Genomic DNA, 57,671 nt, shown 5'->3' with positions numbered 1-57,671 from the left:
AAGGAGCGCCCTGATGGCTAACTATTTCAACACTTTAAACCTACGTGAGCAGCTAGACCAACTAGGTCGTTGTCGTTTCATGGACCGCAGCGAATTCGTAACAGAAGCGGACTACCTGAAAGGTAAGAAAGTCGTTATCGTTGGTTGTGGTGCTCAGGGCCTAAACCAAGGTCTAAACATGCGTGATTCTGGCTTAAACGTAGCGTACGCATTACGTCAGGCAGCGATTGACGAGCAGCGTCAGTCATACAAGAACGCAAAAGAGAACGGTTTTGAAGTAGCAAGCTACGAAACGCTAATCCCTGAAGCTGATCTAGTCATCAACCTTACTCCAGACAAGCAGCACACTAACGTTGTAGAAACGGTAATGCCGCTAATGAAGCAAGGCGCTGCACTAGGTTACTCACACGGCTTCAACGTGGTTGAAGAAGGCATGCAAATCCGTAAAGACTTAACAGTTGTTATGGTTGCACCTAAATGTCCAGGTACTGAAGTCCGTGAAGAGTACAAGCGTGGTTTCGGTGTACCGACACTGATCGCTGTTCACCCAGAAAACGACCCTAAAGGCGAAGGCTGGGACATCGCGAAAGCATGGGCAGCAGGTACAGGTGGTCACCGCGCAGGTTGTTTAGAGTCTTCATTCGTTGCAGAAGTTAAATCTGACCTAATGGGTGAGCAAACTATCCTATGTGGCATGCTACAAGCAGGTTCAATCGTATCTTACGAGAAGATGATCGCTGACGGCATCGACCCAAGCTACGCAGGTAAGCTACTTCAGTATGGTTGGGAAACTATCACAGAAGCACTGAAATTCGGTGGCATCACGCACATGATGGATCGTCTATCAAACCCAGCGAAAATCAAAGCATTCGAGCTGTCTGAAGAGCTAAAAGAGTTAATGCGTCCGCTTTACAACAAGCACATGGATGACATTATCACTGGTGAGTTCTCTCGCACTATGATGGCTGACTGGGCTAACGATGACGCAAACCTACTAGGCTGGCGTGAAGAGACAGGCGAAACTGCATTTGAAAATTACCCAGCAGGCGACGTTGAAATCTCTGAGCAAGAGTACTTCGATAACGGTATCCTACTAGTAGCAATGGTTCGTGCAGGTGTTGAACTAGCATTCGAAGCAATGACAGCATCAGGCATCATCGATGAGTCAGCGTACTACGAGTCACTACACGAGCTACCGCTAATCGCAAACACAGTAGCACGTAAGCGTCTATACGAAATGAACGTAGTAATCTCAGACACAGCAGAATACGGTAACTACCTATTCGCTAACGTAGCAACGCCGCTACTGCGTGAGAAGTTCATGCCTTCAGTAGGTACTGATGTAATCGGTAAAGGCCTAGGTGAAACATCTAACCAAGTAGATAACGCAACGCTAATCGCAGTAAACGATACTATCCGTAACCACCCAGTTGAGTACATTGGTGAAGAGCTACGTGGGTATATGACAGATATGAAGAACATCGCGGTAGGCGGCTAATCTTCTTCGCTAAGGAGCTTAATTTCTTTGTCGGTAATACTCATTTGCTCGCGCAAACTCCGTGTTACCTCCGCGAACTTAAGCTCTTAGCTGTGAATATTAAATTACTGCGACATTCACTAACCTAGGTTGGTAAAGAACTCCAGGCAGACTGGGGTGATAAATACAAAATTAAACACAACATTCTAATTAAAAGGCTTGGTCTCCGTTGACCAAGCCTTTTTGTTTTTGGGCAGAGTTTTATACCCTTCGAGAGATAAACCGTCATTCCATAGACTGACGAAGGAAGGAGTAGGGAATCTCTAACGGTTCTTCGCTCACTGTATGAGAGCCCCAACTCTCTCGTTTTTGGCTCTTTAGGATGACAGTAATAAAAAACAAAGAGTTGTAACAGTCTACCCCCCTCTATCTTCCTCCCAAAGCATTCGCATACAAAAAGGGCCGACGTTTTCACGTCAGCCCCTAGGGTTATCTCGCTTTTCAGCTTACTTATCCGCCAGCTTCTGTTCTAAATCTGCTAGTTTCTTTTCCATCTCTGTTAGCTTTTGACGAGTGCGCAGTAGGACTTGAGTCTGAACATCAAACTCTTCGCGGCTGACTACGTCTAATTTGTTTAGTTGGCCTTGAATTACTTGGCGAACTTTTTGGTCAACGTCTGCACCCAGCTCTTTTACTGGTGTTGGCATTGAGTCATGAATTTGTTTAGCGATTTGCTCTAGTTTCTTTGGGTCAAACATGGTGACTAAAACTCCTTTCTATTTGTGCTCATTCTATGTAATTGATACATGAAAGTCGCTACTTCGATAGCAAAAATTCGAAGCTGTTGTACCAATCAGAATAAATAGTTAATCAGCTACTGAGCCGGATAGGTACTCAAGTGGCAGGTATAAAAAAGGCCACCGAAGTGGCCTTTAACAGGAGTTACAGATTACTTGTTCTCTGCTAGCTCACGCTGAGCGGCTTTCGCTTCATCAACACGTGCTAGCTTTTCCAAGTCTTTATCTTCGACAAACACAGGTAGAGGCTTATGTTTTTCAGCTAGGTAGCTGTAAATCACAGGCAGTACGAATAGTGTAAAGATAGTACCAATTGCTAGACCAGCAACGATTACGATACCGATACTAAAGCGCTGAGCTGCACCTGCACCAGTTGCGTACATCAGCGGGATAAGACCAGCAATCATCGCGGCTGTTGTCATCAGGATAGGGCGAAGACGAACTTTTGCCGCTTCCATTACCGCTTCAGTCTTGCCTAGCTTGTTATGTAGCTGCTCTTCTTTTGCTACTTCACAGATCAAGATACCGTGTTTGGTGATAAGACCAACCAGAGTAATCAGACCTACCTGAGAGTAGATGTTCATTGAGGTTAAGCCCCATGGTACCCCCCAAGCTAAAGCGACAAGAGCGCCACATATAGCCAATGGCACAGATACCATGATAACCAGTGGATCTTTCAATGACTCGAACTGAATTGCCAATACCAAGAAGATGATCGCCAGTGCCAAGCCGAACGTTGCGTATAGCGCGCTACCTTCAGTTACGTACTGACGGGATTCGCCCATGTAGTCATGGTTGTAACCGCTTGGCAGTTTGCTTGCTGCAATGTTTTCAAACCAAGCGATCGCATCTCCCATAGCTATTCCCGGTGTTGGTACTGCACCAATAGTGGCTGAGTTTAGCTGGTTGAAGTGAGGCAGTGAGCGAGGCTCTGCTACGACATCAATGGTAATTAAGCTACCAAGCGGTACTGCTTTACCATCAGCCGCTTTTACATAGTAGTTGTTCATCGACTCTGGATTTAGGCGCCACTTACGCTCTACCTGAGGGATCACTTCGTACGAACGACCACTTAAATCGATTCGATTGACGTAACCATCTGCCATCATGGTACTTAGTGTAATACCGATATCTTGCATGGTTACACCATAAGCTCCTGCTTTATCTTTGTCGATGCTGATTTTCATCGTCGCAGAGTCATAATTCAAATCAAGGTCTGAGTATACAAACTGTGGACTAGACTGCACCTCTGCAAGAATATCTGTCGTTACTGCAAACAGACTTTCAAATGCATTTGGTGTGGTGATAACGAACTGGATTGGCAGACCTGAACCTGCCCCCGGAAGTTCTGGCATCTGGAATGCAGTGACTGCCATACCTGGAACATCACTGACTAGTCCTTTTACACGGTTTGCCACTTCAGACTGACTAGCTTCTCGCTCACTCCAAGGCACCATAGAGGCAATACCAAATGCTTGGTTTGAGTTTGGCACACCAGTAAACACCTGCGCATAGGCTACTTCTGGCTGGTCAGACAGGATCTTGTTGACGTCATTCATGGTGTTTTGCATGAAGTCCAAGTTTGCGTTTGATGGTGCGGTCCCCAGTAGCATGATTACGCCTTTATCTTCCGATGGTGCCAGCTCACTTGGAATGAACTTGAATAATAGCGGTAAGGTAGAGCAAACAATCAAGGCGAACACTATAACGACAGGTCTGTTTTGCATTACTGCACCAAGAACTTTCGCATATCGTTCGGTCATGCCATCAAGAACACTATGTACTTTTTGCTCGAATTTACTTGGTTGTGCATTTGCTTTTAGCATTTTCGAACACATCATAGGCGAAAGAGTCAGTGCCACAATACCTGATACAAATACCGAACCTGCGAGGGTTAAGGCGAACTCTTTAAATAGCGCACCAGTGATACCACCCATCAGTGCAATTGGTGCATATACCGCACCCAGCGTTAGTGTCATCGCGATAACAGGAACTGCGATTTCTCGAGTACCGATAATCGCCGCGCGGAACGGGGACTCACCCAGTTTGATGTGACGGTCGACGTTTTCTAGTACCACGATCGCATCATCAACTACTAGGCCGATGGCCAGTACCATTGCCAGTAGCGTCATAAGATTCCATGAGAAGCCCATCGCTTGCATTACCATTGCCACACCAATCAGTGACAGTGGGATAGTAACGATTGGGATGATTACCGCACGGAATGAACCTAGGAATAGGGTAATAACCACCAGTACGATCAGTGCTGCTTCAACAATCGTTTTGACTACTTCGTTAATCGACTCGTTGATTGCTATCGTTGAGTCGTACATCACGTTCATCTTGATGGTGCTTGGCAGGTTTCTCTCTAGCTGAGGTAGCAAATCAAGTACATCGGCTGCAATATTGATTGGGTTGGCGCTCGGCGCTGCATTGATAGCCGCAACGACTGCTTCCTGACCGTTGGCACTTGCGCGGTAAATGTCATGGCTCTTCTCAAGTGATACTTTGGCAATATCACTTAAACGAGTGACGTTACCTTCGTCAGTATTAACGACTAGATTAGACAGCTCTTCTACATTAGATACCTGAGTATCTGCGCTGCCGTTATAAAGTACGAACTCTCCCACTGCCTGACCAGTTGCTGACTGGTAGTTGTTGGCATTAAGCACATTCATTACGTCGGTTGCGGTTAAGCCTAACGCGGCCATTTTGGCAGGATCTAGCCAAATACGCAGTGCGTATTTCATACCACCGTAGAGATCAACTTTAGATACACCGTTAACAGTGAATAGCTGTGGGTTGATGACACGTTCTAGGTAATCGGTAATTTGGCTTGATGATAGCTCATCACTGGTGAAGCCAATGTAGAGCACTGCTGTCGTAGAACCTGTCGACATGGTTACGGTCGGGTCTTCTGCTTCTTTGGGAAGTTGAGAGCGAACCGAGTTTGTCTTGGCCAGAATGTCAGACAGCGCCGCATTTGGATCGGTATTTAACTTCATATTGACGGTAATTGTTGAACTACCAAGAACAGAAGATGAAGTCATATAATCGATATTATCAGCCTGTGCGACGGCTTGCTCCAGTGGCTGGGTAATAAAGCCTTGGATCAAATCGGCACTGGCACCGTAGTAACTGGTACTAACCGTTACTACTGTATTCGTCATTTCAGGGTATTCACGAACCTGCATCTTGAACACCGCTTGGAGACCAAGCAGGGCGATCAAGAAACTGATCGATACCGCCAAAACTGGACGTTTAATAAAAACATCAGTAAAGCGCATGAGGCCTCCAATTACAGCATTGGTGTTTCAGCTGGTGGAGTAGTTGCATCGCTTTCTACTACACGAACTTTAGCGTCGTTACTTAAACGAACCTGACCAGAAGTCACCACAACATCACCTGCTTTAACACCGTCAAGGATGTGAGCGATATCTTTAGTACGTTCGCCAACTTTAACCACTTGTTGCTTAACGCGCTTCTCACCATTCTCTTCGCTAATGATGTACACGTTGTCACCGTATAGAGTGAAAGTGATTGCCGTTTGAGGCAGCGTTACTTGGTTCTCTAGTTTAGGTAGGATGATATTTGCACGTGCAAACATACCGCTACGCAACTTACCGTCACTGTTCGGGATATCGGCTTGTACCTGAATCAGACCACTTTGAATATTAACCGCTGGCTCGATTGCAGAGATAGAACCTTTAAATGGTTTCTCTGGGTAAGCATCAACAAAGATATCGACTTCCTGATCAAGCGAGATGCGCGAGATATCAGTTTGTGGCACAGTGAAGCGCAGGCGCATGACGCTAGTATCTTCTAAGCGCACAATGTCCGTGCCTGATTGCAGGTATTGGCCTAGGTATACATTACGAATACCAACTACGCCTGCGAATGGTGCTTTTATTTCACGGCGGTCAATGGATGCTTTCAGGCTTTCAATATCTGCTTGAAGAGAAAAATAATCGGCTTCGGCTTGATCATACTTTTCTTTTGAAACAGAACCTTTTTTGTACAGACCCTGGTAGCGCTTGTACTTGGCCTCGGCAGCAGGAAGTTTAGCTTGCGAGCTTTTTAGGTTTGCTTTTTCTACGTCAGAATCAAGCATTACTAAAGGCTGTCCTTCTTCAACCTGAGTTCCCGATTCGAAAGCAATCTTGTCGATCACGCCGCTTGTTTCATTGGCAACAGTCACACCTTGGTTTGGCTCGATGAAACCGATCGCTTCAATGACAGGTATCCAGTCAACTGTCTCTACCTTAGTTGTTGTTACAGGAAAAGATTGCTCAGGCATATTTGCAAACTTTTTCATTTTTTGTTGCATATCATAGACTCGATATCCAAATACACTACCAAATAGTACGACGACAATTGATAGCATTAAAATCCACTTTTTCATTCTTATTAGAACTCCAAATTAGTGTTTTATAATCGCATCCCAACTTGCTTCGATCGCTGCGTCAATGGCGTCTTGATCAAGTTGGTAATATCCGAGAGATTGCTTACGTGCCAGAGTGACACTGACTTCTAAACTAAGTGCAGCCAGCACTGGGTTTTCTAGGGGTTTAAATATCCCTTGTTCTCGCCCTTCAGTGAAGAGTTGATCCACTTTGCTAAACATCTTGCGTTCGATCTCTTTGGTCTCATGGCTTCGGACGCAAGGTAAAGAGTCGTACTGAGCACGATTCTTTAAGTTGCCGATGTTTGACCCCGAGAGATCGAAAATGTTTAACCACATTTTGCGAAATCGTTCTCTTAACGGCATAAAGTCTTCAACACCATCCTGAATGACTTCAGCATTGCGTTGGATGACCGCTAGTCGAACTTGTTGCAGTAAATCTTCTTTATCAGAGAAGTAGCGATATATCGTTCCTGCTGCGACCCCAGCTTCCTTGGCCAACTTATGCATCGAGAGACCTTGAAAGCCTGATTCTGCAATCAGTTTTTCTGCGGCATCTATGATCTGTTGTCTTTTATCTACCATAAAACGAGAACCAGACAATCTACATATAGTAGGTTGGTGAATGAACGTTCATTCATTATAGCCCAAGAAGTCATCAAATATGCAACAAACTATCGAATGATTTATGAAAAAAGTTGTTATTCACACTTGTTGAGAAACATTTAGCTGTCGTTGTCTTGGCTATAAACATAGCAATCTGTCTGTTGCACTATTATTATATGCGCCACATTTTTCCTACCGCTGAGATGATCATGAAGCTGAACCCCAATCAAGATGAAGCAGTTAAATATGTATCTGGCCCTTGTTTGGTTCTCGCTGGAGCAGGGTCTGGTAAAACGCGTGTTATCACCAATAAAATTGCTTATCTGGTTCAGCAGTGCGGTTATAAAGCGCGTAATATCGCGGCAGTGACGTTTACCAATAAAGCGGCGCGTGAAATGAAAGAGCGCGTCGGCCAGACATTAGGTAAAAATGAATCAAAGGGGCTAATGGTCTCTACCTTCCATACTTTGGGCCTTAATATCATCAAGCGTGAATACAAATCATTAGGTCTAAAATCTGGATTTTCACTGTTTGATGATCAAGACCAGATGGCGCTGCTTAAAGAGCTGACAGAAAAACAGCTCGATGGTGATAAAGATCTACTGCGTCAGTTGCTCAGTACGATTTCTAACTGGAAAAACGACATGCTCACTCCTGAGCAAGCCAAAGCGCAGGCGAAGGGAGAGCAGCAACAGTTGTTTGCCTTCTGTTTTGAGATGTACCAGAAGCAAATGAAAGCCTATAACGCTCTCGACTTCGATGATTTGATCTCATTACCTGTTCTTCTACTGCGTACTAACGAGGAAGTTCGTCAGCGTTGGCAAAATCGAATTCGCTACCTGTTGGTCGATGAATACCAAGATACCAATACCAGCCAATACGATCTGGTTAAACTGATTGTCGGCGAACGAGGCCGATTAACCGTAGTAGGGGATGATGACCAGTCAATCTACTCTTGGCGTGGGGCAAAGCCGCAAAACTTGGTGTTGCTGGGTGAGGATTACCCAAACTTGCGCTTGATAAAGCTTGAGCAAAACTATCGCTCAACCAGTCGAATTCTGCGCGCTGCCAATATCCTTATTGCGAATAACCCACACGTGTATGAGAAGTCCCTGTTCTCAGAAATTCCTGATGGTGAAAAGCTCAAAGTTCTGCTGGCAAAAAATGAAGAGCATGAAGCTGAGCGAGTTACTGGTGAGCTTATTGCGCACAAATTCCTTAATCGCACTGAATATAAAGATTATGCGGTTTTGTATCGTGGTAACCACCAATCGCGCTTGATTGAAAAGTCTTTAATGCAAAACCGGGTGCCATATAAGTTATCTGGGGGCACCTCGTTCTTTGCTCGCGCTGAGATCAAAGACATCATGGCGTATTTGCGTGTCTTGGTTAACCCAGATGATGACAACGCATTTCTGCGTATTGTTAACACACCAAGACGTGAAATTGGCCCAGTAACATTAGAAAAACTCGGCAGTTACGCCAATATGCGTGGCAAAAGCTTATTTGAAGCCAGTTTTGAGCTAGGCTTGGAGCAGTCATTGAGTGGACGTGGGTTAGAGAATTTGCGTCGCTTCACTGCTTGGCTAGTTAAAATTGCCGACCAAGCAGAGCGTGGTGATACCGTTGAAGCGGTGCGTTCGCTAGTGCGTGATATCAACTATGAAGACTGGTTATACGAAACCTCTGCTAGTCCCAAAGCGGCAGAAATGCGGATGAAGAACGTGTCAGATCTCTACTCTTGGATTGTGGCGGACCTTGAAGGAGACAACTATGACCAAGAAGAAAAGAGTATAAAAGAAGTAGTTCAGCGTCTGACTCTGCGCGATATGATGGAGCGAGGCGAAGAAGATGATGATAGCGACGCAGTTCAATTAATGACACTGCACGCCTCTAAAGGTTTGGAGTTCCCATACGTCTACCTGATTGGCTCCGAAGAGGGAATTCTTCCGCACCAAACCAGCATTGATGAAGAGAACGTTGAAGAAGAACGCCGTTTAATGTATGTAGGGATCACTCGTGCGCAACGTGAGCTTACCTTTACTATGTGTAAAGAGCGTCGTCAGTTTGGAGAGTTAATTAAACCGACACAAAGTCGTTTTCTCGATGAGCTGCCATTTGACGATGTAGAATGGGAGCAAGTAAAGAAGCCTGTTACCCAAGAGGAACGAATGGCGAAAGGCCAAGCACATATTGCTAATCTAAGGTCTATGTTCAACAAGAAGTAATTGGGTTCAGCTGACAGAGACTAAAAAGGCTTGGTGAAAACCAAGCCTTTTCTATATCTATATAGAGGGTAATTCTATAGGCCTTCGATCATATGGTCGATAGCTGCGACGATTTCATCATCAGAACAGTCCATACATGAACCTTTCGCCGGCATTGCATTAAAGCCGTTGATAGCATGATCTTTTAGCACATCGTGGCCTTGTGCAATACGCGGAGCCCAGTCGCCAGCATCACCCGTTTTAGGTGCGCCGCTGACACCAGACGCGTGACACGCAATACAGAAAGTACCGTACACAGCTGCTCCATCGCGAGGGCCTGTTGGTTCTGCTTTCACGGGTTCTGCTCCTGCTAGGTAAACGTCACCAACAGGCTTAATACGTTCTGCAATTGCATCATATTCTTCTTGGCTTACATTCGCTGCAAAAGCGGTGCTAGAAAAAGTGATCGCAGCGACCAAAGCGGTTAACATTTTTCGAGACATATCCATTAAACTCACTTTACATTCCTGAAGGTAAGTGCGTGCTTACCCATTATTAGAGTGTGGCTTGACCAACAGTTATGCCCTGCCAAAAAGCATGGCCAGCTGTTAAATCAATGTAAATAATGGGTGATTATATCCTGTAAACTTGTTGCAATAAACAACAAGTTACCCGCTTTCAGGGGGGTATCTAATGGGAAATAGGGGTTTATCACACTTTAATTGCCGAAAAAGGCACCAAACGATAAAAAAAGTTGAAAAAGTACTAGACGACATAGTGTGATATACGTATTATTCCACTCCGCCGATAGGGCATGCGCCCGTAGCTCAGTTGGATAGAGCGTTGGCCTCCGGAGCCAAAGGTCGAAGGTTCGAATCCTTTCGGGCGTGCCATTCGCCTAAAGGTATATCGGTAAAAATTACAGTGGTGGCTATAGCTCAGTTGGTAGAGCCCTGGATTGTGATTCCAGTTGTCGCGGGTTCAAGTCCCGTTAGCCACCCCATTTATTAAGGTAACCTAGGTTTCCTGTTCGGATGAAAATCGGGACAAAACATAAGTCGGTGAATAGCGTTGTTTGTAGCGCATATCGGCACTTGGAATAAGCGGTAGCAGAGGGTAGACCCTCTATTAACGTAACCAAGTAAAAAAAAATTCGTCGGTGAATAGCGCAGCTTGGTAGCGCATCTGGTTTGGGACCAGAGGGTCGGGGGTTCGAATCCCTCTTCACCGACCACTATTTCAATAATTGCTCTGGCAGTTATACAAAAAAATCTGTGGTGGCTATAGCTCAGTTGGTAGAGCCCTGGATTGTGATTCCGGTGGTCGCGAGTTCGAATCTCGTTAGCCACCCCATTGATTTCGGTGAATAGCGCAGCTTGGTAGCGCATCTGGTTTGGGACCAGAGGGTCGGGGGTTCGAATCCCTCTTCACCGACCACTATTGAAGCCCTAGTCGAAAGACTAGGGCTTTTTTACATCTTGAGAACTGTACATTTGATTAGAACCCAAAGTGGGGTTCGCCTGATGTTCAAAAAATGGCTCTTCACCGACCACTATTAAAAAGCCTCGTCAGAAATGACGAGGCTTTTTGCATTTAGGAACGAGCTGCGCCTTACAGAACGCTGCGCATCCCGCATCCCGTCCTTATACTTAAGCATTAACTAGCTTTAGTAAGGCAATAAAAAATCGCAGATAATAGATTCAGTTCAACTCATTCTTGTTTTGCTTTAATTCCATACAAATAAAGAAAATTGGATAAAAAAACTGATATTAAGAAAATATTCAGACTAATGTTTTAAAGTTGTTAATATTAGTAGGAGTGTTTTTGATGAATGATTATTCTTTTCCTTGTTATAACTAAATGCCATTTAAAATAACCAAAAGTTAAGTTTCAACAGGTCTGTGACCTGTTTTTAGCGCAGGTATGACCAATGGATGATATAGCTCTATTGCATATTTATTTGGCTATGCTGCTTGTTTTTTGTCCGTTCTCGACTTTTTATCCTATCTTTGTTGCTTTTCTGTGAATTTTTTGCCAAATTGATGACCTTGTAATTTGCCAGAATGATATTCTGGCTCGAATGGATTCACTTTTCAGACAGGGCAGAAAGCTGCCGAAGCAGTAGAGGTCTGGTAATGTCACTTTTAGAAGTTAAAAATCTTCGAATAGAGTACCCTTCGCGTCATGGTATCCATGCCGCTGTTAAATCACTCTCCTTTAATATTGAACGTGGGGAGATCGTCGGCGTTGTTGGCGAATCTGGTGCAGGTAAGTCGACCGTTGGTAATGCGGTTATCGATTTGCTGAGTCCTCCTGGTCGCATTGCTAGTGGTGATGTTTATCTAGACGGTAAGCAGATTTCTGGTTTAACGCCAGAGCAAATGCGTAGTGTTCGAGGCTCTAAAATTGGGTTTATTTTTCAAGACCCAATGACTTCTCTAAATCCACTTTTTACCGTTGAACAGCAACTTAAAGAAACCATTCATGCCAATATGAAGGTATCTGATGAACAGGCATATCAACGGGCTCTCTCTTTAATGCAACAGGTTGGGATTCCTCAACCAGAAAATCGCTTGAAGCAGTATCCGCATCAGTTTTCTGGTGGTATGCGCCAGCGTGTCGTTATCGCTATTGCTCTGGCCGGTGAACCGGATCTGATCATCGCTGATGAACCGACCACAGCGCTAGACGTTTCGATTCAAGACCAAATTTTGAGCTTAATCCGAGAGTTATGTATCCAGAATAATGTCGGTTGTATGCTGGTCACCCACGATATGGGGGTGGTTTCTAACGTAACGGATCGCGTAGCGGTAATGTATCGCGGTGATTTGGTTGAATTTGGCCCTACCGCTAAGGTTCTTGGTCAGCCTGACCATTCATACACGCGTAGCTTAATTTCTGCTGTTCCGCGTTCAGATATGAAGCTGGCTCGTTTTCCATTAGTGAGTTACATCGAGGAGGCGCATGAGATGGAGCCGCTTGATGTTAAGAATCACTGGTTAGGTCAAAGCCAAGATCACCGAGAGTACACCGGTTCACTTCTAAACGTAGAAAACGTCAATCTACGCTTTATCACTAAAGATTCTCTGTTCGAAAGTCGCCGCGAATATGTTCAAGCTTCTAACAATGTTAGTTTTGAAGTCTTCGAAGGCGAGACGTTTGGTTTGGTAGGCGAGTCGGGCTCTGGTAAATCAACCATTGCACGAGTGATAGCTGGCTTGTACACACCGAACTCTGGCAAGGTAACGTTTGAAGGTATTGACCTAACTTCTTTGAAATCCGAGAAAGAGCGCCGCCCACTACGCCGCCAGATGCAGATGGTGTTCCAAAACCCATACACTTCTATGAACCCGCGTATGAAAATCTTTGACATCATCGCGGAACCTATCCGATTCCATAAGTTGACCAATAGCGAAACTGAAACACGTCAGATCGTGAACGATCTACTTGATCACGTTGGTCTGGGCAAAATGGCAGGGGTGAAATACCCACATGAGTTTTCAGGTGGTCAGCGTCAGCGTATTTCGATTGCACGTGCACTCGCAACACGTCCGCGTCTGCTGATTTGTGATGAGCCGACCTCAGCACTGGATGTATCGGTACAAGCGCAAATTCTTAACCTGCTGAAAGATTTACAAGATGAGTTAAATCTAACCATGCTGTTTATCAGTCACGATTTACCCGTTATTCGTCAGATGTGTGACCGAGTGGGAGTGATGCAGATGGGGACGCTACTGGAAGTGGCGCCTACCGAGCAGCTATTTAGATCGCCTCAGCACGAATACAGTAAACAACTGATTTCTTTAATGCCTGAATTTACGGGCTTAAGAGAAGAAGTAAAAACGGCGTAAGTCGTGATTCTTTCCCGTTTTGACGGGCAATAAACAGAAGCAAACACAACAACTAGGGATAGAAAATCCCGCATAAGGAGTTATGCAATGAAAACCATGAAAAGCAAACTAGCAGTGGCTTTAATGGCAGCTGGCCTTAGCTTTGGTGCAGCAGCAGCAGATATTACCGTAGCTTATGACGCTGACCCAGTGTCACTTGACCCGCATGAGCAGCTATCTGGCGGCACACTGCAAATGTCTCACATGGTATTTGACCCGCTGATTCGCTTTAACCAGAAGATGGAATTTGAACCTCGTCTAGCGGAATCCTGGGAGCGTATTGACGGCGAAACAATGCATTTCAACATTCGCCAAGGCGTTAAGTTCCACTCAGGTAACACGCTAACCGCTGACGATGTGGTTTGGACGTTTGACCGTCTGAAGAACTCACCAGACTTTAAAGGTATCTTTGGCCCAATCGTTTCGATTTCAAAAGTTGGCGAATACGAAGTAGAAGTAAAAACTGACGGCGTTTACCCACTTGTAGAAAACGTCATGACTTACTTATTCCCAATGGACAGCAAGTTCTACTCGGGCAAAACGGAAGACGGCAAAGATAAAGCTGAGCTAGTTAAGCACGGTAACTCTTTCGCATCGACTAACGTATCCGGTACTGGTCCTTTCATCATCACTCAACGTGAGCAAGGTGTAAAAGTTACTTTCGAACGCTTCAATGATTACTGGGGTAACGCTTCTGGCGGTAACGTCGACAAGCTAACACTAGTACCAATCAAAGAAGACGCGACTCGCGTTGCTGCGCTTCTTTCTGGTGATGTAGACATGATCGCCCCTGTAGCACCTAATGACTACAAACGTATCAAGAAAGCTGACAGCGTAGATCTTTACACTATGCCAGGTACGCGCGTCATTACCTTCCAAATGAACCAGAACAGTAACCCAGCTCTGAAAGATGTTCGCGTTCGTCAAGCGATTACTTACGCAATCAATAACGAAGGTATTACTAAGAAAGTTATGAAGGGTGCGGCAACTGCGGCTGGTCAGCAGAGCCCAGTTGGTTTTGTAGGCTTTAATGACGCTCTAAAACCTCGCTACGATCTTAACAAAGCGAAAGCCTTGATGAAAGAAGCAGGTTACGAGAATGGCTTTACGCTAACTATGATGGCGCCAAACAACCGTTACGTGAACGATGACAAGATTGCTCAAGCGTCGGCGGCAATGCTATCTAAGATTGGTATTAAGGTTGACCTTAAGACAATGCCTAAAGCTCAGTACTGGCCTGAATTCGATAAGTGTGCAGCAGACATGCTCATGATCGGCTGGCACCCAGATACAGAAGATTCAGGTAACTTCACTGAGTTCCTAGCAATGACGCGTAATGCTGAAACCGGTAAGGGCCAGTACAACTGTGGTCACTACTCAAACGCAGAAGTCGATAAGCTAATTGAAGACACCAACAAGATGACTGACCTTAAGAAACGTAGTGCCTCTTTGAAGAAAGTTGAAGAGATTCTATACAATGAAGCGGCATTCGTTCCTCTACATTGGCAAGATCCTTCATGGGCAGCGAAAGGTAACGTTGAGATTGGTCCAATTATCAACGGTATGAACTTCCCATACTTTGGTGACCTAGTGGTTAAATAATCACTAGTGAGCTAGGCCAAGTGCTCATTGAACAGAGCACTTGGTCGACTTTTGGTGCTTAGCTTTGTTTCAGTCGGGTTAAGTGCCATTTTTCAGACTGAAATCTATGGAAAGTTAAAGGGGCAAGGAATGTTTTCGTTTCTGGTCAAGCGCCTGTTTCAGGCACTGATAGTGATGTTTGTGATCAGTCTAGTGGCGTTTGCCATTCAGGATAACCTCGGCGACCCATTGCGTGAGCTTGTTGGTCAATCGGTTTCTGAATCAGAGCGCCAAGCTTTGCGTGACGAACTAGGTTTGAATGATCCCTTCATTACAAAATACACTCGCTTTGTAGGCAATGCGCTACAAGGTGATCTCGGTACTTCATACTTCTTCAAGCGCCCTGCGGTTGAAGTGATTCTGGATAAATTGGTGGCAACGCTAGAACTGGTGTTCGGCGCTACGCTCATCATTGTATTCTGCTCAATTCCCCTTGGTGTTTACTCAGCCATTCACCCAAAAAGTTTATTTACCAAAATTGTCATGGCTGGCAGTAGCATAGGGATTTCGATTCCGGTTTTCTTAACCGCAATCATGCTGATGTATGTGTTCTCTATTGAGTTGGGCTGGCTACCATCTTATGGCCGTGGTGAGACTGCCAATCTTCTTGGCTGGGAATCTGGTTATTTCACCTTAGATGGCTTAGCTCACCTGGTTTTACCTTGCATTGCGCTCGCTTCTATCATGCTGCCACTATTTATTCGCTTGGTCCGTTCAGAGATGCTTGAAGTGCTTAGCTCGGAATACATTAAATTTGGTAAAGCGAAAGGCCTGGCTCTAAATAAAATCTATTACCAGCACGCTCTGAAAAACACAATGCTTCCTGTACTAACCGTTGGTGGTGTTCAAATTGGTACCATGGTCGCTTATACAATTCTGACTGAAACTGTCTTCCAATGGCCTGGAACTGGTTTCCTTTTCCTTGAAGCAATCAACCGTGTTGATACACCGCTAATCACCGCTTACGTCATCTTTGTTGGTCTGATTTTCGTTGTAACCAACACGATTGTTGATTTGCTATACGGTGTCATTAACCCGACCGTTAATTTAACAGGTAAAGGAGCTTAACCATGAGTCAAACTGCAGCAGCTCCTTCACGTTGGGAGCGATTTAAACAATCGGATTTCTTGTATTACTTTAAACGCGACAAAGTGGCTATGACCAGTTTTACCGTGTTTATGTTGTTCTTGGTGATGGCTCTGGCCGCGCCAATCCTTTCACCAACTGACCCATACGATTTGTCGTCGATTGATATTATGGATTCAGAGCTTCCACCGGCATGGATGGAAGATGGCGATGAGAACTTCCTATTAGGGACCGACGAGCAAGGTCGTGACATCCTGTCGACTATTCTCTACGGTTCGCGCCTATCTCTGACTATTGGTTTCCTAGCGGTAGGTCTACAGCTAGTGCTTGGGATTGTGATTGGTCTTTCGGCGGGTTACTTCGGTGGTCGTATTGATAGTTTCTTGATGCGTTTCGCGGATGTTCAGTTATCGTTCTCTACCATGATGGTGGCAATCATTGTCTCGGCTATCTTTAAAGCCAGCTTTGGTAGTGATTTCTACAGCCAGTATGCGGTCGTCATGCTGGTGGTGATCATTGGTGTAGCTGAATGGCCGCAGTATGCACGTACAATTCGTGCTTCAGTGTTGGCAGAGAAGAAGAAAGAGTACGTAGAGGCGGCACGTGTGATGGGCTTTAAAGCTCCGCGCATCATGTTCCGTCACATCCTACCAAACTGTTTATCGCCTATCTTGGTGATTTCGACCGTACAGGTGGCAAATGCCATCATGTCAGAGGCGGCACTTTCTTTCCTAGGTTTAGGTCTCCCGGTAGACCAACCTTCTTTGGGCGCACTGATTAGCATTGGATTTAACTACATTTTCTCTGGTGCATGGTGGATTACGGCATTCCCGGGTATCGTACTGGTGACTTTAGTCTTGGTTATCAATTTACTTGGTGACTGGTTGCGTGACGTATTTAACCCAAAAATCTACAAAGGGTGATCCAAGCCTAAGATTTGATTATAAAAACCTATCTAAACTAAGAGCCGTAATTAATTACGGCTCTTTTTTTGCATTCTCATTTTCAGGGCAGTGAACCGTCAAGAAAGTCACTATAGTGATCCACGTAGATGGATAAACTCGAAGTTAAGTTTATAGAGTATGGATATCAATATGGCCTCAAAGCCTAATCAAACTTTTTTGAAGTGTTGGAGTCTTGCTGCAGCATTAGCCTTGCCCGCTTTGTCAGCCCCAACGCTTGCTGAAGAATTTTTATGCGATGCAACTCAGGCATCAACCAATGAGTTGCCGTTGTTAGATAAGTCGTGCCCGATTGGTAAAGGACTATGGGGTAAATCTCAGCCGCGTGGCCAAGAGTCAACATTCTGGATTCAGTGTGGTGTGTTTAGCAAGCCGCTACCTCTTGTAAAGGCTAAAAAGCTTTACCAGCACATATCGACCGATGTCTGGGCAAAGCCTGAAGCAAAAGCTTATCGTTGTCTGATTGGCCCATATAAAGGTTTCGCTCAAGCAAATGCGGAGCTGGCGAAAGTGAAAAGTGAGCCCGGCTACAAGGAAGCGTTTGTCCGAGAAGTGGTGAAAGGGGCTCCTGTAAAGCAGGCAATGGTTAAGCCACAACCTAAACCTAAGTCAAAGCCGGCTGCAAAGTCGCAGCAATCGACCACTGTGATTCCTGCACTAGTGAAAGCGAAGCCGGAGCCTACAGCAATCAAGCCTATGGCTCAGGAGCCTAAAAAGCGTCAATCTGATGTTTCAATTCGCTTAACGGCGACGGTGTCTGGTATCGAGTACAAGGTGCCATATACTATGTTTAGTGACGACCAGTTTTATATGGAGCACGAGCTACCTTGGAACAGGCTCAACTATGAAGGTGCCTATAAGACTTGTTATCGCTTGGATATGCGCTTAGCGACCTCTAGCGAGTGGAAAGCACTGCTTGACTCTAACGTGATGCAGAAAGATAAATGGCCGATGCATTTGCCGTATTGGGGCGCAGAGAAATCAGGGCTGTTTACCAGTGGTAAAACCAACAAACTTAAAGGCACTTCACTGCTGAATGTGGTGTGTGTGAAATAGCATAGGAAGTCAGTGGCGGTGAGCTACTGACTTTTTTGTTCTGCTTCTTGCAACAATTCCAAGTACTTCTTCTCAACAAAATCTTTTTCTTTGCTCATATGGTGTAGCTGTTGCTTAGAGGCTTCAAGTTCTTCCGCTAAATCTGATGTATCACCTTGTGAAGCTAGCTTCTGCTTGTATTCTTCGATTTGGTCAAGCAGTTGTTGTTTTTCTTGTTTGAATTCTTTGGCCAAGTTTGCCGTACCCCCTGACTCGCTGATTTGAATATATTCCTGCTCAAGCTGCTCAAATTGTTTCTCTAGTTGATCTTTTTCTAACTGTAAACTTTCTACGGTATCAGTTTGTTTGTGCAGGCGGTTTTTGGCATTTCGTAGACCTTTAACGCTTTTATCTAAATCACCTTTCAATTTCTTTATCAGGCGATGAGATTTATTTAGTTTTTGGTTCAGCTCATCAATCGATTCTTGCTCTTGTGCGCTAAGCTCACCTTTGGCTGCTTTTATCTGAGATACCTGACTTTCTAGCGCTTGCTGAATAATAATCAGGTCATTAAGAGTATCGCTATTATCTGCGGTATAGCTTAGTGCTTTGTCGACAGACTGTTGGCATAGCTCGTATGTATTTCTGTCCATATCGCGGCCGCTGACCACTTGTCGAGCAAACTGGCGAAACTCGCGCAGAATCAAAAGCAAAATTACGAACCACACCAAAAGGATAAGTAGTCCAAAGTCTACGGCGAGGGCTATCAGGTTTTCTAGGGTTAAAATTGACACTAATTCCATCTATCAAATACGCAAGTTGGGACATTCATCGTCTGTAAGTTTAGTTGCCAGTGAAAAATGTGCCTATAATTTAGACAGTTCAGTGCAGGAGGTGATGGCGACCCGTGAAAATTTTGATTGTGGATGACAGTAAGGCGACATTAGAGATTGTCAGGCGGGGCTTAGAGAGCTTTGGTTATTGTCGTTTATCGATTGAGAAAACCTGTAGCGCAACTAAGGCACTGGAATTGGCTAAAGAATGGCATCCTGAGATAGTGTTAACTGACTGGTATATGCCGGATATGACAGGGCTGACGTTAACCGAAGAGCTAATGAAACTCGGTGCAGGAATCAAAGTGGGGATGATTACCACCGTTGATGACCAAAGCCAAATTCAACAAGCTCAGGCGGCAGGTGCTAGTTTTGTGCTCACTAAACCCTTTGAAGACAGTGAATTACATCGCTACTTACTGCCTTTAGTTCAAGGTGTTGAAGAAAGTAAGAAAACGCTCGACTCAATCACTGAAGTCCAAAAAGAGTTAGCGTTACCCAAGCTGTCACAACTAGAGAAACTACTTCAAAGAGAGCTAGGCAACAGCTTAACCCTCAACAATATTGCCCCACAATTATTCGATGAGAGTAAAATTCCCTGCCTGTTAGCGGTTTATGAAGACACCGCAACTCAGAGACCTCGTGCAGTAGCGATACTAGACCTTCACGCTATTTGCGTTTTTGCTCAGTCGAGTTCGTCAATCTCTAAAGCGGATATTGAGCAAGTAATTCAAAGTAAGCTGGCGAGCAAAGGAGTGTTAGATGCCTGCCATCAAGTACTCGAGCGCTCTGCTTTGGCATTTTTGGACAGTCAAACTCGTAAAAGCCTGCGCTTAAAAAACATCAGTTTTGTCCCCAGTGCATTTGAGAAGTTGAAAACCTTATATGATAAAGATGCCGATAAGCGGGTTGATTTTACTTGTCAGCTTAAAGATTCACTACAAGGGAAAGTGACTTTGGTGGGTTTCTAACTGAGTAATCGTGCCGGAAAGAGGGACTCATTTCTCCCTTGGGAAGCGCCAGTGTTATCGGGATGACTTTAGGTTCTCGATTGCATCGAAGATATGCGGCCTTCTATCGTTGTTTTTAATCGCAGCATAGACGTCGATATTTAGATACTTACTATGAGCGTCAGAGAGCTCTTTATAGCATAAGCCATCATTGTAAAAGGTACACATCGAACGAGGCATCAATGCCATGGCGTTACCCTTGGCAATTTTGGAGAGCATCACAATAGTATCGTCAGGCTCTTTTATTCTTTTCAGTGGGAAAGGGAGCTTTTCAAACAGTTTCTCGCACTTTTCGTAAAAAGCAGGGTTGGCACTCCAAGGAAACCAAAATAAAGGTAACTCAGATACATCTTCAAGCGAGACTTGAATTTGTGTTGCGGCTTCGTGTGAAGAGGGCATAGCGAGTAACAGTGGCTCGCGATATATCCAATGGAAAGATATATCTTCTTCTACGCGAGTATTTTGTTCTCCAATGAGAGCGATATCTAATGAGTTCTTTTGCAGGCTGTGAATTAGTTGACTTGAATTCATATTATGAACATCAGCGCTCTCAAGTCCAACGAGAGAGCTCAAAGCCTCTGCGATTGGAGAAATGTTCTCGAAATTTAGAGTATTAGTCGCCCCCACTCTAATTTTATCGACACTTCTTGCGTTCAGAGCTTTCAGTCCACTAATTAGGCATAAGATTTTTTCTGCTTCAATGAGAAGGTCATTGCCTGATTTAGTTAGGTGTACGCCATGAGTGTTACGATTAAATAATTCATAACCAAGTAAATCCTCTAGGCACCTTATTTGCCTAGTTAGTGGCGGCTGAGTCATATTTATGCGCTCAGCCGCCTTACGGAAGTTAAGTTCCTGCGCAACGGCCAAAAAACATTGAAGTTGCTTAACGGTCGGCAAACTACTGTTGGTTAAAATGGATCTAATACTCATACAGATCTTATGGGCAAAAACAACATCAATAACATTAAAGTAATGTCTTTATTTTATTCAGAATGTGAATAGTTTTCATTATAAAGGTTAGTATTTATAAATAACAAGATAAATGTAGTTAATTTTTTGCTGAGTGTCCACACACTGAAAAATTTGCAGCCCTCCTTATTGAGGCTTGTGTTTATATGCACTTCTCTCATTAGTCTTAATGATGAAATTGAATTTAGTAGTGATTCAAAAATAAGCTATAAACTTGGTGTTGATTCAAAAATTAAATTACATAATTAGTAATTCCACAACTATCAATAGCTGTTAGTTTTGTTGCTCCTTAATTAAATGGAGTTAAACATGTCTACAAACTACCTTTTGGTCTCTCGATACCCCGTTAAAAATATTGATAACAAAACAATTGATAGTATTAAATGTAACGAGAGTTCTAGATATTTTATTAGCGAAGATGGAAATAATGAGCTATTGGAATTGAAGGCTATAAATAAAATAGAAGATATTTCAAATTTAGAGAAAGGACTCATAGATGCATTTACTGTTAATAAAGATTACTTGTCTGGTGATATAAAACGCGAATTGCTTAGATTCGTAGAGGCACCTATTGCTAGTGAGTCAGAGTTGCCAAGTACGGAGTTTGTGCAGTTGCGACATGTCGAAGTGCCTGCAGAGCGTTACGATGACTATCTTGAGTGGCGCGATAGAACAATATTTAATGTAGTACGAGACAATGCCGACAAGATTAATAGCTTTGAAGCCTATCATTCTCTGATTAGTGGTCAGCCAGGTGTTCTTTTTGTTTCTTCATTCAATGGAAATGTAGATGAATATATGCAGCCATTTAATGATGAAAACTATAAAGAGATTATTAAGCAAGCTGGTGATGATTATATTACTGGTGGGGATGAAGGACTATATACGCGTCTATATAGAGCAATGTAAGAGCAAGTGATATGGAAGTTAATAAAATTGTAGTTGTTGGTGATAAATATTCAGAGTATGCCAATGGAAAAAAAGCTTTAACTATTTCTCAGTTAGAATTGTTAGCAAAGCTACCAGACAATCTATTTCCTGATGAGCATGAGCTGATTGCGGGGCAAGGTGTTTGTAAGCACAAAGCCAAGAAAGTTATTGATGATATTGGCAATAATATAAAGCTGAAAAGCAAGCTCAAAACTTGTTCAGTAGAAAAGCTAGCTTCTGAGCATAAAAATCGTCATACCCACAAATGGGATGAGCGAAATATTCTAATTGGTCAGGCTGAAAAAGTTGATCATAAGTTAGATATGTACGCACTGCCCCTCGTTATTGATGATAACTGCGAATTGATGGGAGACCATCAGACAGGGCAGCATGTTCAAGGAATGTTGCTGGTTGAAGCTTGTCGCCAGGCGTTTATTGCCGTTACTGAAGAGTTTGTTTACCAAAAACAAAACGACAAGTATTACGTTATCAACAGTATGTCGATTGATTTTGCGAATTTCCTATTCCCTCTACCTGCAATCGTACATTTTGAGTTTGTCGAGAAGGATGTGAATGATCGCCGTGGAAGATTCAAAGCTCGTATGAGTGTGATGCAGAATCAAACTGTGTGCGCCAGTATGGACGTATCTTTTGCTGTCTACTCTGCCAAATCGATAATTGCTAAAGAGGGGGAACTAGCTGAATCCGCCACTGAGGCGGTTGTGAGCCCTAGTCACCATTTTAGTATGGAGCAAGACTGTGCGTAGAAGTTACCAACTATCGGCTACGACACAAGGCCCGCTCTATCCTCCCGCAGAAGTTATGGATGCAGAGGGTAACTTCGTCGTTGTAGGGCAAATCCCAAGTGATAGTGGTGTTTCTTGGTCTGGCGCAATTGTTGCGCCAGAAACCCCTGTACCTGCATTTGGCGAGATCAAACCGTATCACATCGTTACTCAAATAGAACAACTCTCTGAGCAGCAAATGAAGGATATTACCTTGTTCACGCTTCCTTTGCCTTTGCCTTCGAACAACTATCCGATGGTTTTTGCTCCAGAGCAGAGGCCGCAAGCTAGTACGGAGGTGAGGCCAAGCCTTCCTCTTCATCAGGGATATATAGAAGACTATCGGTATCAAGATGGTAAGCGGCGCATTGCACCGATTAACTTATACGATTGGCTGCAAGCTAAAGGAGAGCTGACAGTTACCTTAAATGATGACAAGCAGTTAGCTCGTTTTGATTTTCAATTTAGCAACCTAGTTCCTAACAGCCTCTATACCGTAATGAGCCTAAGAGAGAAGGATCTCTGTCCCGAATCTCCGACTCGGCCAGGGCCACTAGGTATCCCGAATGTTTTTGTTACTGACTCTTTAGGCAGTGCTCAGTTTTGGGCCGAATTACCTGACCCATTTCCTGCCCATGAATCAGAAGGTAACCGAGTAATTAATGTTGTCGTCTTATATATGAGTTCTCGGCAAAGTTATGGCGGCGCGATTGGTCTGCATGGTCTCGGTGGAGACATTCACGCCCAGTTAAAGCTTGAGCAACGCTCGTTTGATGAATTTGTGACTACGAATAATAGGGAAGAATAAAGATGCCTTTTATCCATATTACCACTTGGAAAATGAACAACGAAGAGCAAGTAAAAGGGATGCTCGAAGACATAACACTGGCGGTGCATAAGAATACTGGTGCACCTTTAGATAAGATCTCTGTCGCTGTGACAGAAGTCGCTCCAAACCGCTGGGCCGACGCTGGAGTGGTAGGAAATGAGCCTGACTTTCCAGTGAAGAGTCGTCGCTTAAACTACGAGGAGTGATTATGACCAAAGTCGCGGCATTTTTTGATGTGGATGAAACTCTAATTCACACCAAGAGCATGTTTGATTTCTATGAATTTTGGTGTGAAAAAATCGGGCAAGGTGAGCTGTTTAAGAGTTATAACGCAAAGCTCAATGCAGATAGAGCTGCTGGTGTTGTAAGAGAGCAGTTGAACAGAGAGTACTATCAACAGTTTGAAGGACAAAGATACCAAGCACTTGAGAGCGCTGGACAGGAGTGGTTTCAAAGCCGTTGTGATGACTCTTTCTTTCTCGAACCTTCCGTTACTGCGTTAAAAGAGCATCAACGGGCAGGCCATCAAGTGGTGTTTGTCTCTGGTTCGATGTGTCCGATTTTGGCGCCCATTGCTCAGTTTCTCAATGTAGAACACATCCTGTGTACCTCTCTGATCTTAGACCAAGAAGGGGTGCTAACCGGTCAAATCGGTAAACCGCAGACCATCGGAAAAGGTAAAAAGGTTGCCATGTCTGATTTTTGCCAAACACATCATATCGATCTGAATTATTGCTATGCATACGGAGACGATATCTCTGACGTCGATATGCTTGAAGCAACAGGCAATCCGATCTGCGTAGGCGAAAATCCTCACCTTCTTCATCATGCCAAACAGCATGGATGGAAAACTCTTTAAATTATATGGAATGAAGAATGAGTAATAGTGAAACTTCTCAGAAGATGACGCTTCGAATTTGGTTAGCGTTGTTTGTATTAGCTTTGTCGACGTTCAATATCGTCACGACCGAACTGGCTCCGATTGGTTTACTCACGCCAATGGCCAATGCCTTAGCAACCTCTGAATCATATGTTGGTATGACAGTATCTTTATATGCTTGGGTTGGTGCTTTGAGCGCACTTGTGGCTTCAGTTTTCCTCGGTGGGGTCGGCAAAAAAAATCTCTTAATTGCTTTGAGCATAGTACTGGTCGTTTCCAATGGCCTTGCCGCTAGTGCTGAAACCTTTGAGAACCTAATGTTAGCCAGAGTGATTGGGGCCGTTGCCCATGGTGCATTTTGGTCAATAATTGGTGTCAGTGCTGCGTCGATTGTTCCGTCTAACTATATCGGTCTGGCTACCTCGATCGTATTTGGTGGAGTATCCGTTGCCAGTGTGTTTGGGGTGCCTATTTCAAATTACATCGGTATGCATATAGGTTGGCGCTCCGCATTTATGGTTATGTCAGGGCTCAGCGTGTTGTCGCTTGTTGGGATTGCTAGCTTAGTCCCTCAGATTAGCGAGAAGAGCAGCGTAGGCATTGGGGCGATTAAGGCCGTGTTTAAATCGAGTTCACTGATCAAAGTCTATTTTGCCACCATTTTGACCATATCGGCTCACTTTACCGCCTTTACATATATAGAGCCTATGCTTAATTCCTTGACTCACATTAGTGAAGAGTTTGTCCCGGTTTTATTGTTGGTCTTTGGTGTTGCGGGTATTGCTGGCAATGTCATCACGGCGCTATTTATTGATAAACACCTTAAGACGATCGCGGTTTTGTCTGTGCTATTTGCAGCATCAATGTTGGTTCTTATTGGCGAATTCCATGTGCAATGGTATCAGGCTCACATCGGCACAGCACTCGCTATCTGGGGAGCGACGGCATCTTGTATTTTCGTGGCCCTTCAAACTTGGGTGCTTAGATTGGCTTCAGAACAAGCATTTCCAGCTTCTGCTCTTTATGTTGCCTTCTTCAATTTGGCAATAGGTATCGGAGCGTCTCTAGGGGCATGGTTAGTTGCTTCTTACAATGTATCCTTTCTCTACATTTTTGCCGGTGTCGCGATGGCGCTTTCCCTGGTATTTATCACCATCGTGCCGATGAATTCCGAGAATGTTCAGCGAACGCAGGAGGCTTAAATAATGAGTAATCAACAAACGACGATCAAAGGCATGCACGTTATGGATCGTTTGGAAGATGGATTAGCTGAAAGAGTGAGTCGTCGGCTTTCCGAACTCGACAGTGACTTACCTCGGCTGATTACGGATTACGCATTCGGCTCTGTTGTCGCTCGTCCTGGTTTAGATTTAAAAGTCCGCGAAATGCTGACCGTTGCTTCGCTGATTAGCTTAGGTAACGCGACCCCTCAGCTTGAACTGCATATGAAAGCGGCGATAAACGTAGGGGTTTCACCTGAAGAGCTGCTTGAAGTTGTTATTCAGATGGCTGTTTATGCTGGTGTTCCGGCTTGTATGAATGGCCTAGCAAGTTACCGCAAGATTATGGATGAGAAAGGGCTAGTCCTTCCGGGTCTTAAAGAGGAAGTTGCGTAATGGAAGACATTGTTGTTGTTGCCGCAAAGCGAACACCGACTGGTGCATTTATGGGTGAGCTCTCTGGTTTGTCTGCACCTAATCTTGGTAGTTTGGTGATCAAAGCCTTGTTGGCTGATTCAGGCGTTAAACCAGAGCAAATCGATAGCGTCATTCTTGGGCAAGTTCTAACGGCTGGCTGTGGTCAAAATCCAGCTCGCCAAGCCGCAATTGGAGCCGGGTTAACACATAACGCGCAGTGTTTAACAGTCAACAAGGTTTGTGGTTCAGGCTTAAAGGCGGTTCATTTAGCGATGCAAGCAATCACTTGTGATGATGCTGAATTTGCTATTGCTGGTGGGCAAGAAAGTATGTCAAATGCGCCCCATATTTTACCAAACTCCAGAAAAGGTAAACGATTGGGGGGAGCTGAGCTACAAGATAGCTTGGTTAACGATGGCCTTTGGGATGCGTTTAATGATTATCACATGGGAGTGACGGCGGAAAACGTTGCCAATAAGTATGGAGTTGCGCGTCCCGATCAAGATAAGTTCGCGTTTCAGTCTCATCAGAAAGCACTTGCGGCGCAAAAAGCCGGTTTGTTTGCGAATGAGGTAGTGCCGATAGAAGTAAGAGATCGAAAAGGCAATGTTCGTATGTTTGGTCAAGATGAAGGTCCACGAGAAACAAGCGTAGACAAACTTGCCAGTTTGCAGCCCGTGTTTTCTAAGCAAGGTACGGTGACGGCAGGTAATGCATCATCCCTCAATGACGGAGCGTCGGCACTGCTACTCTGTCATCGTGATACTGCTGAAAAATATCAGTTGAACGTGCTCGCTAGCATAGGGAAATTCAGCAATTCAGGCATTAGCCCTGATGTTATGGGAGTTGCCCCGATTGAAGCTATCTCGAAATGCCTTGACCAATCTGGGTGGGAAGCAAGCGAGGTAGACCAGCTAGAGTGTAACGAAGCGTTTGCATCGCAAGCAATTGCCGTCGCTCGGGCAATTGATATTCCTGATGAGAAAATTAATCCATATGGGGGAGGGATTGCCTTGGGGCACGCGATTGGTTCTTCGGGAAGTAGAATCCTAGTTACTCTTATTCATAGCCTGATAAGAGATAGCAAAAATAAAGGTCTCGCTGCGCTTTGCATTGGCGGTGGAGAAGGTGTTGCGATGAGTGTCTATCGCTAGTGAAAAAGCCCAGCTTGCTGGGCTTTTTCTATTTATACGTTGACTCCTTTCATACCCTCTTCAGAGTAACGTTGCCCTTTTACCTCAAATTGAAGTGGGATGTCATTCAATGTCGTAAGGTCTGCTACGTCTAAGATAATTTCAGATGCCTGAACATTTTCTTGGAGATAGTGCCGCTTCTTAGTTCCTGGGATCGGAACGATATGTTCATATTGGGCTAATAGCCATGCCAACGCGATCTGACCAGGTGTCGCTTGATATTTTTGTGCAATCGGCTGAATGATGTCTAGAAGGCTGCGATTATGATTGATATTACCATCTAGGAATCGATCGTTGGTTTTACGAAAATCACCATCTGGGAGGTCACTATTACGAGTTAGCTTACCTGTGAGGAAACCTCTACCTAGCGGAGAGTAGGGCACCAAGCCGATGTTATTGGTTTTTAGTGTTTCAAGAATATCTTGTTCAATGTCGCGAGTCCAAAGTGAGTACTCTGTTTGTAGAGCAGTGACTGGAAAAACAGAGTGCGCTTTAAGCAGTGTTTTCGAAGAAACCTCACAAAGACCGACATGGGCAATTTTGCCTTCTTTGACTAATTGACCTAGGCAATCCATGCTTTGCTCGATGATCTTGTTGTCTACTCGGTGCAGATAAAATAAGTCTATACACTCTACCCCCAGGCGCTGAAGAGATTCATCGCAGCATTTTCGTATATAGTCAGGTGTATTATTGATGCTGCGAGCATACGCAGCTTCTGCAGGGCGATCGATACCACATTTGGTGGCAACTTTAAGTTGTTGGCGCTGAGCAGGTTGCAGTTTAGATAGATAGTAACCAATCAGATCCTCATTGTGACCACGTCCATAGAAGTTTGCGGTATCTATAAAATCAACACCAAGCTCTAGTAACTGGTCAAGTAACTTTAAAGATTGTAAGTCATTTGTATTGCCATAGAATTCACTCAACCCCATCGCACCATAGCCAATTGAGCTGACTGCCAACCCATTTGCAAGTTCACGTTTAAGCATAAAGCCTCCTTAGTAGAACTCAATTCTTTCATGATCGAATTAGGGGCTGAATTCTCTTTTTGCTTATACCTAAAAGGTATCACCAAGATGGTAAAAAATGAGCTAGCTCCTTTGCTGTAAGTAAAATGAAATGGTGTTGAGTCAGTGCATATGGTTTTGATCTTCACTGATGAAGAAGGAAACAAGTCGCGTGGATTTTTAAACTCGCGCGTTGAGCATTCAGAGCCTACTCTTTCAATAGTCCCCAATTGGTTTATAGCAGCCAGTGCAACATATTAGAGGGAAGCATGTATGCGAGGTTCTTATATTGGATTACTTGGGCGTTTAATGATGCCCATTGTGCTCATTTTCTCTGTTTTGATCGGGGTGTTTTTGTTTTTTATCCCCTCTGTTATAAAAGAAAATGCAGAATCAGAAGCGGTGATTGCAGCGCAACGAACCGTCAACCAGTTTAAAGTGTTGAGAGGGTACTATTCTCGCAACGTGGTTGGGCCGGTACTAAAGAGTTCTAACATCAAGCCTTCTATCGATCACCAAGGGAATGATAGTGCGATACCTTTGCCTGCGACTATGATTCATGACCTGAGTCGCGTGCTTGCTGATAAAGGAGATGACGGTGTCAAACTGGCGCTTTATAGCCGCTTTCCTTTTCCAAACCGAAAAAATCGACAATTGGATGAATTTCAACTAGATGCATGGAATGCACTAACGAAAGACTCCAAACAAGTGATCAGTTTGACGGAGCAAAGAGGAGGGGAAACATGGGTTAGAGTCGCTATTGCCGACACCATGGTTGGTCAAGGGTGTGTGAATTGTCATAACAATCATGCTCTAACTCCAAAAAATGATTGGCAATTAGGCGATGTGCGAGGCGTGTTGGAGGTTCAAACCCCTATCGACAGTATGCTCAAGCAAGGTACTGCAATTAGCTATAAAATTGTTGGCGCATTAGTCGGCGCTATCTTGATCATTCTCATTTTGATGGTGTTCATTTACCAAACTGCCATCCGCAGTCGATTAGTGGCAGTACGTGCCGCTTTAGAGGATATCGTTAATGGTGATGGTGACTTGACTAAGCGAATTGAGGAAAGTGGGCAACACGAAATCAATGACATTGCTGTGCAGTTTAACCTGTTTATGGAAAAGCTACAGAGTTTGATCAATCAAGTAACCTTGAACACTCAACAGGTGAATCAGTCAGCAAAAGGGATTGTCCACAATGCTGAGTTGACATCGAGCAAACTATCTGAGCAGATTATAGCGACGGAGCAAACAGCCTCGGTAGTCAGTGATATGACAAATACATCACAAGAGATTACCGATGGCGCTCGTCAGTCAGAGCAGCATGTTAGTGAAGTTGATCAGAGCACTCGCCAAGTTCGAGAAAAAGTAGAAAGCACAAGGCAGTCAATCTTAGGGTTGGCGAAAGAGTTAGAGCTAGCCTCAGAGACTTCCACACGTTTAGCCAATGAAAGCCGAGAAATTGGTTCGGTACTTGAAGTGATTCAAACCATTGCAGAGCAAACCAATTTATTGGCGTTAAACGCTGCGATTGAAGCCGCACGCGCTGGCGATCAAGGACGTGGCTTTGCAGTTGTTGCAGATGAAGTTCGTGCTTTAGCGGGCCGAACGCAGCAATCAACAGAAGAAATTCGCGATATTATCGAACGTGTTCAAAGTGGTACGGTTGATACTGTTAGTGCAATGGAAAGAGGCTGTGCAAGTGCCGAAGGAAGTGTTGAACTTGTCCAAGAAGCTGGCGCGCTACTCGAGCCGATCACGGCATCGACTCAGGAGATTAGTGAGTTGAGCCGCCGAATTTCATCCTCATCGGAGCAGCAAAATCAGTTGGCCAATCAAGTGAGTTCAACGATCAATAACATTGTGGATATGTCTGGTGATTCAGACGCTTCGTCAAAGCAGATTTTAGACAGTGCTTTACAACTTGCACAACAATCAGAGGTTCTACTCAATACGCTACAAAGCTTTAAAACTTAAACGCGGTTAGCCAAGTTCATGCTTTATTCAGGTCATAAGCGTGAAGACTTATGACCTGAAAAGATCAGGGAAGTGATTAACGCATGGTAACGAACTCTTCCGAGCCTGTCGGGTGAATGGCAACCACAGAATCAAAGTCTGCTTTGGTTGCGCCCATCTTCATCGCTACGCCGAAGCCCTGAATCATCTCATCTACTGTGAAGCCGATGCCGTGTAGACCAAGCACTGTCTCTTCTTCACCTGCACATACTAGCTTCATCTTACATGGTTGACGGTGTTTCGTTACCGCGGTGTACATCGCAGTAAAGCCAGACGTGTAAACCTTTACGTTGTCTTTGCCGTATTTCTCTTCAGCTTCTTGCGTCGTTAGACCAATAGTGCCGATAGGTGGGTGGCTAAATACAACCGTTGGAACTAGATTGTAGTCCATTTTCGCATTGGTTTTGCCGTTGAACAGACGCTCTGAAAGCTGGCGACCCGCTTTGACCGCAACAGGAGTGAGCTCGATACCGCCTTCCATGATGTCACCTACACAGTAGATGCCTTTCACGTTGGTTTCTTGGTATTCGTCTACTTTAATGTAACCACGGTCGTTGGTTTCAACACCAGTTGATGCAAGGTTGATTGCATCTGTTGCAGGGTGACGACCGATCGCCCAGATAAGTTGATCAACGTTTTGTGTGTTGCCATTTTCTAGGTGCAGAGTCAGGCTACCATCGGCTTCTTTCACAACTTGTTTTGGAATCGAGTGAGTATGCAGTTTTGGTCCTTCCGCTTCCATTACTTCAACTAGCGTTTCGATGATCATTGGATCAAAGCTACGCAGTGGCGATTCTTTACGTACGTAAAGGTGCGTTTCAGTGCCAAGTGCATTTAGTACGCCTGCGATTTCAACGGCGATGTAGCCTGCCCCAATAACCGCTACACGTTTTGGTTGCTGTTCCAGATCGAAAAAGCCATTTGAGTCGATGCCGTATTCTGCACCTGGAATGTTAGGAATAGTTGGGCGTCCACCGACGGCAATTAGGATGTGGTCAGCGGTGTAATGTTCGCCATTCACTTCGACTGTTTTCTCGTTAACAAACTTAGCAAAGCCTTTGATGACATTAACCTTGTTGTTGCCAAGTACGCGGTCGTAAGACTGGTGGATACGACCAATGTAAGCCTGACGACTCTCTACTAGCTTGCTCCAATCAAAGCCTTTAACGTCAATGTCAAAGCCGTAATCTTCAGCGTATAGGTTCATCGCATCTGCAATTTGAGCACCGTGCCACATGACCTTCTTTGGTACACAACCCACGTTTACACAGGTGCCACCTAGGTCTTGAGCTTCGATAAGTGCAACTTTAGCGCCGTACATAGCAGCGCGGTTAGCTGATGCGATGCCGCCTGAGCCGCCGCCGATACAGATGTAATCAAAATGAGTTGCCATGACTTTCTCCGAGCTTATAAATTTAATAATTGCGTATTGAGTATATCGGGGTGAATTTAATTAAACTCAAGCCGATACTGACTGCTGTCCTTGTTTACTATCATAAATCGACTCGAATTGATTTCCCAATGAGAAAAAGCGAGTTTGGTTATGACAAATAACGATAAAGCAGAGCGTTTTTTTCTACCCTGCTTTCGAGCTGATTATTCAGGAACAATCCACTCAACTTTATAGTGACCGGTTGCCGGCGCAATTGCTTCTTTAAGGAAGGGCAGAATCTCGTTCATTTGGCTTTCTAGCTTCCACGGTGGGTTGATAACAATCATGCCAGAAGCCGTCATGCCACGTTCGTTAGTATCTGGCGTCACACCGAGCTCGATCTGCAAGATCTTGCGAATCCCCAAACTTTGTAAGCCTTCAATCATATCTTCGATGTCGCAGCGGTTAACTACCGGATACCAAATTGCGTAGATACCCGTAGCCCAGCGCTTATGGCTTTGGAAGATTGCCTGTACTACATCGCGGTACTCTTTGGCAAGCTCATAAGGTGGATCAATCAGCACTAAACCACGACGCTCTTGTGGCGGTAAGCTTGCCTTAAGTCGCTTAAAGCCATCTTCTTTGTAGATGCTGACTTGGCGATCACGATGGAACTCTTGCTCCAATAGAGGGTGATCGGCAGGGTGAAGCTCGGTCAGGACCATACGATCTTGCTGGCGTAAGTGAGCACGTGCTACGCGTGGAGAACCTGGGTAGTAACGCAGTGAATCACCATTGTTAAGTGTTTTGATCGCCTCCAAGTAGCTTTGGATTTCTTGTGGGATGTCTTTTTGTTGCCAAACACGAGCGATACCTTGCTTGTATTCACTGGTTTTCTCTGACCACTCGTGAGTTAAGTCATAGCGTCCGACACCAGAGTGGGTGTCGTGATAAACAAACGGCTTCTCTTTCTGCTTTAGTGAGTTAAGAATAAGACTCTGAACGATATGTTTGATCACATCAGCATGGTTGCCGGCATGAAAACTGTGGCGATAACTTAACAAAATGACACTCTCGAAATGGCCTTTAAACCATATTGAAGTTAGTACGAACGATTGGCCGATTATATACTCAGTGGCTTTGGGATGCTCGCATTTAGCAACAACTTAGCGGCTCCCTTCTATTGAAAAATGATGACGCCACCTATATTTAATCTATAAGACGTTGAATATACTTACTAGACGAACCCGTCAGTTCGCTTGCCAATAAAAGGAATGATTTATGTCTAATCCACTTCTTAGCTTTACCGATTTACCTCCATTTTCTCAGATTAAACCGGAACATGTTAAGCCAGCGGTTGAACAGGCGATTGCACAATGCCGCGCTAAAATTGATAAAGTGCTAGAGGGTAACAGTAAACCGACTTGGGATAATGTGGTTGCGGCAATTGAAGAAGTGGATGACCGCTTAAGCCGTATTTGGTCACCGGTGAGCCATATGAACTCGGTGGTCAACAGTGACGAGCTGCGTGAAGCATACGAAAGCTGCCTACCTCTGCTATCTGAGTACGGCACTTGGGTTGGTCAGCACAAAGGTTTATTTGAGGCTTACAAGGCGATCAAAGCTAGTGAAGAGTTTGCCTCTCTGACACAAGCGAAAAAGAAAACCATCACTGATTCATTGCGTGACTTTGAGCTGTCGGGTATTGGTCTACCAGCCGATGAGCAACATCGCTATGGTGAAATCAGCAAGCGTATGTCTGAGCTTGGTTCTAAATTTTCTAACAACGTGCTTGATGCCACTATGGGTTGGACAAAGCATGTGGCAGACGAACAACAGTTGGCAGGTATGCCGGAATCTGCACTGGCAGCGGCAAAGGTGGCAGCAGAAGCGAAAGAGCTTGATGGTTACTTGCTGACGTTAGATATTCCTTCTTACCTGCCAGTGATGACTTACTGTGATAACCAAGAGCTACGTAAGGAGCTTTATGAAGCGTATGTGACACGCGCGTCAGATCGCGGGCCGAAAGCAGGTGAGTGGGACAATACCGAGATTATCAATGAGCAGTTGAAGCTGCGCTTTGAAATTGCTCGCTTGTTGGGCTTCAACACATACAGTGAAAAGTCATTAGCGACTAAAATGGCAGAAAACCCTTCTCAAGTTTTGAGCTTCTTAAATGATTTAGCGATTAAAGCTAGGCCACAAGGTGAACGCGAAGTAGAAGAACTGCGCCAGTTTGCCAAGAGTGAGTTTGGCGTTGAAGCACTTAACCTTTGGGATATTGCTTACTACAGTGAGAAACAAAAGCAGCACCTATTCCAAATCTCTGACGAAGAGCTACGCCCTTACTTCCCAGAAGCAAAAGCGGTCAGTGGTCTATTCGAAGTGCTAAATCGCGTATTTGGTATGACGGTGAAAGAGCGCGAAGGGGTGGACACTTGGCATGAGTCCGTGCGCTTCTTTGATGTTTTTGATGCTGAAAATAACCTACGCGGTAGCTTCTATCTCGACTTGTATGCTCGTGAACACAAGCGCGGCGGTGCTTGGATGGATGAGTGCCGTGTACGACGCATCAATGCCAGTGGTGAACTGCAAACGCCAGTGGCGTACTTAACCTGTAACTTCAATCGCCCAATCGGTGATAAACCAGCACTGTTTACTCATGATGAAGTCGTGACTTTGTTCCACGAGTTTGGACATGGTATTCACCATATGTTGACTCAGGTTGAAGCTGGCGCGGTATCTGGCATCAATGGTGTGCCTTGGGATGCCGTTGAGCTGCCAAGTCAGTTTCTTGAGAACTGGTGCTGGGAAGAACAGGCACTTGCGTTTATTTCTGGTCACTTTGAGACAGGTGAACCATTACCGAAAGAAATGCTCGAGAAGATGTTAGCAGCGAAAAACTTCCAATCGGCGATGTTTATCTTGCGTCAGTTAGAGTTTGGTCTGTTTGACTTTACTCTGCACACAGAATTTGACCCAGAAGTAGGTCCACGAGTGCTAGAAACTCTGGCCGAGGTGAAGGCAAAAGTGGCGGTATTGCCAAGCCTAGAGTGGAACCGTTTCTCGCATAGCTTTAGCCATATTTTTGCGGGTGGCTACAGCGCAGGTTACTACAGTTACTTATGGGCTGAGGTTCTCTCTTCTGATGCTTTCTCTCGCTTTGAGGAAGAAGGCATCTTTAATACCAAAACAGGCCAGAGCTTCTTGAATAACATTCTTGAAATGGGCGGAAGTGAAGAGCCGATGGAGCTGTTTAAGCGCTTCCGTGGCCGTGAGCCTCAGATTGATGCGTTGCTGCGTCATTCGGGCATTGCTGCTTAAAAGCCTAAAGTCAGAGTTTAATCAATTCTAAACCGCCCCTATGATATAGAGGGGCGGTTTTTGTTATTATTCTCTACCCCAATTGCATGGAGGTTGTATGTTTTCGAAGAGTTTTTTATTTGGTGCTGGGCTGGTATTAGCGGTTTCAGGTTGTGCAGAATTGAAAGATGCAGGTACAGCAATCGGACATGCGACTCGTGATACCACTACGGCTATTGGTCATGCAACTCGTGATACAACTAAGGCTATCGGTCATGCATCACGAGATGCGGTTAACTCAGTTAAAGAAGACCTATCTTCAGAAGATTAGCCAAGTTTACTGCGCAGTACTTTATCGGCTGAGATAAGGCCTGGCCCCCAGACCACCACAATCAGGATCATCAACCCCCATAGTTGGTGGTCATAAAAGCCTTTTTCCCATAAAACAGGGTAAGAGACGACTGCGATAATGTTAAACACAAATAGGATCGCTGCCATTGGGCGAGTAATCAGCCCTAAGGCGAGGAATATAGGTAGCACTAACTCCGCGGCAGTGCCCATATAGGCTGCTAATTCCCAAGGTAAAATCGGAACCTGATACTCGTATTCAAATAGATATAGGGTACTGTCCCATGAGGCGATCTTGGTCAGCCCTGAATTAAAAAACACCCAAGCTACCCAAAGTCTACAAAACAGTAGCAGCAATGGTACGAAGCCGACTTGTAACTTGGTAACCCAGTTATCATAGCTCTCGAGCATACTTTTAATGGTGCTAGACATAGTATTATCCTTCTAATGTGGCAAGAGAGAAACCAGCCAGCAGGTCATGCTGAGTTAAGTATTCTAAATGGGTGAGTAATGCTGGTGGGATTTCAGTGAGCATACAGCCCGACTGTAAGAAACTGAGCAGTTGATAAGATTCAGATCCTAGGGATAAAGTCCAAACTCCGCTTTCTAACGAGCTAGCGATAACCCCTTGCTCCGCCTGTTCTAAATCCAGATTATCGAAGTTGTTAGTGTGGATCGCTTGTTGTAGCGAAAACACAGCATAAGACGATTGAAATGCAATCACACCAGGTCTTAGGTGCAATTGGATTTGTGGTTGTTGTTCAATTGGAATATGCGACAGGTGCGCTAATGGCAATAAATCGTCAGCAAGGCTGATCTGATTGCTCTGTTGTTGTGCAAGGTCGATATGCCACTCATAACGAGCCACTTCTAAGCTATATGGCGCTGCTTCAATGACAGCAGGGAAATGCTCAATAGTGTGTTGGAAATCTTCACCATAGTGGCTGACATCCCCGGCTTGCAACGGGTAGTTAAGTACATGTTGCCGAGCGACTTGTTCAAAGCACTCTTCTCCCCACAGTGCATGCAACATAGGGTAGGTGGCTTGAAGGACTTCACTAAGACTCACGATGAAGTTATTGCGGTATATCTGTATTCTTTCATCAGCACTGAAAACATCGCTGCAAATATTGCAATCTTCGCCAGAAGCTTGGTAATGCAGAGCTTTGGCAAAGGTGCTTTGTAACTCGCTTAGGGAAGGTGAGGCACTTGATGTCATGACACTTTCCTCTTGGCGGCTTGGCACTGATTGAGTTGGTCACTGGCTTTGGCAGCTTCGGCAAGCAAAACTTCTGGCTTTGGAATATCAAGATCCCACTCAATCAAAGTGTGTCTTTCACCATATTGTTCTAACCAGAATTGATATAGCTGCCACACTTCATCACTGACAGGACGACTGTGAGTATCTATCCACACTTCACCCTTATCGAGCTGCTTGATAGTAAAACCTGCCAAGTGAATTTCATCCACTGCTTCGGCAGGGATTGAGTTCAGATAATGATGGCTATCGAATCCATGGTTAAAAGCGGACACATGAATATTGTTTAGATCGAGCAGTAAGCGGCAATCTGTTCGCTTTTGTACCTCAGTCAAGAAATCCCATTCATTGATGGTTGAATGGTTGAACTTTACATAGCTAGAAGGATTTTCGATCAGCATCGAGCGCTGTAAAGTATCTTGTACCTCAAGCACATTACGGCAAAAAATGTTGAGCGCTTCTTCCGTATAGGGAAGCGGCAGAAGATCATTGAAGTAATGACCGCCATTTTCACTCCAGCTTAAGTGATCAGAAACCAAAAAAGGGTTCAACTCACTGATTAGGCTTTGTAGCTGTTTAAGGTGATGACGATTGACGCGCTCAACACTGCCTAGCGATAAACCGATACCATGACAACTAATTTGATAGTCGTTAGCGAGCTGACGTAGGGTGTGACGTGCCGCAGAGTATGGCTGGAAGTAGTTTTCGCTATGGACTTCAAGCCACGAAAGTGATGGTTTGTGCTGGTCAAAATAATTAAGGTGAGGTGAGCGTAGTCCAACCCCGACTTTATTATGAAAATGATCTGCGTTCACTGGGCATTCCTTGAAATTAGAAGCGGCAGAAGTAAGGCGGCCAGTTGAGCCTCTAGCCGCCTAAAATTTTTATTATGAAGATTGAGTACTACCACCTGCTAGCTTGCCACATAGACCTTTTGGTACGACTACGAAAGCATCTGATTGGTTATCTTCTTTTGATGTACCTGCACATGAGCTGGTTTTAGTTGCACAGTCATTTTTGCCTGCTTTTGCAACGCCGTAGCATTTTTCTTTCTCTGCTGCGACCGCTGGAGCAGCCGTTAACATTGTGCCACCAAGCGCAATTAATCCAGTAACAGCGGCGGTAACAGCAAGATTAGACTTTTTCATAGTATTTTCCTCAGACTTTATTCCTTTACTTTATGTGGGCAAGCGAATCATGAATTAATTCATCAACTTGCTTAATTAAAAGGATAGAAAATTCAGCTGAAAACTTTCAAAAAAAATATAGAAAATGGCGTGTTTATTAGGCTTGGTTATTTAAATTGTTGATTTAACAGATTTTTAACAGTTGGTTTTTTTTCTATTTTTCTGTGTTAATTACATAAAAAGTAGCAATAGAGGCAAATTCAGTTGCTACTCTCTGCTCCTAGCATCTTGAGGACACTCGGGTATAATGCCATCTCATGTATAGATAACCAGTAGCTGAGCACCTCCAATGGATCCTTCATTACTTCTCGATGGTCTAAATGACAAGCAGCGTGAAGCCGTTGCCGCCCCACTAGAAAACTTACTTGTCTTAGCTGGCGCAGGTAGTGGTAAAACACGTGTGCTAGTGCATCGTATCGCGTGGTTGATGTCGGTTGAGCAAGCCTCACCGTTCTCCATTATGTCGGTGACCTTTACCAATAAAGCTGCGGCAGAGATGCGTGGACGTATTGAAGAGTTAATGATGGGCAGCGCTTCGGGGATGTGGAACGGGACATTTCATGGCATTTGTCATCGTATTCTCCGTGCTCACTATCTTGACGCTAAGCTACCGGAAGATTTTCAAATCATTGATAGTGACGATCAGCAGCGTCTTTTACGTCGCTTGATTAAGGCGCAAAACCTAGATGAGAAACAGTGGCCAGCACGCCAGGTGAGCTGGTGGATCAACGGCAAAAAAGATGAAGGACTACGTCCTAAGCATATTGATGCTTACCATGATCCGGTGACGAAAACGTATCTTCAACTCTATACCGCTTATCAAGAAGCGTGTGATCGAGCTGGTTTAGTCGACTTTGCCGAAATTCTGCTTCGTGCTCATGAACTGCTGCGTGATAACAAGTTTGTTCGAGAGCACTATCAAGCGCGCTTCAAACATATCTTGGTTGATGAGTTCCAAGATACCAACAACATTCAGTATGCTTGGTTACGTATGATGGCCGGTCCTGATTCACATGTCATGATTGTGGGTGATGACGATCAGTCCATCTATGGTTGGCGCGGTGCAAAAATCGAGAACATTGAGAAATTCACCCGAGAATTCCCAAGCGTTAATACCATTCGTCTTGAGCAGAACTATCGCTCGACCAAAACCATACTAGAAGCTTCGAATACCTTGATTGCCAACAATACTGAGCGAATGGGTAAAGAGTTGTGGACGGACGGTGCGGAAGGTGAGCCAATTTCTGTTTACTCAGCTTATAACGAACTAGATGAAGCTCGCTTTGCCGTGAATAAGATAAAAGAGTGGCAAGATAAAGGTGGAGCCCTTAACGATGCCGCAATGCTTTATCGAAATAATGCTCAGTCCCGTGTGCTTGAAGAAGCGTTAATTCAAGCAGGGTTGCCTTATCGTATTTATGGCGGCATGCGATTTTTCGAGCGCCAAGAAATCAAAGATGCATTGAGCTATCTGCGTTTAATGGCGAACCGCAATGATGATGCAGCATTTGAGCGCGTGGTGAATACACCAACACGTGGTTTAGGTGACAAAACTTTAGAGACGATTCGTTTTGCCGCGCGAGATCAGGGCAGCACCATGTGGCAAGCGAGTATGCATTTGCTAGAAAACAAAGTCCTCCCAGGGCGGGCAGCAGGTGCATTGAGCCGTTTTATTGAGCTAGTTAATGCTCTAGAAGATGATACCTGCGAACTGTCATTGCATGAGCAGACTGACCATGTCATCAAATACTCGGGCTTGTTTGCCATGTACGAGCAAGAAAAAGGCGAGAAGTCTAAGGCGCGTATTGAAAACTTGGAAGAACTGGTAACAGCCACGCGTCAATTTGAAAAGCCAGAAGAAGCAGAAGAGATGACGCTGCTAACAGCCTTTTTAACTCATGCAGCGCTAGAAGCGGGTGAAGGTCAGGCTGATGAGTTTGAAGACGCAGTTCAGTTGATGACGCTACACAGTGCAAAAGGTCTTGAGTTCCCGCTTGTATTTATGGTCGGTGTTGAAGAAGGTATGTTCCCAAGCCAGATGTCGGCCGAAGAGGCAGGGCGCTTGGAAGAGGAGCGCCGTCTTTGCTATGTCGGCATGACGCGAGCGATGGTAAAACTCTACATTACCTATGCGGAGATGCGCCGTTTGTACGGTCAGGATAAGTACCATAAGCCTTCCCGTTTTATTCGTGAACTGCCAGAGAATTGTCTAGATGAAGTGCGTATGAAAGCACAGGTTAGTCGCCCGGCAAGCTCAGGTCGTTTTAGCCAAACTGTGGTCAAAGAGAGCTTCAATGAAACTGGCTTTAGCTTAGGATCGCGAGTTATGCATCCTAAGTTTGGTGAAGGGACGATCATCAACTTTGAAGGCAGTGGTCCACAAAGCCGTGTCCAGGTTGCCTTTAATGGTGAAGGTATCAAATGGCTAGTGACTGCTTACGCAAGACTAGAAAAACTATAAACACCAACCCCATTTTCTCAAAATAGTTGAGCTTGCAGACAAGGCGACAATTGAACGAGTCCCCTGAGCATAGGGAACCTATGTGATGGGGCGAATGAAAGCAGGCAACGCAGTCTAAAGTTCCAATATGAAGAGAAAAGATAAAGAAAAACCCCGAGGGCCAAGGCCCATCGGGGTTATAGTCTTACTCGCAGCAATCCGGCTACTATAAGTGCTCCATGCATCAAATCCTTGATAGTATGCTGACGTCCTTCAGCTTAGTCCATTCATCGCCATCCTAGCGGTGTCCTTGACCCTATCCTGGTCTGCTAACAATCCTCGTTAGCTCACTTCGCTTGTTCCTTGAGCGGTGTCCTTTTCATCATCCTGATGATAAGTCCTTTCCTCGTCCAGAGGTGTCCACTTCCCATCCTTAGTAGCAACCATCCTAGTTACTATTGCGTCCGTTCAATGTCCAATTTGCTATCCGTGCCGATTACTCATCCTAAGCAACCGTATCTTCTTCCTGAAGATTACCTAATCCGTGGTAGTTTCCTGTTCCGTGTCAGTATCCTTCCGACACCATTCATATTACGCGTCTAATGAATTTCAGCAATATAAGGCAAACGTTTTTCTACATAAAAATTCGCTTATGTTTTATACGTACCATTAAAAAACAGCAGCTTATGGTCTGTTGATTACATTTTTCTCAGTCAAAAAGCTATTTTTACTCACTTGCCTGTGAGAGATCTCGCACAAGCAAGTGAGTCGATTTGCCCTATTTACCGATTGCTGTACCTTCACGTCGTGGATCGGCTGCGCCTTGCAATTGGTTATCTTGCAGTAAAATGGCGTGTAATCCTGAGTTTAGGTCGCGAACATTAACCTCAAAACCCATTTTTTCTAGTTCTGGTTTGAATTGTTCCGCGCTGGTACCTTGCTCTACGTCTAAAGTGCCAAAACGGTTCAATAGGTGCGGTTGATTCGTTGCTTGCTGAATATCCATTCCCCATTGAGTGTGGGCAATAATTGCTTGCGCTACATAGCCGATGATACGACTACCACCCGGTGAGCCAATGGCCATATATGGTTTATCATCTTGCATGATGATGGTTGGTGCCATAGATGAGCGTGGCCGTTTACCTGGCTCTAAACGGTTGGCAATAGGCTTACCTTCTTTATGGGTGCGGAAAGAGAAATCCGTTAGCTCATTGTTGAGTAGGAAACCATTGGTCATCAAGCGTGAGCCAAATGCATTCTCAATAGTCGTTGTGATGGAAACAACGTTGCCTTGCTTGTCGACCACATTGAAGTGACTAGTTGAAGGCAGTTCGATCGACTCATCCATGCTTTGACGTTGTGCATAGCTCCACGGTGGATTACCTGCGCTAACAGACTCTAGCGCTTTACCCGGCTGGATAAGCTGTGCGCGCTGTTTAAGATATTCTTTATCGAGAAGGCCCTTAGTTGGCATAGGTACAAAGTCTTCATCAGCCATATACATACCGCGGTCGGCAAAGGCTAAGCGAGATGCATCTGCAATTACTTGCCACGACTTCGCATTGTCCGGCCCCCAAGACTTGAGATCGAAGTTCTCGGTGATAGATAGGATTTGGCCGACGGTGAGTGCACCTGAACTTGGTGGAGCCATACCACAGACATCAAAACTTTGGTAAGCCGAGCACACCGCTTCTCTTTGCTTAATTGAGTACGCATCAAAGTCTTTCTGGGCGAGCACTCCTGGGTTACCTGCGGCATTCTGCACCGTTTCGATAATATCTTCAGCGATTTCACCTTGATAGAAAGCTTGCGCGCCACCTTTAGCAATCGCAGTGAGTGTTGCTGCATACTCTGGGTTTTTAAGTAAGGTACCCGCCGTTTTAGGTGAGCCATCAGAATTGAAGAAGTAGGCTTTGGTGGTGGCAAAGCGGCTTAGACGCTCGGCATCTTTCTCGATCAGTGTCGCTAGGCGTGGACTGATCTCAAAGCCTTGTTTGGCAACGTCGACAACAGGTTGGATAAGATCTGCCCAAGCAAGTTTGCCGTATTTTTGGTGAGTACCCCACATCAACTTGACGGTACCCGGCGTACCAACTGAGCGCCCGCCTACTACAGCGTCGTAAAACTTCAGTGGTTCGCCATTGTCGTCTTGGAATAGACGAGGTGTCGCATCGAGTGGCGCTGTTTCTCGCCCATCATACGTCGTAAGTTGCTGATTTTTAGCGTCCCAATAGACAAGGAACGCGCCACCACCAATACCTGAAGATTGTGGTTCAACCAAACCTAGCATTAGCTGGGTGGTGACCATAGCATCAATCGCGTTACCCCCTTTGGCAAGAATATCAGCGCCCGCTTGGGTTGCGATTGGATTCGCCGCCGTCACCATCCACTCTTTCGCAGTAACGAGTTGCTTTTGTTCTAAGCCGCTACTGTGCTCAGGTGCTACAGAATCAGCCGCTTGGTTGGCCCAGGCCGTCGCTGATGTTGCAAGCAAACAGGTAGTTAGAAATTTGAGTTTCCACTGCATCTTGTTCTCCTTTTTATTTATGCAGACCAAGAGTGACAGTGGAATAGCTTGAGGTCTAAGGATTTGTTATCAATTTGTAATCTTGAATCAAATTTTAGACACCGAACGATTACCACAAGGCGAGAATCGCACTAATAGATTGCCAAAGAATACCAAGACCAATCACGGCAAATAAAAAGCCACATAATCCATCAACGTAGCGGGCCATGGCTTTAATCTTGCGCTGCATGCGTTGGGTGGACAGAGCCCAAGCAAGAAATGAAAACCACAGTAACGAAATTCCCCATAAGATCATCAATGCCATTCCCTTCCCAGTTACAGACATGCTCGCTGGTACTAAGCTCGACATTAGGCTGATAAAAAACACCAGAGCTTTGGGGTTCAGGATATTGGTTGCAAAGCCTTGTGAAAACGCCTCACGCTTATTGCTGAGTAATAGGCTTGGCTGCTCTGGGCTAGTTTGATTGGCTTTAGTTTCACGGATGCTAGACCAGCTTGCCTTGAGGGCTCCATAACCCAGATAGAGTAGGTAGCTCGCACCTGCTAATTGCAGCAAAGCAAACAAAGTAGGCTGTTGATGCACCAAGTAGCTAATACCAGTTAAGCTAAGAATGGCATGCAGCAAGATGCCACAAGAGAGGCCCAAAGCAATATAAAGCCCAGTTTGACGCCCGTAGCGTGTGGCATTTTGCACCACCAAGGCAAAATCAGGCCCTGGGCTCATCAGAGCAACAAAGTGAACCACGGCCAATGTAGTTAAGATAGTCAGTTCGTTCATCAGGTAGCTTTATAAATGGAAGATGACGCTAGTGTGGCAGGGATTATCGGTAAGCGATTGTAAAAAACTGACACTTGCTGAAAACGAGCTAACTAATGTTTGATGGATTAACACCATAGGTCGATTTAAACGCTTTACTAAAGTGAGCCTGGTCATAAAAACCGATTTGGTGGGCGACTTCAGTGCCACTGACTCCGGACTTAAGTAGCTTCATACCTTGCTCCATACGCAGTCGGCTTAACCATGCATAAGGCGTTAAGCCTACTTTGGCTTTAAAGTGGCGTTGAAACTGAGTTGGGCTCAATTCACATAGTTGAGAGAGTTGCTCTAAGCGTACAGGTTGGTCAAGGTTGTCTAGCAGGTACTCTTTTAAGGTCGCGATAGACTGGTTACCGAGAGGGACGGCGCATTTTTGCTCTAAACTACCATAATGGCTAAACAAGCGCTCAAACCCTTCGTAGGGTAAGCAGTCTTTGGTCAACTGGCTGACGTTATTATTGGTGAGCAACTGGTGTAATTGACTAAGAGACTGGAATACCTGTGAATCTGAAATAATGAGGTGTTTGAAATGAATCAGGTCACTAGGTTGTTTGAGTTGAGCCAGCTCGCCAAGCCAATTTGGGTTAAGTGCAAACACACGGGTTTGATAGCCGGACGCTAGTGTGGATTTGCCATCATGTAATTCATCGGGAGGCATGATAACTATTTGCCCCTCACCAACATGATGACTTGCTCCTTGATAGTGGAACTTTTGTTGCCCACCCGTAATAAGACCAATATGGAAATCAAGATGATAGTGGCGTGAGAAAGCAAAAGACTGATAATTTGCTTCAATCAGGCTGATCTCTTTATTATCTGTACTGTGGTAATTGACCTTATCCATAAAAACAAAAAAGCTTGATGACTATTTCATCAAGCATATATTGGGCTAAGTTATTTGTCTTGTAAAAAGCGATCGGTGTCCTGTTAAGGCTTTTTGGATTGTCTACTGTTTCTTAGCCCGTCAACACTAAATACGACTAAGGCACCCCAAATAAAGGCAAAGGTAATCGCCTTATCAATTGTGAACACTTCACCATAGACAAGCACTGCGAGTAAAAACATTAGGCTTGGGCCTATATACTGGAAAAAACCGAGTGTTGATAACTTAAGCCGAGTTGCAGCTCCGGTAAAACAAAGTAGTGGCAAGGTAGTGATGATGCCTGCTGAAATTAGTAATAGATTCAGGTTGAGCGGGTTTTGAGTGAAGTGCGAAGTTGGTGTATCTGCAATCCACAGTAAGTAAATAGCTGCGGCAGGCAGCAAGACTAAGGTTTCTATAAACAAGCCTGTTTGTGCTTCAAGGCTGACTTTTTTGCGCAATAGGCCATAAAAGCCAAAGCTGAGAGCCAAGGCGATGGCAACGACTGGGATAGAGCCAAACACAAACAGTTGGACAAAAACACCACAAGCAGCAAGGGTAACGGCAAACCATTGCAATTTACGCAGTCTCTCACCCAGAAATAGCATTCCAAGTAATACATTGATCAAGGGGTTAATGTAATAACCAAGGCTGGCATCAAGCATATGGTCAGAATTGACCGCCCAGATAAAAATTAACCAGTTGGCACCGACCAAAACTGCAGTGGTGACTAAATAAAGCAGCTTTTGCTTCGACTTGATCACGTCGCGCACATTACGCCAACGACGACCAAAGTGAAGAAGGGCAGCGAGTAAGAAGAAAGACCACACCACTCGGTGGCTTAGAATCTCGAGCGGGGAGACTTCGGCCAAAGCTTTGAAGTAGATAGGTGCGATACCCCACATGGTGTATGCCCCAATGGCAAGAAAGACCCCCTGTTTTGCTCGCTGTTGTTCTTCTGCAGTCATTTAGCTTTACTCGATCATAATTTTTACAAATTGAAACAAGCAGTATAAGGAGCATAATCCGATTCACCTAACAATTTGCGGTTTTATTCACCGTTAAACCCCACTACAATGTGCCCCTTGCGCTTGATGCGCTTGATGCGCTTCTGCCCTGCAACTCTACTGAGATAGTTCATGACCTCGATACTTTTAGCCCAGCAACCTTCAGCCGATTTGCCGACGCCACAAACCATCCTCGAAGATGTTTTTGGTTATCAAAGCTTTCGTGATGGTCAGCAAGAAGTGATCGAATCAGCCGTCGCTGGACAAGACAGTTTGGTCATTATGCCAACCGGTGGTGGTAAATCTTTATGCTATCAAATCCCTGCGTTAGCAAAAGAGGGCCTAACCCTAGTCATTTCACCACTGATTTCTTTGATGAAGGATCAGGTAGACCAGCTTAAGGCTAATGGGGTGGCGGCTGAATGCATTAACTCTACAATGCCACGTGAAGATCTGATCTCGGTGTATAACCGCATGCATTCCGGCGCTTTAAAACTGGTTTATGTCTCTCCAGAACGAGTATTGATGCGCGATTTTATCGAGCGTTTGGAAAATGTTTCCCTGTCTATGATTGCGGTTGATGAAGCGCATTGTATCTCACAGTGGGGGCATGATTTCAGACCAGAATATGCGTCATTAGGACAACTTAAGCAGCACTTTCCGCTCGTTCCTGTTATGGCACTGACCGCAACCGCAGATGATGCAACGCGTAAAGACATAATGCAGCGCCTACAATTGGATGAGCCGCATACCTATCTTGGTAGTTTTGATCGTCCAAACATTCGTTACACCTTAGTGGAAAAGCACAAACCTATTTCACAAGTGGTACGCTTTCTTGAAGGGCAACGTGGCAGTTGCGGCATTATCTATTGCGGTAGCCGTAAGAAAGTGGAGATGGTGACTGAGAAGCTGTGCAACAACGGGCTTCGTGCTGCCAGTTATCATGCCGGACTTGATGCGGATGAGCGTGCTTATGTCCAAGAAGCGTTTCAACGTGATGATATCCAGATTGTTGTTGCGACAGTGGCGTTTGGCATGGGAATCAATAAACCCAATGTCCGTTTTGTGGTGCATTTTGATATCCCACGCAACATCGAATCTTATTACCAAGAGACAGGTCGTGCAGGTCGAGATGGCTTGCCTGCAGAGGCGATGATGTTGTATGACCCTGCGGATATTAGCTGGTTGCGGCGCATGCTAGATGAAAAAGACGACGGCCCGCAAAAGCAGGTTGAAGCACATAAGCTCAACGCGATGAGTGCTTTTGCCGAAGCACAAACCTGCCGTCGCCAAGTTCTACTTAACTATTTTGGCGAGTACCGCGAGAAGCCTTGTGGTAATTGCGATATCTGTCTAGATCCACCTAAACATTTTGATGCCACGGAGCAAGCGCAAAAGGCACTTTCTTGTGTTTATCGCGTCAATCAAAGCTTTGGTATGGGCTACGTAGTTGAAGTTCTGCGTGGCATGCAAAACATCCGCATTCGTGAAAACGGTCATGACAAGCTGTCGACCTATGGACTCGGGCGTGAAAACAGCCACGACTATTGGGTGAGTGTGTTTCGTCAGTTAATCCATAAAGGTTTGTTGTTCCAAAATATCACTCGCAACTCCACCTTGCAGTTAACCGAAGAAGCAAGGCCACTATTGCGTGGTGATATGTCTTTGGAACTCGCTGTGCCACGTCTTGATACCGCGGCTCGTGCAGCTAAATCTGATAAGCTTTCGAGTAAAAACTATGATAAGAAGCTATTTGCTAAGTTGCGTAAGCTTCGCAAAGCCATTGCTGATGAAGATGGCCTACCACCATACGTAGTGTTCAGTGACGCGACATTAATTGATATGGCAGAAATACTGCCGACCTCTTACGGTGAAATGCTTGCCGTAAACGGAGTGGGGCAGCGCAAGTTAGAAAAATACGCCGACCCATTCTTAGATCTTATTCAGGAGCACTTAACAAATCATGGCTGATGTCACACCACAAACGGAATTTGGTCTGCTTGATTATCAGGTAGAAGAGGGGCGCATCATCATTCGTGCTCCGCGGTTTGATTTTGATAGCTTTCCCCAGCTTGCAGAAAAACTTATTAAGCTGCTGTCTGCTTCGGTGGTTGAAAAGCAGTGGGATGCAGATATTCATTCTTGGTTGATTGACTTTGAAGGCTGCCAACTATTTCTTAAATCAGAACATTACAGTGAGTGTATCTGGTTTGAAGCGCTGGCGATTGATGATTCAAAAGAAGAGCTCGACTTCCTCGCTTCTCTTTTTCAACGAGGTTTCTAAGTAGAACATGACGCTAACGATTGCTTCAATTTCACCTATTGCAGGTGAAGTTGGTTAATGTATAATCGCCCGCCGCGATATTTGTTATAAAATATCGACCCTAATTTCATTTAACATTGTTGGTAAGTGTCCTTCCTTGGCTGGAAGTGATTCGATTTGGGTTCCCTCACCCCCAAACCAAACTAAAAAGGTATCGCATGAGTAACTTTACCCCTGCGCAGCAGCGCAAAGCCCTTTTTCTATTAGTTCTGTTCCACCTGATCATTATTGCCTCGAGCAATTACTTGGTTCAGCTTCCTTTTACCGTCTTTGGTTTCCACACTACGTGGGGCGCATTTACGTTTCCTTTTATCTTTTTGGCTACTGACCTGACCGTACGTATCTTTGGTGCTCAATTGGCGCGTCGCATTATTTTCTTAGTGATGTTGCCTGCATTAGCGGTCTCTTATGGACTATCCGTCTTATTCTACGAAGGCGCATTCCAAGGTTTCAGTCAGTTAGGTGAGTTTAATCTGTTTGTTGCACGTATTGCTATCGCTAGTTTTATGGCTTATTTACTTGGTCAGATTTTGGATGTGCAAGTATTTAACCGACTGCGCCAGTTAAAGCAGTGGTGGGTTGCACCGACGTGTTCGACACTATTTGGTAATGCACTAGATACTATCGCTTTCTTCGCTATTGCTTTCTACCAAAGCCCAGATCCGTTTATGGCTGAGCATTGGACGGAAATTGCATTAGTCGACTATGGCTTTAAATTGGTGATTAGCTTAGGCTTGTTTGTGCCTATGTATGGTGTGTTACTTAACTACTTAGTGAAAAAGCTCACAGCAGTGAATCCAGACTTCAAAGTCGCTGGCGCTAACTGACTCTAAAGCAAAATAAAAAGCCCGAGGGGACGATCCTTCGGGCTTTTTCGTTTTTGTCTAATCTCAATACTCAATTATTGAGAGCGGCCAACCAATATCACTTTGGCGGTTCGCTTCAATTTCAAGTTCTGCAGCAGTCAAAGGGTTGTTTTTAAGCCACTGCGCTTTAAGTGTTAGGGTTAGCTTGTCGTCGCTAGAGCTTACCGTAATGTTAGGTTCAAGCTCTGGATTACGTCGGTGAGTCAGCAGCACAGCCAAGCGCAGTAGGCGTAAAACTCGTTTAGCACTGGTGCTTGAAAGTGCGTGCTGCTCTGGAAGTGAAGTCAGTTGTTCGCGATAGCGACGAGTCAGTTCACCTAACAAGTGCTTTTGCGCGCGTGTATAGCCAGGCAAGTCAAGGTTTTGCAATAGGTAGGCACTATGTTCGCCACCCTTTTTGAAATCGATAGTCAAACCAATTTCATGCAGTTTGGCTGCCGTTTCAAGCAGTACTCTACCGTGGGATTCAGCAATCCAATCTGATTGGCACTCAGCCAGTAACTTGGCCGCCATAGCTGCAACTTGTTGTCCGTAAGTGACATCCATTTGGTAGCGGCTTTGAACGCTACAGATAGTGCGGGCGCGAATATCGTCTTGCTTTAGTTCATCGACCATTTCATACACTAAGCCTTCGCGCAATGCGCCGCCTGCCAACGTCATCGAATCAATCTCAAGTAGCTCAAAAATAGCGATGAGAATAGACAGGCCACTAGGGAAAACTAAAGCACGTTCTAGTGTAAGTCCTTCTATTTCTAGCTCTTCAAGGTGATCAGCCAGCATCGCTTGTTTCTGAAGGCGCTTCAGTTTGGCGTGGGTAATAACCTCATCCATACCTTGTGCCAGCATGATTTCTTGTAGTGCCTGCACCGTACCAGATGCACCGACACACACATCCCAACCAATCTTTGTGTATTGCTCTAAGATTGGTTGGAGAGTTTCTTTGGCGGCTTGTATGGCATGGTTGAAGTTGGTGATCGTCAACTGGCGATCTTTAAAATGGCGCTCAAGCCAAGTTACACAACCCATTTTCAGACTGGTTAGTGCTTTGGCTTCAAAACCTTCGCCAATGATCAGTTCGGTGCTAGCTCCACCAATATCAACCACCAAACGCCGACCACTACCACCAGAGGTATGTGCGACCCCTTTATAGATAGTGGCCGCTTCTTCTTCACCACAAATTACTTCAATTTTGTGACCAAGAATCTGATTGGCTTTTTCAAGAAAGACATCCACATTGGTTGCTGTGCGCAGAGTCGCGGTACCAACAATGCGGATATTCTCTTTTGGGATATCTTGAAGTCGTTCTGCAAATAGACTTAAGCAGTCCCAACCGCGTTGCATGGCTTCAAGACTTAGAGCGTTGTTTTCGTCTAAGCCTGCCGCAAGGCGAACTTTGCGTTTGATTTTAGCCATGGTTTGTACGCTGCCATCAATGTGACGCACAACGAGCATATGAAAACTGTTCGACCCGAGGTCGATGGCTGCGTAAAGCGGAGATGAAACTGCTTGGCCCATAAGCGACTTAAGAATCCTTTTGCTGACGCTGGCGAGAGCGGTTGTTATTACGACGATTTCCTGAACGAGAACCACCAGTATTAGTACGACGCTGTTGCGGACGGCTAGAACGCATACGGATTGGTGCTGGTAGATCTTCAATCAAGGCACTTGGGTCGTAGTCAGAGACTGGGATTGTGTGTTCGATGTACTCTTCAATTGGCGGAAGATTGATCGCGTAATCTTCACAAGCAAAGCTAATTGAGTGACCACTTGCACCCGCACGACCAGTACGACCAATGCGGTGTACATAGTCTTCGCAGTCATCAGGAAGGTCAAAGTTGAATACATGCGTCACTTGTGGAATGTGAAGACCACGAGCAGCAACGTCTGTTGCAACTAATAAATCGACTTCGCCTTTAGTGAATTGCTCTAAGATACGCTCGCGCTTCTTCTGCGGTACGTCGCCAGTCAACAGACCAACACGATGGCCGTCAGCCGCTAGGTGACCCCAAACAGACTCACATTTATGTTTCGTGTTAGCAAAGATGATTGCTCTTTCTGGCCACTCTTCTTCAATGAGAGTTTGTAGTAGCCCCATCTTATGTTCGTTTGAAGGGTAGAACAGCTCTTCTTGAATACGGTGCCCAGTTTTTACGTCAGGCTCGACAACAACATGCTCAGGGTTGTGCATGTGTTCAAACGCCAGCTCTTGAACGCGATAAGAAAGCGTAGCCGAGAACAGCATGTTCAAGCGTTCTTTTGGTTCAGGCATACGACGGAACAAGAAACGAATGTCTTTAATAAAGCCAAGATCGAACATGCGATCCGCTTCATCAAGTACAACTGCTTGAATGTGGTTAAGGTTAAACACACGTTGCTTGTAGAAGTCGATAATACGACCAGTGGTGCCGATCAGAACATCGACACCGCCTTCAAGCTTGGCAAGCTGCTTATCGTAGCTCTCGCCACCGTAGGCAAGCGCGGCTTTAATGCCAGTGCTAGCGACTAACGACTCGGCATCGTTGTAAATCTGAATCGCCAGTTCACGTGTCGGCGCCATGATAATCGCACGTGGCTGATTTGGCTTACGACCTTCGTGTTCAGAAGTCGTCAGTAAGTGATTAAAAGTAGCAGTCAGGAAAGCGAGTGTCTTCCCTGTACCCGTTTGGGCTTGGCCTGCGATGTCTTGGCCGGTGAGCAGTACCGGCAACGCCAAAGCTTGGATAGGGGTACAAAATTCAAACCCTTTGTTGTCCAAACCTTCTGTAATTTGAGGGTGTAATCCCAAATCGGCGAACTTTTGCTCTGTGATATGCGTCTTTTTCATTGCTATAGAATATCAGCTAAAGCTTGCAATACGAAAGTAAATACATTCCAATAGGGCATCTATTTACTGGTTATCATCCAACCAGTTTCAAAAAACACATTGGAGTGGAAGATGAGTGATAAGATTTTGCAGCTTACTGATGACGGTTTTGAGAACGACGTAATCAATGCTGCAGGCCCTGTACTAGTGGATTTTTGGGCAGAATGGTGTGGTCCTTGTAAAATGATTGCTCCTATCCTGGACGAAATTGCAGATGAGTACGAAGGCAAGCTCACTATCGGTAAACTAAATATCGATCATAACGCAGGTACTCCACCTAAGTTCGGTATTCGCGGTATTCCAACGTTACTACTATTTAAAGATGGTAATGTTGCAGCAACTAAAGTTGGTGCACTATCTAAGACTCAACTAAAAGAGTTCTTAGACGCCAATCTATAAGTCGTATATAAGCAAGCCGTGCAATTTGAATAAATGCACGGTTTTGTTTTTGAAGCCTAACAAAATCTAGACTAGGCTAGTATTTAGTGCTAATTTATCGCACGTTAAATAAACAAGTTTCTCTTCTTGGTCGATCCTGTGACCAAATTCATCTTAACTAAATAACAGATCCTATTTTGACTAAAAAAGTATCCACCACCATGAATCTAACAGAACTGAAGAATAGACCTGTGTCTGATCTTGTAAAACTTGGTGAAAGCTTAGGCCTTGAAAACCTAGCTCGTCTAAGAAAACAAGACATCATCTTCGCTATCCTTAAAGCTCACGCGAAAAGCGGCGAAGACATTTTTGGCGACGGGGTTCTGGAAATACTTCAAGACGGTTTTGGCTTCTTGCGCAGTGCAGACAGCTCTTACTTGGCAGGCCCAGATGACATCTACGTATCTCCAAGTCAGATCCGCCGTTTCAACCTTCGTACAGGTGACTCAATTGCCGGTAAGATTCGTCCACCAAAAGATGGTGAGCGATACTTTGCTCTATTAAAAGTCAATACAGTTAACGATGACAAACCAGATAACGCGCGTAACAAGATTTTATTTGAAAACTTGACGCCACTACACGCAAACGAGCGTATGGTGATGGAGCGTGGTAACGGTTCGACAGAAGATATTACAGCACGTGTTTTAGACTTGGCATCACCAATTGGTAAAGGCCAGCGTGGCCTGATTGTTGCTCCGCCTAAAGCCGGTAAAACAATGCTGCTGCAAAATATTGCACAGAGTATTGCTTACAAGCACCCAGAGTGTGAGCTAATGGTACTTCTTATTGATGAACGTCCAGAAGAAGTTACCGAAATGCAACGCCTAGTGAAAGGTGAAGTGGTTGCATCTACATTTGATGAGCCAGCTTCTCGTCACGTACAAGTTGCTGAGATGGTGATCGAGAAAGCTAAGCGTCTTGTTGAACACAAGAAAGACGTGGTTATCCTACTTGACTCTATCACTCGTCTTGCTCGTGCTTACAACACAGTTGTTCCATCATCAGGTAAAGTTTTGACAGGTGGTGTAGATGCCAATGCACTACATCGTCCAAAACGTTTCTTCGGTGCGGCACGTAACGTAGAAGAGGGTGGCAGCTTAACCATTCTTGCGACAGCGCTAGTAGATACTGGTTCTAAGATGGATGAAGTTATTTACGAAGAGTTTAAAGGTACAGGTAACATGGAAATTCACCTGAACCGTAAGATTGCTGAGAAGCGTGTCTTCCCAGCCATCGACTTCAATCGCTCTGGTACTCGTCGTGAAGAGCTACTGACTAAGAACGAAGAGCTACAGAAGATGTGGATTCTACGTAAGATTGTTCATCCAATGGGTGAGATCGACGCGATGGAGTTTCTGATCGACAAGCTAGCAATGACTAAGACTAACGATGAGTTCTTCGATGCGATGCGTCGCCAATAGTCATTCGAATATTTGATAAAACGCCACCTTTTTAGGTGGCGTTTTTGTTTGCATTATCAATTGATAGCGCGCACAATGGTGCAATATGTTACAAGGAGGTTAACATGCAACAAGGAATGTTGTCGTCGGTACTCCTCCTGTCTATTGCACTTCTTACCGGAGTACCTGCCGCCGCTACAACTGAGATGGAACCTCAGCGTGTTGAGCAATGGTTACAAGAATCTCAAGTTCACGATAAAGTCTCTGAACTACTTCAGTATGTTGTTGAAGACGATACTGATGGTCTTAATTTTGCGTTACAAAGGTTCGCACTTCCCGTACAAGAAGTCTCTCGTTATTTACTGCTCAAGAAGATCGAAGATCAAAACTTAATTCTGACACCTAAAATGGCTCTGTTTATTGAGCAGCAACAGTCGATGGTACCAACATATCAAGTGTTAGAAAGAGGGGATGGCTACGAGTTTACTGTTCCGGCTTTTAATTACCCGGCTATCGCCAGTCGCTTGCTCAAACAATGGCGGCAAGATCAGTCGACCTTGGCGTTTGTGCTCGATGCTGAGCGTGGTGAGTTAGTTCTAAAAGATTGGCTCACGGGCAGTGACTATCAGGTGCAAACGCGTGAAGTGTTACTGATCCGTGAACTTGATAGCCTTTCTCCAGAAGCAGTTAATACACTAGCTGAGCAACTTACCAAAGCAGCTGTAGTCAGTTGGTTGCCTTCATCTCAGGTGATGGTTAGATTGGCGCAAGTGAGTGAAAACCCTGACGTATACAAACTGCTTTGGCTTATGAAAGCGGACTTTAATAGTGAGTCAGAACTTGTGCGTCTCGCGAAAGTGGCTGACAACTTCTCTTTAGTGCAAGTGATGCAAGCTTCGAATAATCCGAGTTTAAAAGAACGAGCGATTACCGAACTGACGAAAGTCAGACCGATGTCGAATGAAGTGAAAGAATTTCTTATCACTCGTATGGCGGCATCAGATGATGCTAGGTTTATTGCTGGAGAGCTTGCACGCCAAGGTTACTCTTCGTGGTTAGAGGAACTAGCACGTAGCAATAAAACTGTAAATAGCCGCGCCATTTTAAGCGTAATTGGCCAGTAAAATGATGACATATAACCACACGAAAAAGAGGGATCGAATGATTCCTCTTTTTGTTATACTGCCTGCAGATTAACCAGCCCATAATTAGGTCTATGAGTTTTAAGGATTTACGCGACTTTGTCGCTCACCTAGAAAAAGAAGGGAAGCTGAAACGCATCTCTCATCCGGTTGACCCCGACTATGAAATGACGGAAATCAGCGACCGTACCCTAAGGGCTGGTGGACCAGCTCTACTATTTGAAAACCCAATTGGGTATGACATGCCAGTGCTAACCAACCTTTTTGGTACACCTGAACGTGTAGCAATAGGCATGGGACGGCAAAACGTCAAAGAGCTGCGTGAAGTGGGCAAACTGCTGGCTTATCTAAAAGAGCCAGAACCACCAAAAGGTTTTAAAGACGCACTAGATAAACTGCCAGTCTTTAAACAAGTATTGAATATGCCTGCTAAGCGTCTACGCAAAGCACCTTGTCAAGAAATTGTCTGGCAAGGTGAAGAGGTCGATTTAGACAACATTCCCGTGATGAGTTGCTGGCAAGGTGATGTAGCACCGTTATTGACTTGGGGGCTTACTGTTACTAAAGGTCCTAAGAAAAAGAGGCAGAACCTCGGTATTTACCGTCAACAAAAAATCGCCAAGAACAAAATCATCATGCGCTGGCTTGCTCATCGTGGTGGGGCATTAGATTTACGTGATTGGATGGAAACTCACCCGGGAAAACCTTTCCCTGTCTCTGTAGCATTTGGTGCAGATCCGGCAACCATTCTTGGTGCCGTTACACCCGTCCCAGATACCTTATCTGAGTATGCATTTGCAGGTTTGCTACGTGGCAAGAAAACAGAAGTTGTTAAGTCTGTAAGTAACGATTTAGAAGTGCCAGCCAGTGCAGAAATCGTAATGGAAGGTTATATCGATCCTGATGAGTTTGCCGATGAAGGTCCTTATGGTGACCATACCGGGTATTATAACGAAAAAGAAAAGCATCATGTTTTCACCATTACTCATATTACGATGCGTAAAAAGCCTATCTATCACAGTACATACACTGGTCGTCCACCAGATGAGCCGGCAGTACTTGGCGTGGCTCTCAATGAAGTGTTTGTGCCGATTCTGCAAAAGCAGTTTCCTGAAATAGAAGACTTCTACCTACCACCAGAAGGGTGTTCATACCGTATGGCGGTAGTAACGATGAAGAAACAATATCCAGGTCATGCCAAAAGGGTCATGATGGGGGTATGGTCTTTCTTACGCCAATTCATGTACACCAAGTTTGTGGTCGTGTGTGATGAAAAGGTTAATGCGCGTGACTGGAATCAAGTAGTGGCAGCAATGACCGAACATATGGATCCGGTAAGGGATACCTTATTTATCGAGAATACCCCAATTGATTCATTGGATTTTGCTTCTCCAGTCGTTGGCCTAGGCTCGAAAATGGGCTTAGATGCGACGGTGAAATGGGATTCTGAATTGGTTGGTTCAGAGCAAGTAATGAAGCATCACACTCAATTGAGTGACGCAGAGATCACTGCCTTTATCGAGCAGAACCCAGAAGTTTGTGATATCTACATGCCACCTGCGGCTAAACATAACAGTTTTGCTGTAGTGACCATGAATAAACAACACGCAGAGCAATCTCAGCAGTTGGCTGAAAGAGTTGAGCGGTTCCTCGTAGAACGTGGTGAGCCCAAATTCATTGTTGTTTGTGATGATGATGTCAATGCTAACGATTGGAACGACATTATCTGGGCGATAACGACTCGGATGGATCCTGCACGAGATACTAAGCAGGTCATTGCCGCAAAAAAAAGCGCTAGTCGACTAGTATTAGATGCAACGAACAAAGTTGAAGGTGAGGAAGTGGTCAGAGAATGGGGCACACCTATCAAGAAAGATCCTCAACTTGTGGCAAAAATCGATACGATGTGGGATAAGTTGGGTATTCTATGAATCACTCAGTCATCTTGTTGCCAGATAATATAGAATTCGAAGTACAAGATGGACAAACGGTGTTGGAAGCGGCGCTCAACAATAATATTCGCTTTCCTCACCGATGCCAGGTCGGTGCATGCGCTGCCTGTTTGTGTCGTAAACTAGAAGGAACAGTATCTTATCACCTTGAACCTATGCTCACAGAGAAAGAGCAGCGCCAAGGATGGATATTTGCTTGCCAAGCCTTCGCAGAAAGTAAATTAGTACTTACTTTTGAAGAGTAAGTAAGAGGAACACCATGACTATTCAATGTAAAGTAAAGTCAATCCAGCCTTTGGCTTGCAATACTTACCAAATTTTATTGCACCCACAAAAGCCAGTGAGTTTTAAAGCTGGTCAGTATCTAATGGTCGTAATGGGTGAGAAAGACAGAAGACCATTTTCTATCGCAAGTAGCCCATGTCGCCATGAAGGTGAACTAGAACTGCATATTGGTGCCGCAGAACATAATGCTTACGCTCATGAAGTTGTCGAAGCAATGAAAAACGCGCTTGCGCAAGGTAGTGAGATCACTATTGACGCACCACACGGTGATGCTTGGGTACAAGAAGATAGTGAGCGGCCGATCCTCCTTATCGCAGGTGGCACTGGCTTTAGTTATGTTCGCTCAATTCTCGATCATTGCATTGCTCAAAACAAAACGAACCCTATCTACTTATACTGGGGTGGGCGCGATGAACGCCAGCTATACGCTAAACCAGAATTAGAAGAGATCGCGGCGAATAATCGTAATGTTCAGTTTGTACCTGTAATCGAAGAAGCACCTACTGAGTGGCGAGGAAAAGTAGGTAATGTGCTGCAAGCGGTTGATCAAGATTTCGATTCGCTAGCTGAGTATGACATTTATATAGCTGGACGCTTTGAAATGGCGGGCGCTGCGCGTGAACAGTTTACCTTAAATAAGCAAGCGCTAGCCGAAAGAATGTATGCCGATGCTTATGCTTTTATATAAAGCCTGAAGAATAAGGTCAAAAAGGGAGCGTTTTGTTCCCTTTTTTTATGCTTTTGCATACTAATTCAACGAACGGTCTTTTTTTCCAATTTTATTTGAAAAAGGGCTTGCGCTTAAATCTGAACTCCCTATAATGCGCATCCACTGACACGGCAGACGCCACAAGGCCTCAGCGATAAGTCGGTAGGATGAATAAGACAATTTAGCCACTTAACTTCTTCAAAAAAGATTTTAAGAAAAACTTCAAAAAAGTGTTTGACACTGAAGTCTGAATCGCTAAAATGCACGTCCACTTTGAGAGAAAGCGCTAACGCTGAGTTCTTAAAGAAAAGCTCTTTAACAATATAAACCTATCAATCTGTGTGGGCACTCGTTGATGATAATCCAATTAGAAA

At 44.8% G+C, this 57,671-nt stretch carries 50 protein-coding genes and 5 tRNA genes; 35 read left to right on the top strand and 20 right to left on the bottom strand.

Features of this window, described 5'->3' with window-relative positions:
• The first annotated feature begins 13 nt into the window (after positions 1 to 13).
• Entirely contained in the window at positions 14 to 1,498 is a 1,485-nt protein-coding gene (gene ilvC, locus APB76_RS04170; protein WP_054963162.1) for a ketol-acid reductoisomerase, read from the top strand.
• Between the two features lie 485 nt (positions 1,499 to 1,983).
• Here ilvC and ubiK read toward each other — a convergent pair whose 3' ends face one another.
• The 4 genes from ubiK to APB76_RS04150 all read right to left on the bottom strand — a co-directional run bounded on the left by ubiK (position 1,984) and on the right by APB76_RS04150 (position 7,261).
• Entirely contained in the window at positions 1,984 to 2,235 is a 252-nt protein-coding gene (gene ubiK / locus APB76_RS04165) for a ubiquinone biosynthesis accessory factor UbiK (protein WP_054963161.1), read from the bottom strand.
• Between the two features lie 191 nt (positions 2,236 to 2,426).
• Positions 2,427 to 5,561, bottom strand: coding sequence for a multidrug efflux RND transporter permease subunit (locus APB76_RS04160; RefSeq protein ID WP_054963160.1), 3,135 nt, complete (start codon positions 5,559 to 5,561; stop codon positions 2,427 to 2,429).
• An 11-nt stretch (positions 5,562 to 5,572) separates the two neighbouring features.
• Positions 5,573 to 6,676: an efflux RND transporter periplasmic adaptor subunit gene (locus tag APB76_RS04155; protein ID WP_054963159.1), complete on the bottom strand. Its 1,104-nt coding sequence runs from the start codon at positions 6,674 to 6,676 to the stop codon at positions 5,573 to 5,575.
• A gap of 18 nt (positions 6,677 to 6,694) precedes the next feature.
• A complete protein-coding gene (locus APB76_RS04150) occupies positions 6,695 to 7,261 on the bottom strand; it encodes a TetR/AcrR family transcriptional regulator (RefSeq protein WP_054963158.1) in 567 nt (188 codons plus the stop codon).
• Between the two features lie 230 nt (positions 7,262 to 7,491).
• Here APB76_RS04150 and rep point away from each other — a divergent pair, with 230 nt between their 5' ends.
• Entirely contained in the window at positions 7,492 to 9,510 is a 2,019-nt protein-coding gene (rep, locus tag APB76_RS04145) for a DNA helicase Rep (RefSeq protein WP_054963184.1), read from the top strand.
• 74 nt (positions 9,511 to 9,584) lie between these two features.
• Here rep and APB76_RS04140 read toward each other — a convergent pair whose 3' ends face one another.
• Positions 9,585 to 9,998, bottom strand: a complete 414-nt coding sequence (locus APB76_RS04140; RefSeq protein WP_054963157.1) for a c-type cytochrome — start codon at positions 9,996 to 9,998, stop codon at positions 9,585 to 9,587.
• Between the two features lie 307 nt (positions 9,999 to 10,305).
• Here APB76_RS04140 and APB76_RS04135 point away from each other — a divergent pair.
• The 10 genes from APB76_RS04135 to APB76_RS04090 all read left to right on the top strand — a co-directional run bounded on the left by APB76_RS04135 (position 10,306) and on the right by APB76_RS04090 (position 18,124).
• Positions 10,306 to 10,382: transfer RNA gene (locus tag APB76_RS04135), tRNA-Arg, on the top strand.
• A 34-nt stretch (positions 10,383 to 10,416) separates the two neighbouring features.
• Positions 10,417 to 10,492 (top strand) — tRNA-His (locus APB76_RS04130).
• Between the two features lie 154 nt (positions 10,493 to 10,646).
• Positions 10,647 to 10,723: transfer RNA gene (locus APB76_RS04125), tRNA-Pro, on the top strand.
• A 43-nt stretch (positions 10,724 to 10,766) separates the two neighbouring features.
• Positions 10,767 to 10,842: transfer RNA gene (locus APB76_RS04120), tRNA-His, on the top strand.
• A 7-nt stretch (positions 10,843 to 10,849) separates the two neighbouring features.
• A tRNA-Pro gene (locus tag APB76_RS04115) sits at positions 10,850 to 10,926 on the top strand.
• 698 nt (positions 10,927 to 11,624) lie between these two features.
• Positions 11,625 to 13,340, top strand: a complete 1,716-nt coding sequence (locus APB76_RS04110; protein WP_049846374.1) for a dipeptide ABC transporter ATP-binding protein — start codon at positions 11,625 to 11,627, stop codon at positions 13,338 to 13,340.
• 87 nt (positions 13,341 to 13,427) lie between these two features.
• Entirely contained in the window at positions 13,428 to 14,981 is a 1,554-nt protein-coding gene (locus APB76_RS04105) for an ABC transporter substrate-binding protein (protein ID WP_054963156.1), read from the top strand.
• 129 nt (positions 14,982 to 15,110) lie between these two features.
• On the top strand, positions 15,111 to 16,088 hold the full coding sequence (locus tag APB76_RS04100) for an ABC transporter permease (protein ID WP_049846376.1): 978 nt from the start codon (positions 15,111 to 15,113) through the stop codon (positions 16,086 to 16,088).
• A gap of 2 nt (positions 16,089 to 16,090) precedes the next feature.
• Positions 16,091 to 17,029: an ABC transporter permease gene (locus tag APB76_RS04095; RefSeq protein WP_049846377.1), complete on the top strand. Its 939-nt coding sequence runs from the start codon at positions 16,091 to 16,093 to the stop codon at positions 17,027 to 17,029.
• 171 nt (positions 17,030 to 17,200) lie between these two features.
• Positions 17,201 to 18,124 carry an SPOR domain-containing protein gene (locus APB76_RS04090; RefSeq protein ID WP_054963155.1) on the top strand — a complete coding sequence of 308 codons (924 nt, stop codon included), beginning with the start codon at positions 17,201 to 17,203 and terminating at the stop codon, positions 18,122 to 18,124.
• A gap of 23 nt (positions 18,125 to 18,147) precedes the next feature.
• Here APB76_RS04090 and APB76_RS04085 read toward each other — a convergent pair whose 3' ends face one another.
• Positions 18,148 to 18,906, bottom strand: a complete 759-nt coding sequence (locus APB76_RS04085) for a hypothetical protein (protein WP_049846379.1) — start codon at positions 18,904 to 18,906, stop codon at positions 18,148 to 18,150.
• Between the two features lie 104 nt (positions 18,907 to 19,010).
• Here APB76_RS04085 and APB76_RS04080 point away from each other — a divergent pair, with 104 nt between their 5' ends.
• A complete protein-coding gene (locus tag APB76_RS04080; protein WP_054963154.1) occupies positions 19,011 to 19,907 on the top strand; it encodes a response regulator in 897 nt (298 codons plus the stop codon).
• Between the two features lie 54 nt (positions 19,908 to 19,961).
• On the opposite strand, the gene APB76_RS04075 is transcribed toward APB76_RS04080, so the two are convergent.
• Complete coding sequence (locus APB76_RS04075) at positions 19,962 to 20,879, bottom strand: LysR family transcriptional regulator (protein WP_054963153.1); 918 nt, start codon at positions 20,877 to 20,879, stop codon at positions 19,962 to 19,964.
• A gap of 348 nt (positions 20,880 to 21,227) precedes the next feature.
• On the opposite strand from APB76_RS04075, the gene APB76_RS04070 reads away from it, so the two are divergent.
• Genes APB76_RS04070 through APB76_RS04035 form a run of 8 tightly spaced genes read left to right on the top strand, consistent with a single transcriptional unit; the run spans position 21,228 to position 27,133 of the window.
• Positions 21,228 to 21,827 (top strand): hypothetical protein, encoded by a 600-nt coding sequence (locus APB76_RS04070; protein ID WP_054963152.1) that lies wholly within the window; start codon positions 21,228 to 21,230, stop codon positions 21,825 to 21,827.
• A gap of 11 nt (positions 21,828 to 21,838) precedes the next feature.
• Entirely contained in the window at positions 21,839 to 22,615 is a 777-nt protein-coding gene (locus tag APB76_RS04065) for an AfsA-related hotdog domain-containing protein (protein WP_049846383.1), read from the top strand.
• Positions 22,608 to 23,441 (top strand): hypothetical protein, encoded by an 834-nt coding sequence (locus APB76_RS04060; RefSeq protein WP_082880274.1) that lies wholly within the window; start codon positions 22,608 to 22,610, stop codon positions 23,439 to 23,441. The genes APB76_RS04065 and APB76_RS04060 overlap by 8 nt, the downstream gene beginning before the upstream one ends.
• Positions 23,442 to 23,443: 2 nt before the next feature.
• Entirely contained in the window at positions 23,444 to 23,668 is a 225-nt protein-coding gene (locus tag APB76_RS04055; protein WP_049846385.1) for a 2-hydroxymuconate tautomerase, read from the top strand.
• A gap of 2 nt (positions 23,669 to 23,670) precedes the next feature.
• Positions 23,671 to 24,321, top strand: a complete 651-nt coding sequence (locus APB76_RS04050) for an HAD family hydrolase (protein ID WP_049846386.1) — start codon at positions 23,671 to 23,673, stop codon at positions 24,319 to 24,321.
• A 17-nt stretch (positions 24,322 to 24,338) separates the two neighbouring features.
• A complete protein-coding gene (locus tag APB76_RS04045; protein WP_049846387.1) occupies positions 24,339 to 25,544 on the top strand; it encodes an MFS transporter in 1,206 nt (401 codons plus the stop codon).
• 3 nt (positions 25,545 to 25,547) lie between these two features.
• Complete coding sequence (locus APB76_RS04040) at positions 25,548 to 25,958, top strand: carboxymuconolactone decarboxylase family protein (protein WP_049846388.1); 411 nt, start codon at positions 25,548 to 25,550, stop codon at positions 25,956 to 25,958.
• Entirely contained in the window at positions 25,958 to 27,133 is a 1,176-nt protein-coding gene (locus tag APB76_RS04035) for an acetyl-CoA C-acetyltransferase (RefSeq protein WP_054963150.1), read from the top strand. Before APB76_RS04040 ends, APB76_RS04035 begins: the two co-directional genes overlap by 1 nt.
• Before the next feature lie 32 nt (positions 27,134 to 27,165).
• Here APB76_RS04035 and APB76_RS04030 read toward each other — a convergent pair whose 3' ends face one another.
• A complete protein-coding gene (locus APB76_RS04030; RefSeq protein WP_049846390.1) occupies positions 27,166 to 28,161 on the bottom strand; it encodes an aldo/keto reductase in 996 nt (331 codons plus the stop codon).
• Positions 28,162 to 28,452: 291 nt separating this feature from the next.
• On the opposite strand from APB76_RS04030, the gene APB76_RS04025 reads away from it, so the two are divergent.
• Entirely contained in the window at positions 28,453 to 30,159 is a 1,707-nt protein-coding gene (locus tag APB76_RS04025; RefSeq protein WP_049846391.1) for a methyl-accepting chemotaxis protein, read from the top strand.
• Positions 30,160 to 30,235: 76 nt separating this feature from the next.
• Here the strand turns inward: APB76_RS04025 and gorA are convergent, their stop codons facing one another.
• Both gorA and APB76_RS04015 read right to left on the bottom strand, forming a co-directional pair.
• A complete protein-coding gene (gorA, locus tag APB76_RS04020) occupies positions 30,236 to 31,591 on the bottom strand; it encodes a glutathione-disulfide reductase (RefSeq protein WP_054963149.1) in 1,356 nt (451 codons plus the stop codon).
• A 203-nt stretch (positions 31,592 to 31,794) separates the two neighbouring features.
• Positions 31,795 to 32,634, bottom strand: coding sequence for a 23S rRNA (adenine(2030)-N(6))-methyltransferase RlmJ (locus APB76_RS04015; RefSeq protein ID WP_054963148.1), 840 nt, complete (start codon positions 32,632 to 32,634; stop codon positions 31,795 to 31,797).
• A 217-nt stretch (positions 32,635 to 32,851) separates the two neighbouring features.
• On the opposite strand from APB76_RS04015, the gene prlC reads away from it, so the two are divergent.
• Positions 32,852 to 34,894 carry an oligopeptidase A gene (prlC, locus tag APB76_RS04010; protein WP_054963147.1) on the top strand — a complete coding sequence of 681 codons (2,043 nt, stop codon included), beginning with the start codon at positions 32,852 to 32,854 and terminating at the stop codon, positions 34,892 to 34,894.
• A gap of 97 nt (positions 34,895 to 34,991) precedes the next feature.
• Positions 34,992 to 35,204, top strand: a complete 213-nt coding sequence (locus APB76_RS04005; protein WP_049846395.1) for a hypothetical protein — start codon at positions 34,992 to 34,994, stop codon at positions 35,202 to 35,204.
• Here APB76_RS04005 and APB76_RS04000 read toward each other — a convergent pair.
• The 4 genes from APB76_RS04000 to APB76_RS03985 all read right to left on the bottom strand — a co-directional run bounded on the left by APB76_RS04000 (position 35,201) and on the right by APB76_RS03985 (position 37,627).
• On the bottom strand, positions 35,201 to 35,653 hold the full coding sequence (locus tag APB76_RS04000; RefSeq protein ID WP_049846396.1) for a DoxX family protein: 453 nt from the start codon (positions 35,651 to 35,653) through the stop codon (positions 35,201 to 35,203). The genes APB76_RS04005 and APB76_RS04000 overlap by 4 nt on opposite strands.
• A gap of 4 nt (positions 35,654 to 35,657) precedes the next feature.
• Positions 35,658 to 36,440, bottom strand: a complete 783-nt coding sequence (locus APB76_RS03995) for an HvfC/BufC N-terminal domain-containing protein (protein WP_049846397.1) — start codon at positions 36,438 to 36,440, stop codon at positions 35,658 to 35,660.
• On the bottom strand, positions 36,437 to 37,294 hold the full coding sequence (gene bufB, locus APB76_RS03990; RefSeq protein ID WP_054963146.1) for an MNIO family bufferin maturase: 858 nt from the start codon (positions 37,292 to 37,294) through the stop codon (positions 36,437 to 36,439). Before bufB ends, APB76_RS03995 begins: the two co-directional genes overlap by 4 nt.
• A 72-nt stretch (positions 37,295 to 37,366) precedes the next feature.
• Positions 37,367 to 37,627 carry a BufA1 family periplasmic bufferin-type metallophore gene (locus tag APB76_RS03985; RefSeq protein WP_049846399.1) on the bottom strand — a complete coding sequence of 87 codons (261 nt, stop codon included), beginning with the start codon at positions 37,625 to 37,627 and terminating at the stop codon, positions 37,367 to 37,369.
• 328 nt (positions 37,628 to 37,955) lie between these two features.
• On the opposite strand from APB76_RS03985, the gene uvrD reads away from it, so the two are divergent.
• Both uvrD and APB76_RS23375 read left to right on the top strand, forming a co-directional pair.
• Positions 37,956 to 40,127 (top strand): DNA helicase II, encoded by a 2,172-nt coding sequence (gene uvrD, locus APB76_RS03980; protein ID WP_049846400.1) that lies wholly within the window; start codon positions 37,956 to 37,958, stop codon positions 40,125 to 40,127.
• 450 nt (positions 40,128 to 40,577) lie between these two features.
• Positions 40,578 to 40,709, top strand: coding sequence for a hypothetical protein (locus APB76_RS23375; protein ID WP_268808191.1), 132 nt, complete (start codon positions 40,578 to 40,580; stop codon positions 40,707 to 40,709).
• Between the two features lie 175 nt (positions 40,710 to 40,884).
• Here APB76_RS23375 and ggt read toward each other — a convergent pair whose 3' ends face one another.
• The 4 genes from ggt to rarD all read right to left on the bottom strand — a co-directional run bounded on the left by ggt (position 40,885) and on the right by rarD (position 45,280).
• A complete protein-coding gene (gene ggt, locus APB76_RS03975; protein ID WP_049846401.1) occupies positions 40,885 to 42,633 on the bottom strand; it encodes a gamma-glutamyltransferase in 1,749 nt (582 codons plus the stop codon).
• 109 nt (positions 42,634 to 42,742) lie between these two features.
• The gene (locus tag APB76_RS03970) at positions 42,743 to 43,411 is read right to left on the bottom strand and encodes a LysE family translocator (protein ID WP_049846402.1); all 669 of its coding nucleotides are present in this window, start codon (positions 43,409 to 43,411) and stop codon (positions 42,743 to 42,745) included.
• 88 nt (positions 43,412 to 43,499) lie between these two features.
• The gene (locus tag APB76_RS03965) at positions 43,500 to 44,294 is read right to left on the bottom strand and encodes an AraC family transcriptional regulator (protein WP_049846403.1); all 795 of its coding nucleotides are present in this window, start codon (positions 44,292 to 44,294) and stop codon (positions 43,500 to 43,502) included.
• 83 nt (positions 44,295 to 44,377) lie between these two features.
• A complete protein-coding gene (rarD, locus tag APB76_RS03960) occupies positions 44,378 to 45,280 on the bottom strand; it encodes an EamA family transporter RarD (protein ID WP_049846404.1) in 903 nt (300 codons plus the stop codon).
• A 171-nt stretch (positions 45,281 to 45,451) separates the two neighbouring features.
• On the opposite strand from rarD, the gene recQ reads away from it, so the two are divergent.
• The 3 genes from recQ to APB76_RS03945 all read left to right on the top strand — a co-directional run bounded on the left by recQ (position 45,452) and on the right by APB76_RS03945 (position 48,469).
• The gene (gene recQ / locus APB76_RS03955; protein ID WP_054963145.1) at positions 45,452 to 47,290 is read left to right on the top strand and encodes an ATP-dependent DNA helicase RecQ; all 1,839 of its coding nucleotides are present in this window, start codon (positions 45,452 to 45,454) and stop codon (positions 47,288 to 47,290) included.
• Complete coding sequence (locus APB76_RS03950) at positions 47,283 to 47,603, top strand: DUF3630 family protein (RefSeq protein ID WP_054963144.1); 321 nt, start codon at positions 47,283 to 47,285, stop codon at positions 47,601 to 47,603. The genes recQ and APB76_RS03950 overlap by 8 nt, the downstream gene beginning before the upstream one ends.
• Positions 47,604 to 47,800: 197 nt before the next feature.
• Positions 47,801 to 48,469, top strand: coding sequence for a 7-cyano-7-deazaguanine/7-aminomethyl-7-deazaguanine transporter (locus APB76_RS03945; protein WP_049846407.1), 669 nt, complete (start codon positions 47,801 to 47,803; stop codon positions 48,467 to 48,469).
• Between the two features lie 63 nt (positions 48,470 to 48,532).
• Here APB76_RS03945 and gppA read toward each other — a convergent pair whose 3' ends face one another.
• On the bottom strand, positions 48,533 to 50,023 hold the full coding sequence (gppA, locus tag APB76_RS03940) for a guanosine-5'-triphosphate,3'-diphosphate diphosphatase (protein ID WP_054963143.1): 1,491 nt from the start codon (positions 50,021 to 50,023) through the stop codon (positions 48,533 to 48,535).
• Between the two features lie 7 nt (positions 50,024 to 50,030).
• Positions 50,031 to 51,332, bottom strand: coding sequence for an ATP-dependent RNA helicase RhlB (rhlB, locus tag APB76_RS03935; RefSeq protein WP_049846409.1), 1,302 nt, complete (start codon positions 51,330 to 51,332; stop codon positions 50,031 to 50,033).
• A 111-nt stretch (positions 51,333 to 51,443) separates the two neighbouring features.
• Between rhlB and trxA the strand changes: the two genes are divergently transcribed.
• From trxA to fre, 6 genes are all read left to right on the top strand, one after another.
• Positions 51,444 to 51,770: a thioredoxin TrxA gene (gene trxA, locus APB76_RS03930; RefSeq protein ID WP_004745500.1), complete on the top strand. Its 327-nt coding sequence runs from the start codon at positions 51,444 to 51,446 to the stop codon at positions 51,768 to 51,770.
• Positions 51,771 to 51,970: 200 nt separating this feature from the next.
• Positions 51,971 to 53,230, top strand: a complete 1,260-nt coding sequence (gene rho, locus APB76_RS03925) for a transcription termination factor Rho (protein WP_049846410.1) — start codon at positions 51,971 to 51,973, stop codon at positions 53,228 to 53,230.
• A gap of 104 nt (positions 53,231 to 53,334) precedes the next feature.
• Positions 53,335 to 54,333, top strand: a complete 999-nt coding sequence (locus APB76_RS03920; RefSeq protein WP_054963142.1) for a hypothetical protein — start codon at positions 53,335 to 53,337, stop codon at positions 54,331 to 54,333.
• 92 nt (positions 54,334 to 54,425) lie between these two features.
• A complete protein-coding gene (gene ubiD / locus APB76_RS03915) occupies positions 54,426 to 56,282 on the top strand; it encodes a 4-hydroxy-3-polyprenylbenzoate decarboxylase (RefSeq protein ID WP_054963141.1) in 1,857 nt (618 codons plus the stop codon).
• A complete protein-coding gene (locus tag APB76_RS03910; RefSeq protein WP_054963140.1) occupies positions 56,279 to 56,548 on the top strand; it encodes a 2Fe-2S iron-sulfur cluster-binding protein in 270 nt (89 codons plus the stop codon). The genes ubiD and APB76_RS03910 overlap by 4 nt, the downstream gene beginning before the upstream one ends.
• A 14-nt stretch (positions 56,549 to 56,562) precedes the next feature.
• On the top strand, positions 56,563 to 57,276 hold the full coding sequence (gene fre, locus APB76_RS03905) for an NAD(P)H-flavin reductase (RefSeq protein ID WP_054963139.1): 714 nt from the start codon (positions 56,563 to 56,565) through the stop codon (positions 57,274 to 57,276).
• Positions 57,277 to 57,671: the final 395 nt, after the last annotated feature.

It is taken from the genome of Vibrio bivalvicida (assembly GCF_001399455.2).
Lineage (GTDB): Bacteria > Pseudomonadota > Gammaproteobacteria > Enterobacterales > Vibrionaceae > Vibrio > Vibrio bivalvicida.
This window is presented reverse-complemented; position numbering and strand designations above follow the sequence as displayed.

Excerpts from the sequence above, each read along its gene's own strand:
- rep (WP_054963184.1), top strand. The coding sequence starts at position 7,492 with ATGAAGCTGAACCCCAATCAAGATGAAGCAGTTAAATATGTATCTGGC.
- gppA (WP_054963143.1), bottom strand. The coding sequence starts at position 50,023 with ATGGGCCAAGCAGTTTCATCTCCGCTTTACGCAGCCATCGACCTCGGG.
- APB76_RS03945 (WP_049846407.1), top strand. The coding sequence starts at position 47,801 with ATGAGTAACTTTACCCCTGCGCAGCAGCGCAAAGCCCTTTTTCTATTA.
- APB76_RS04050 (WP_049846386.1), top strand. The coding sequence starts at position 23,671 with ATGACCAAAGTCGCGGCATTTTTTGATGTGGATGAAACTCTAATTCAC.
- APB76_RS04160 (WP_054963160.1), bottom strand. The coding sequence starts at position 5,561 with ATGCGCTTTACTGATGTTTTTATTAAACGTCCAGTTTTGGCGGTATCG.
- APB76_RS04025 (WP_049846391.1), top strand. The coding sequence starts at position 28,453 with ATGCGAGGTTCTTATATTGGATTACTTGGGCGTTTAATGATGCCCATT.
- APB76_RS04095 (WP_049846377.1), top strand. The coding sequence starts at position 16,091 with ATGAGTCAAACTGCAGCAGCTCCTTCACGTTGGGAGCGATTTAAACAA.
- APB76_RS04065 (WP_049846383.1), top strand. The coding sequence starts at position 21,839 with ATGGAAGTTAATAAAATTGTAGTTGTTGGTGATAAATATTCAGAGTAT.
- APB76_RS04090 (WP_054963155.1), top strand. The coding sequence starts at position 17,201 with ATGGCCTCAAAGCCTAATCAAACTTTTTTGAAGTGTTGGAGTCTTGCT.
- APB76_RS04140 (WP_054963157.1), bottom strand. The coding sequence starts at position 9,998 with ATGGATATGTCTCGAAAAATGTTAACCGCTTTGGTCGCTGCGATCACT.
- APB76_RS03965 (WP_049846403.1), bottom strand. The coding sequence starts at position 44,294 with ATGGATAAGGTCAATTACCACAGTACAGATAATAAAGAGATCAGCCTG.
- APB76_RS04040 (WP_049846388.1), top strand. The coding sequence starts at position 25,548 with ATGAGTAATCAACAAACGACGATCAAAGGCATGCACGTTATGGATCGT.
- APB76_RS03950 (WP_054963144.1), top strand. The coding sequence starts at position 47,283 with ATGGCTGATGTCACACCACAAACGGAATTTGGTCTGCTTGATTATCAG.
- APB76_RS03995 (WP_049846397.1), bottom strand. The coding sequence starts at position 36,440 with ATGACATCAAGTGCCTCACCTTCCCTAAGCGAGTTACAAAGCACCTTT.
- APB76_RS23375 (WP_268808191.1), top strand. The coding sequence starts at position 40,578 with ATGTCCAATTTGCTATCCGTGCCGATTACTCATCCTAAGCAACCGTAT.
- ubiK (WP_054963161.1), bottom strand. The coding sequence starts at position 2,235 with ATGTTTGACCCAAAGAAACTAGAGCAAATCGCTAAACAAATTCATGAC.
- gorA (WP_054963149.1), bottom strand. The coding sequence starts at position 31,591 with ATGGCAACTCATTTTGATTACATCTGTATCGGCGGCGGCTCAGGCGGC.
- APB76_RS04100 (WP_049846376.1), top strand. The coding sequence starts at position 15,111 with ATGTTTTCGTTTCTGGTCAAGCGCCTGTTTCAGGCACTGATAGTGATG.
- rho (WP_049846410.1), top strand. The coding sequence starts at position 51,971 with ATGAATCTAACAGAACTGAAGAATAGACCTGTGTCTGATCTTGTAAAA.
- recQ (WP_054963145.1), top strand. The coding sequence starts at position 45,452 with ATGACCTCGATACTTTTAGCCCAGCAACCTTCAGCCGATTTGCCGACG.
- rarD (WP_049846404.1), bottom strand. The coding sequence starts at position 45,280 with ATGACTGCAGAAGAACAACAGCGAGCAAAACAGGGGGTCTTTCTTGCC.
- APB76_RS04085 (WP_049846379.1), bottom strand. The coding sequence starts at position 18,906 with ATGGAATTAGTGTCAATTTTAACCCTAGAAAACCTGATAGCCCTCGCC.
- uvrD (WP_049846400.1), top strand. The coding sequence starts at position 37,956 with ATGGATCCTTCATTACTTCTCGATGGTCTAAATGACAAGCAGCGTGAA.
- APB76_RS04075 (WP_054963153.1), bottom strand. The coding sequence starts at position 20,879 with ATGAGTATTAGATCCATTTTAACCAACAGTAGTTTGCCGACCGTTAAG.
- APB76_RS04070 (WP_054963152.1), top strand. The coding sequence starts at position 21,228 with ATGTCTACAAACTACCTTTTGGTCTCTCGATACCCCGTTAAAAATATT.
- ilvC (WP_054963162.1), top strand. The coding sequence starts at position 14 with ATGGCTAACTATTTCAACACTTTAAACCTACGTGAGCAGCTAGACCAA.
- fre (WP_054963139.1), top strand. The coding sequence starts at position 56,563 with ATGACTATTCAATGTAAAGTAAAGTCAATCCAGCCTTTGGCTTGCAAT.
- ubiD (WP_054963141.1), top strand. The coding sequence starts at position 54,426 with ATGAGTTTTAAGGATTTACGCGACTTTGTCGCTCACCTAGAAAAAGAA.
- APB76_RS04150 (WP_054963158.1), bottom strand. The coding sequence starts at position 7,261 with ATGGTAGATAAAAGACAACAGATCATAGATGCCGCAGAAAAACTGATT.
- ggt (WP_049846401.1), bottom strand. The coding sequence starts at position 42,633 with ATGCAGTGGAAACTCAAATTTCTAACTACCTGTTTGCTTGCAACATCA.
- prlC (WP_054963147.1), top strand. The coding sequence starts at position 32,852 with ATGTCTAATCCACTTCTTAGCTTTACCGATTTACCTCCATTTTCTCAG.
- APB76_RS04030 (WP_049846390.1), bottom strand. The coding sequence starts at position 28,161 with ATGCTTAAACGTGAACTTGCAAATGGGTTGGCAGTCAGCTCAATTGGC.
- APB76_RS04105 (WP_054963156.1), top strand. The coding sequence starts at position 13,428 with ATGAAAACCATGAAAAGCAAACTAGCAGTGGCTTTAATGGCAGCTGGC.
- APB76_RS04005 (WP_049846395.1), top strand. The coding sequence starts at position 34,992 with ATGTTTTCGAAGAGTTTTTTATTTGGTGCTGGGCTGGTATTAGCGGTT.
- rhlB (WP_049846409.1), bottom strand. The coding sequence starts at position 51,332 with ATGAAAAAGACGCATATCACAGAGCAAAAGTTCGCCGATTTGGGATTA.
- APB76_RS03920 (WP_054963142.1), top strand. The coding sequence starts at position 53,335 with ATGCAACAAGGAATGTTGTCGTCGGTACTCCTCCTGTCTATTGCACTT.
- APB76_RS04045 (WP_049846387.1), top strand. The coding sequence starts at position 24,339 with ATGAGTAATAGTGAAACTTCTCAGAAGATGACGCTTCGAATTTGGTTA.
- APB76_RS04110 (WP_049846374.1), top strand. The coding sequence starts at position 11,625 with ATGTCACTTTTAGAAGTTAAAAATCTTCGAATAGAGTACCCTTCGCGT.
- APB76_RS04155 (WP_054963159.1), bottom strand. The coding sequence starts at position 6,676 with ATGAAAAAGTGGATTTTAATGCTATCAATTGTCGTCGTACTATTTGGT.
- APB76_RS04000 (WP_049846396.1), bottom strand. The coding sequence starts at position 35,653 with ATGTCTAGCACCATTAAAAGTATGCTCGAGAGCTATGATAACTGGGTT.
- trxA (WP_004745500.1), top strand. The coding sequence starts at position 51,444 with ATGAGTGATAAGATTTTGCAGCTTACTGATGACGGTTTTGAGAACGAC.
- APB76_RS03910 (WP_054963140.1), top strand. The coding sequence starts at position 56,279 with ATGAATCACTCAGTCATCTTGTTGCCAGATAATATAGAATTCGAAGTA.
- APB76_RS04055 (WP_049846385.1), top strand. The coding sequence starts at position 23,444 with ATGCCTTTTATCCATATTACCACTTGGAAAATGAACAACGAAGAGCAA.
- APB76_RS04035 (WP_054963150.1), top strand. The coding sequence starts at position 25,958 with ATGGAAGACATTGTTGTTGTTGCCGCAAAGCGAACACCGACTGGTGCA.
- APB76_RS03985 (WP_049846399.1), bottom strand. The coding sequence starts at position 37,627 with ATGAAAAAGTCTAATCTTGCTGTTACCGCCGCTGTTACTGGATTAATT.
- APB76_RS03970 (WP_049846402.1), bottom strand. The coding sequence starts at position 43,411 with ATGAACGAACTGACTATCTTAACTACATTGGCCGTGGTTCACTTTGTT.